This is a genomic window from Shewanella sp. 125m-7 (assembly GCF_052977045.1).
In genome coordinates this window covers 1-42,067 of record NZ_JBRILQ010000041.1, presented here as the reverse complement: position 1 = coordinate 42,067, position 42,067 = coordinate 1, and the positions used below count along the sequence as shown (strand labels likewise).

At 44.8% G+C, this 42,067-nt stretch carries 34 protein-coding genes; 14 read left to right on the top strand and 20 right to left on the bottom strand.

Going from position 1 to position 42,067, the window contains the following annotated elements; genetic code table 11:
* Positions 1 to 778: 778 nt before the first annotated feature.
* Positions 779 to 1,315: a thioredoxin family protein gene (locus tag ACVBIL_RS16730; protein ID WP_447168086.1), complete on the top strand. Its 537-nt coding sequence runs from the start codon at positions 779 to 781 to the stop codon at positions 1,313 to 1,315.
* A gap of 75 nt (positions 1,316 to 1,390) precedes the next feature.
* Here the strand turns inward: ACVBIL_RS16730 and ACVBIL_RS16725 are convergent, their stop codons facing one another.
* The 3 genes from ACVBIL_RS16725 to rhlB form a co-directional block, all read right to left on the bottom strand.
* Positions 1,391 to 4,372, bottom strand: a complete 2,982-nt coding sequence (locus ACVBIL_RS16725; protein ID WP_447168085.1) for a TonB-dependent receptor — start codon at positions 4,370 to 4,372, stop codon at positions 1,391 to 1,393.
* Positions 4,373 to 4,809: 437 nt separating this feature from the next.
* On the bottom strand, positions 4,810 to 5,721 hold the full coding sequence (locus ACVBIL_RS16720; protein ID WP_447168084.1) for a Ppx/GppA phosphatase family protein: 912 nt from the start codon (positions 5,719 to 5,721) through the stop codon (positions 4,810 to 4,812).
* Between the two features lie 13 nt (positions 5,722 to 5,734).
* On the bottom strand, positions 5,735 to 7,045 hold the full coding sequence (gene rhlB / locus ACVBIL_RS16715; RefSeq protein WP_447168083.1) for an ATP-dependent RNA helicase RhlB: 1,311 nt from the start codon (positions 7,043 to 7,045) through the stop codon (positions 5,735 to 5,737).
* A 402-nt stretch (positions 7,046 to 7,447) separates the two neighbouring features.
* Here rhlB and trxA point away from each other — a divergent pair, with 402 nt between their 5' ends.
* Together trxA and rho are read left to right on the top strand one after the other, a co-directional pair.
* Entirely contained in the window at positions 7,448 to 7,774 is a 327-nt protein-coding gene (trxA, locus tag ACVBIL_RS16710; protein ID WP_447168082.1) for a thioredoxin TrxA, read from the top strand.
* Positions 7,775 to 8,009: 235 nt separating this feature from the next.
* Complete coding sequence (gene rho / locus ACVBIL_RS16705; RefSeq protein WP_447168081.1) at positions 8,010 to 9,275, top strand: transcription termination factor Rho; 1,266 nt, start codon at positions 8,010 to 8,012, stop codon at positions 9,273 to 9,275.
* A gap of 84 nt (positions 9,276 to 9,359) precedes the next feature.
* Here the strand turns inward: rho and ACVBIL_RS16700 are convergent, their stop codons facing one another.
* The 5 genes from ACVBIL_RS16700 to ACVBIL_RS16680 all read right to left on the bottom strand — a co-directional run bounded on the left by ACVBIL_RS16700 (position 9,360) and on the right by ACVBIL_RS16680 (position 14,790).
* Positions 9,360 to 10,274, bottom strand: a complete 915-nt coding sequence (locus ACVBIL_RS16700; RefSeq protein WP_447168080.1) for a LysR substrate-binding domain-containing protein — start codon at positions 10,272 to 10,274, stop codon at positions 9,360 to 9,362.
* A gap of 161 nt (positions 10,275 to 10,435) precedes the next feature.
* On the bottom strand, positions 10,436 to 11,179 hold the full coding sequence (locus ACVBIL_RS16695; RefSeq protein WP_447168079.1) for a fumarate reductase iron-sulfur subunit: 744 nt from the start codon (positions 11,177 to 11,179) through the stop codon (positions 10,436 to 10,438).
* The gene (locus ACVBIL_RS16690) at positions 11,176 to 13,176 is read right to left on the bottom strand and encodes a fumarate reductase flavoprotein subunit (protein WP_447168078.1); all 2,001 of its coding nucleotides are present in this window, start codon (positions 13,174 to 13,176) and stop codon (positions 11,176 to 11,178) included. The genes ACVBIL_RS16695 and ACVBIL_RS16690 overlap by 4 nt, the downstream gene beginning before the upstream one ends.
* A gap of 57 nt (positions 13,177 to 13,233) precedes the next feature.
* Positions 13,234 to 13,908, bottom strand: a complete 675-nt coding sequence (locus ACVBIL_RS16685) for a fumarate reductase cytochrome b subunit (RefSeq protein ID WP_447168077.1) — start codon at positions 13,906 to 13,908, stop codon at positions 13,234 to 13,236.
* A gap of 159 nt (positions 13,909 to 14,067) precedes the next feature.
* Positions 14,068 to 14,790 (bottom strand): fumarate reductase cytochrome b subunit, encoded by a 723-nt coding sequence (locus ACVBIL_RS16680; protein WP_447168088.1) that lies wholly within the window; start codon positions 14,788 to 14,790, stop codon positions 14,068 to 14,070.
* A 348-nt stretch (positions 14,791 to 15,138) separates the two neighbouring features.
* Between ACVBIL_RS16680 and prmA the strand changes: the two genes are divergently transcribed.
* The 4 genes from prmA to ACVBIL_RS16660 all read left to right on the top strand — a co-directional run bounded on the left by prmA (position 15,139) and on the right by ACVBIL_RS16660 (position 19,379).
* Complete coding sequence (gene prmA, locus ACVBIL_RS16675; protein WP_447168076.1) at positions 15,139 to 16,020, top strand: 50S ribosomal protein L11 methyltransferase; 882 nt, start codon at positions 15,139 to 15,141, stop codon at positions 16,018 to 16,020.
* Positions 16,021 to 16,171: 151 nt separating this feature from the next.
* A complete protein-coding gene (dusB, locus tag ACVBIL_RS16670) occupies positions 16,172 to 17,140 on the top strand; it encodes a tRNA dihydrouridine synthase DusB (RefSeq protein ID WP_447168075.1) in 969 nt (322 codons plus the stop codon).
* A gap of 17 nt (positions 17,141 to 17,157) precedes the next feature.
* Positions 17,158 to 17,463: a DNA-binding transcriptional regulator Fis gene (fis, locus tag ACVBIL_RS16665; protein WP_012278959.1), complete on the top strand. Its 306-nt coding sequence runs from the start codon at positions 17,158 to 17,160 to the stop codon at positions 17,461 to 17,463.
* A gap of 383 nt (positions 17,464 to 17,846) precedes the next feature.
* Positions 17,847 to 19,379 carry a leucyl aminopeptidase gene (locus ACVBIL_RS16660; RefSeq protein ID WP_447168074.1) on the top strand — a complete coding sequence of 511 codons (1,533 nt, stop codon included), beginning with the start codon at positions 17,847 to 17,849 and terminating at the stop codon, positions 19,377 to 19,379.
* 132 nt (positions 19,380 to 19,511) lie between these two features.
* Here ACVBIL_RS16660 and ACVBIL_RS16655 read toward each other — a convergent pair whose 3' ends face one another.
* From ACVBIL_RS16655 to ACVBIL_RS16640, 4 genes are all read right to left on the bottom strand, one after another.
* Positions 19,512 to 22,682, bottom strand: coding sequence for an efflux RND transporter permease subunit (locus tag ACVBIL_RS16655; RefSeq protein ID WP_447168073.1), 3,171 nt, complete (start codon positions 22,680 to 22,682; stop codon positions 19,512 to 19,514).
* A 12-nt stretch (positions 22,683 to 22,694) separates the two neighbouring features.
* Positions 22,695 to 23,813: an efflux RND transporter periplasmic adaptor subunit gene (locus ACVBIL_RS16650; protein WP_447168072.1), complete on the bottom strand. Its 1,119-nt coding sequence runs from the start codon at positions 23,811 to 23,813 to the stop codon at positions 22,695 to 22,697.
* Entirely contained in the window at positions 23,810 to 25,168 is a 1,359-nt protein-coding gene (locus tag ACVBIL_RS16645; RefSeq protein WP_447168071.1) for a TolC family protein, read from the bottom strand. Before ACVBIL_RS16645 ends, ACVBIL_RS16650 begins: the two co-directional genes overlap by 4 nt.
* Positions 25,169 to 25,287: 119 nt before the next feature.
* Positions 25,288 to 25,671, bottom strand: coding sequence for a hypothetical protein (locus ACVBIL_RS16640; protein WP_447168087.1), 384 nt, complete (start codon positions 25,669 to 25,671; stop codon positions 25,288 to 25,290).
* A 385-nt stretch (positions 25,672 to 26,056) separates the two neighbouring features.
* Between ACVBIL_RS16640 and ric the strand changes: the two genes are divergently transcribed.
* A complete protein-coding gene (gene ric, locus ACVBIL_RS16635; protein ID WP_447168070.1) occupies positions 26,057 to 26,782 on the top strand; it encodes an iron-sulfur cluster repair di-iron protein in 726 nt (241 codons plus the stop codon).
* A gap of 75 nt (positions 26,783 to 26,857) precedes the next feature.
* On the opposite strand, the gene ACVBIL_RS16630 is transcribed toward ric, so the two are convergent.
* From ACVBIL_RS16630 to ACVBIL_RS16600, 7 genes are all read right to left on the bottom strand, one after another.
* Positions 26,858 to 27,322 (bottom strand): Sbal_3080 family lipoprotein, encoded by a 465-nt coding sequence (locus tag ACVBIL_RS16630; RefSeq protein WP_447168069.1) that lies wholly within the window; start codon positions 27,320 to 27,322, stop codon positions 26,858 to 26,860.
* 104 nt (positions 27,323 to 27,426) lie between these two features.
* Positions 27,427 to 28,149, bottom strand: coding sequence for an HAD-IA family hydrolase (locus ACVBIL_RS16625; RefSeq protein ID WP_447168068.1), 723 nt, complete (start codon positions 28,147 to 28,149; stop codon positions 27,427 to 27,429).
* The gene (xerC, locus tag ACVBIL_RS16620) at positions 28,146 to 29,045 is read right to left on the bottom strand and encodes a tyrosine recombinase XerC (RefSeq protein ID WP_447168067.1); all 900 of its coding nucleotides are present in this window, start codon (positions 29,043 to 29,045) and stop codon (positions 28,146 to 28,148) included. The genes ACVBIL_RS16625 and xerC overlap by 4 nt, the downstream gene beginning before the upstream one ends.
* Positions 29,046 to 29,057: 12 nt before the next feature.
* Positions 29,058 to 29,690 carry a DUF484 family protein gene (locus ACVBIL_RS16615; RefSeq protein ID WP_447168066.1) on the bottom strand — a complete coding sequence of 211 codons (633 nt, stop codon included), beginning with the start codon at positions 29,688 to 29,690 and terminating at the stop codon, positions 29,058 to 29,060.
* Complete coding sequence (gene dapF / locus ACVBIL_RS16610) at positions 29,687 to 30,514, bottom strand: diaminopimelate epimerase (protein ID WP_447168065.1); 828 nt, start codon at positions 30,512 to 30,514, stop codon at positions 29,687 to 29,689. Before dapF ends, ACVBIL_RS16615 begins: the two co-directional genes overlap by 4 nt.
* 68 nt (positions 30,515 to 30,582) lie before the next feature.
* Complete coding sequence (gene lysA / locus ACVBIL_RS16605) at positions 30,583 to 31,827, bottom strand: diaminopimelate decarboxylase (protein ID WP_447168064.1); 1,245 nt, start codon at positions 31,825 to 31,827, stop codon at positions 30,583 to 30,585.
* Between the two features lie 5 nt (positions 31,828 to 31,832).
* Positions 31,833 to 32,009: a hypothetical protein gene (locus ACVBIL_RS16600; RefSeq protein WP_447168063.1), complete on the bottom strand. Its 177-nt coding sequence runs from the start codon at positions 32,007 to 32,009 to the stop codon at positions 31,833 to 31,835.
* 410 nt (positions 32,010 to 32,419) lie between these two features.
* Here ACVBIL_RS16600 and cyaY point away from each other — a divergent pair, with 410 nt between their 5' ends.
* Positions 32,420 to 32,749: an iron donor protein CyaY gene (cyaY, locus tag ACVBIL_RS16595; RefSeq protein ID WP_447168062.1), complete on the top strand. Its 330-nt coding sequence runs from the start codon at positions 32,420 to 32,422 to the stop codon at positions 32,747 to 32,749.
* A gap of 124 nt (positions 32,750 to 32,873) precedes the next feature.
* Here cyaY and ACVBIL_RS16590 read toward each other — a convergent pair whose 3' ends face one another.
* A complete protein-coding gene (locus ACVBIL_RS16590) occupies positions 32,874 to 35,297 on the bottom strand; it encodes a class I adenylate cyclase (protein ID WP_447168061.1) in 2,424 nt (807 codons plus the stop codon).
* Between the two features lie 199 nt (positions 35,298 to 35,496).
* Here ACVBIL_RS16590 and hemC point away from each other — a divergent pair, with 199 nt between their 5' ends.
* The 5 genes from hemC to ACVBIL_RS16565 all read left to right on the top strand — a co-directional run.
* Positions 35,497 to 36,429 carry a hydroxymethylbilane synthase gene (hemC, locus tag ACVBIL_RS16585; RefSeq protein ID WP_447168060.1) on the top strand — a complete coding sequence of 311 codons (933 nt, stop codon included), beginning with the start codon at positions 35,497 to 35,499 and terminating at the stop codon, positions 36,427 to 36,429.
* Between the two features lie 7 nt (positions 36,430 to 36,436).
* Entirely contained in the window at positions 36,437 to 37,168 is a 732-nt protein-coding gene (locus ACVBIL_RS16580) for a uroporphyrinogen-III synthase (protein WP_447168059.1), read from the top strand.
* 65 nt (positions 37,169 to 37,233) lie between these two features.
* Positions 37,234 to 38,394, top strand: coding sequence for a uroporphyrinogen-III C-methyltransferase (locus ACVBIL_RS16575; protein WP_447168058.1), 1,161 nt, complete (start codon positions 37,234 to 37,236; stop codon positions 38,392 to 38,394).
* A complete protein-coding gene (locus ACVBIL_RS16570; RefSeq protein WP_447168057.1) occupies positions 38,394 to 39,563 on the top strand; it encodes a heme biosynthesis HemY N-terminal domain-containing protein in 1,170 nt (389 codons plus the stop codon). Before ACVBIL_RS16575 ends, ACVBIL_RS16570 begins: the two co-directional genes overlap by 1 nt.
* A 276-nt stretch (positions 39,564 to 39,839) precedes the next feature.
* A partial coding sequence (locus tag ACVBIL_RS16565) for a retention module-containing protein (protein ID WP_447168056.1) occupies positions 39,840 to 42,067 on the top strand: 2,228 nt, incomplete at its 3' end.

Genomic DNA, 42,067 nt, shown 5'->3' with positions numbered 1-42,067 from the left:
CTGCAAGTCCCGTTCTATCTAGCTTTTGCTAAGAGCGAATGGCCTGCTGTGCCGTGTCAGTGGATGCGCATTATAGGAATATCTCAGAGCTGCGCAAGCGCTTTTTTTGATAAAAAATAATGTTTTTTCAAAAATATAACTTAAGCACACCATACACACTAAGTACCCCCAGAGTTATCCACAAAATTGCAGTTTTAGATTACTATTTGCGCTCCGGGATAATGAGTCTAGTACAGTATTTTTGAGTTGCACTAAGTATTTTCAACTAATTTCATATTTAAACCATTTAATCCTGCTTCACTTTACGTATTTAGGCCGCCATAAGGTTATAAAGCCACACTTCATACCGATGACTATACAATGACATGTGTTAACTACAGCCTCCTTTGTTCGGTAGAACACTTGCTCGCTGAATCGTAAAACTAGGTCACTATAAAAAGTGCTGCTATATATAGAAGGGAAATAAACTGACTTGTCAGCTAGATTAATCACGCAGCTACATAACACCGAACTGAAACCCAGACGCTTTTCCACATCCAAGTTAAAAAGCAAACTGACGTAGCGCCATTTATCTCCTATCAAACACCCCCCTAATTACTGCGGGAGATTACAGACTCCATTCAGCTTACCTTAAGACTTTAACCGTTAATCTAGTATTGAAAGGTAAATTTATAGATTTAGAGTGATCCCTATAGCATTGCCGAGATAGTTCACTTCACCCACTAGTTAAGACATGTTTGAATAAATAAAATCATTTATTCTTGCTCGGAGTATTATCATGCACAATAACGTCAAAGCATTGCTTGCAACCACTATGCTGTTTTTTAGTAGCCAAAGTATGGCCAGTGGCGGTTGCGCATTCGATGACAAACAAGCAGGCTTTATGGCCACTTGCAGTGAGGAGAAACAAGAAGTGATTTTAACTGGAACTGTAGAAGCACAGAAAATGGTTACCGAGCTTGCAGACTTTAAAGAGGGTTATGCAGACTATAAAGTTGATAGCGCTGCTATCGCCCCATTAAAGGATATTAGCACTGCGACTGAAATAACCGTGATTATCGGTACATGGTGCTCTGATTGTCACCGTGAAACACCGCGCTTTATCCGTATTATGGAAGAGCTCAATAATCCAAATATCAAAGTGACTTATATAGGTGTGGATAGAGCCAAACAAGATCCTGAAGGCTTAGCCGCTAAATATGAGTTCACGCGTATACCAACTATTATTGTTGAGCAAGACAATAAAGAGGTGGGTCGGATTGTTGAAAGACCTGAAGTATCGCTAGAAGTTGATTTAGCTAACATCTTAAAGTAGTCAGCTAAAACATAAAAAAGGCCGCAAATGCGGCCTTTTTTTATCACTACTACTTTCTAACCAAGATATTCTAAGTTAGAAATCGTAACGAACTGAAGCTCTAACATAACGTGGAGTTTGGAAGCTATCAGAATAACCATAGCGCTCATTCTTCGCACCACTATCAAACTCATACTGCTCATCTACACCTGTTACGCCATCAAAGTTAAACAGGTTAAATACATTCAGCTTGAAGTTAAGGCGACCAGCTTCGTTGAAGTCCACTGTATATGACATATTCAGGTCAATGTTATAAATCCAATCTGTACGCCCCTTGCTACCACGAGGTGCTGCTTCGCCATCAGCATAGAAAGATGAAGCACCATACCAATCACGACCATAACAGGTTCCATCAATTGCCACTGCTTCTACACAATAACCTTGGTCTTCAGGGTGAACACCAAATGCATTAATTGGACGACCTGATTGTAGGTACGAGTTAAAGCCAACGCTGAAATCATCAGTAACGTTGTAAACACCATATAGTTTGAAGTTATGGCGGCGGTCATTCGGCAGGTAGCCATCACCATTATCCATTAGTTCTGGATAATCGAATGATGTAGTCCAGCCTGGGTCGGCCTGCTCGTTATCAGAACGTACTAGACCTTCTGTATTACCTTCACTCTTCGACCAAGTGTAAGAACCATTTAACGTGAAGTCATCAGTAACGTTACCGCTAAAGTTTAACTCAATTGCTTTGTAAGTACGCTCAGCTTCCGGGAAGCCCATCTGGTCGGCGTTAACATTAACGGTTTCTTTAACACCATCACCATCTACGTCATAGTAGATCTCTGTGCCGATACCAGGGTTTGTTAGTGTCGGGAACCAACCACCAACAAAGTAGTCTTCAGCACTGGTCTCACCGTTGCCAGCATGCCATGTATTGGCATCATAATTTTCTAAGATCCATTGGTTCATACCATAGTTAAACGATACATCTTCAATAGATTGTTTAAGATCACGATATACACCACGGATCCCGACAGCCCAGTCATCATTTAGTTGCTGCTGATAACCAAGAGCAAACTCATCAGAATACATTGAGCCAGCTTTGTTATTAAACAGCTGATCTGCATCAGGTACTGAACCGTCAGCAACAACTCGGCGACTAATTTCATCTCCGAGTATTGGAGAACCATCTGCATTAACGCCATCAAGGTGACTAACAATGTGTGAGTCATAAGCAGCTGATGCCATACGTAGATTAGTATTTGGTGATACTGGCTGGAAGTAACGACCGTAAGAAGCGTATAGCTTACTAGCACCGTCACCTAATACATCCCATGTTGCACCTAATCGAGGAGCAAACTGACCATCTAAATCTACGTACTTGTCACCAGAACCGGTAGTATTGCTAAACTCGCTATAACGCACGCCAGCATTAACAGTTACAGTATCAGTTACAGCCCAAGTATCAGAAACATAAAGTGCTGTGTGAACGTTTTCTGTTTCACTATTCTTGCCCCAAATACGTAAATCTGCGTACTCAGTTCCTTCAGTTAGGCCATATGAGTTATCTGGGCCAGCAGCAAAATATTCGTACCAACCATCGCCGTGCGGGGTATAGATATCAGCAATTTCTAAACGCTCATAATCATAACCAGCGCGTAATGTATGATCACCAATAACCCAGTCTAAATCGATTCGGTAAGTGATTCGCTTGTCTTCAGTTTCCGAAGAACCATAGCCAACCCAGTCACCTAAACGCTGCCATGTTCCTGAACGAAGATCCCAATAGGTAGATTGATCTAAAGTGCCAGAGTTATCCTTAGTAGATTGGGTAATCTCACCATACATAGCTGTTAAAGTAATATCATCTGTTAGATAGCCAGTATAAAGGGCATTCCAACCAATTCCACCGTACGTGCTTTCAGTAAGACCAATTTCATCACCGCGCCCACCGTTGTCATCACGCTGATATTCAGATCCTGTATAATCGCCTTCATTACTGAAAGCCATCACACCTAAAGAGTGATCTTCATGGATAAACCAATCAACTTTGGTAAACCAGCGGTTAGTCTTCCACTCATTATCATCAATCTGACTCTCACCGTAACCAGTGGTTTCCTCTTCAAATGGATTCCATAAACCGTAGAAAAATAGTTTGTCTTCAATTAATGCACCTGAAGCCCAAATGTTATATTCAGTTTCTTGCCAATAACCATCTTTGGCTTTTTCAATAGTGCCATCATCTTTCATTCTTAAAGTTGGTTCAGCTAACGAGTCTGGTGCGATCTCTGCTTTTGCACCAAACTGCCATTCATTGTCACCCGACTTAGACACTAGGCTTACAACACCACCGATAAATCGACCATATTCAGCCGATACACCGCCAGTTTGAACTTCGGTTTGCGCAATCGCTTCCCATGGAAGATCGATATCGCCCATACCTTTACGCAAATCAGTTATGTTTAATCCGTTTAGGTAATACCCGTTTTCAGCAACTGATGAACCGCCAATCGAAACACCACCGAAACCATCATCGCCTGCCACAGAGCCTGGAGTAAGTAAGGCTATTGCTGTTGCATCTAATTCAACAGGTAATTGGTTAAGTTCGCTCATAGAGATAACTTGTGATGCTGTGGTACTAGAAGTATCTACTCGACTAATTCTTGCGCCACTAACAGCAATACGCTCAACACCTGAGCCTTCTAAATCAAGAGCAACGTCGAAAGTCAGTGCATTACCCATAGTAACGGCAATGTGTTGCTCTTTTACTTGGTAATAGCCGTCTTTAGAAATGGTTACAGTATATTTACCAATCGGCAGACCTTTAAGAGAGAAACTACCGTTTGAACCAGTAGTCGTTTCTCTCACAATACCTTTTGATTCATGCTTAATAATAACTGTTGCATTACTAAGATTTGAGCCCGCCTCTGTTGTAATTCGGCCTTGCATCACACCTAAACCATCTGCTGCCATCGCGGCCGGCGCAGATAAAAACAACACTGAACCTACAGCTAAAGCCGCTAGCGTCTTTTTCGGCGAAAATCGCTTTAAAGCGTTACTTCCAGACATAATTTTTCTCCCTTAAACTTTCTTTGAGTAAGCGCTTAGTCAAATTTTTTTTAGTAAAATGGGGTACAGAACAGCCAAGCGCAACAAAACATTAACACATGACACATATTTTATACAATGTACATTATCCAAAAAGTTAATCTTGCGGGGATGAATTCAGTTCTCAATGAGCAGAAAATCTAGGCATTGTAATTAATCACAAACTTAATGGTTAACAAAAATAATAAGTTAGAGTTATAGTGCCAGCTTGAGCAAGCAGTATAGTTCAATGAACTAGGCTCAAAATTTTAGTTGAATTTATTCATGGGGAAAAACTAACCCTAGGCAGTTTGATGCTAGGAAGTTGAGCGGATTTAACAGAAAAGATTAATTTCCGATGTAAAGAGATAGGTTGTGAACAGCTATAGAACACAATTAAAAATTGTCGCGTAGGTAAACTAAATATTACTGGCTAAGGTCTGCAATACACCTTCACGAAGCGCGCCACCAGAAAGCGATAGTTTTTGTATTTCTAGTAATTCAAATAGCGCCAATAAAATTGACACGCCTGCGGCAAACGTTGGGGCTCTTTCTTGATTGAGCCCAATAATCTCGACCATTGAAGGATCGTTTTGCGCTAACACTTCTTGTTTTAGGCTCAGTAACACATCCAAGGTAATTGTAGATGACTGATTACGATGACTCAGTAATTCTACAACAGACTGCACACTACCTGAGGCGCCAACAACACAATGCCAACCCAGAGTTTTAAGAGCTGATAATTGCTCACCGAGGACTCTTTTCACCTGCGCTTTAGCATCATCAAAGTCCAATTGCTGTAACGGGAATTTGCTAAAAAATGCTTCATTAAAAGTGACACAGCCCATCGCTAAGCTAGTTTTCAACAACACCTTGTTGCCATCACCAATAATAAATTCAGTGCTTGCTCCACCAATATCGATAACAAGACGGCGACCTTCACCTTCTGTTGTCGCAACCATACCTTGATAGATAAGCTCGGCTTCACGCATTCCTGAGATTATTTCGATTGGAAGAGTCAATATTGGCAGGGCTCGACGACAGAAGTCATCGGAGTTAGAGATATTTCTTAATGTTGCCGTTGCGATAACCGCCACATTTTCAGCAGAAACACCTTCTTTTTTCAACATTTCTGCGAACATAGTTAAGCAGTCTAAACCACGTAACAACACCTCTTCACTCAACGAGCCATCGGTTTGGATCCCTTCGGCCAAACGAACTTTACGCTTGTACTTCGCAATAATTTTTGGCTGTTGGCCCACGGTTTCAGCGACCAACATATTAAAACTATTTGAGCCTAACGTAATGGCGGCATAAAGAGGTGTAGTCATTAAGCTTTATCGCCTATGAATGTCTACGCGTTCTATCGTGGCGACGTGGACCACTACGCTGACCACCTTGTGGGCGGTTTGAACCATGTTCACGATTATTACGAGTATGTGTACTTGGTTTACGATGAATTCGCACTGGTGGAGGAATATCATCAAGCAGTGCTTCACTGTCATAAGCGGTCACTGGAATCGAATGTTGAATATAACTTTCGATTGCAGGTAAGTTCAGCGCATACTCTTCACAAGCAAAGCTAACCGACACACCTTTTTGACCAGCACGGCCAGTACGACCAATACGGTGCACGTAATCTTCACAGTCATCTGGCAAGTCATAGTTATACACGTGCGACACATCAGCAATATGCAAGCCACGCGCCGCAACATCCGTTGCCACTAGCACGTCAATTTCACCTTTAGTGAATTGCTCAAGAATACGTAAACGTTTCTTCTGCGGTACATCACCCGTTAACAAGCCCGCGCGATGCCCGTCACCTTCAAGCCATGACCATACTTTTTCACAGCTGTGTTTGGTATTAGAAAACACAATGGCTTTTTCTGGCCAGTCTTCTTCAAGCAAAGACAATAGCAATGGCATCTTCTCCTCCATCGATGGATAGAAGATTTCCTCTTTAATATTCTTTGATGTTTTCTCGTTTGGCGCAATCTCAACTTTCACAGGCTCATTCATGTGGTCATAAGCAAGTTCTTGCACTTTCATCGAAAGCGTTGCAGAGAACAACATATTCAAACGTGATTTTGCATCAGGCATACGTCTAAACAAGAAGCGAATGTCCTTAATAAAGCCTAGATCGAACATACGATCCGCTTCATCAAGTACTACAGCTTGAATATTACTAACATTGATAACCCCTTGGCGCACATAATCGATAATTCGACCTGTAGTACCAATCAGAATATCAACGCCTTTATCTAATACTTTACGCTGTACTTCGTAGCCTTCGCCACCATATACGATACCCACTTTCAGGCCAGTATGTTTAGCCAGTAAATTAGCATCTTTTGCAATTTGAATAGCCAACTCTCGAGTCGGCGCCATGATAATAGCGCGCGGTTGATTTAGCTGGCGTTCAGCTGGGATTGGCGTAGATAGGAGGTGGTTAAAAGTGGCGACTAAGAAGGCCAACGTTTTACCCGTACCGGTTTGTGCTTGACCCGCTATATCTTTTTTTTCTAATAAAATCGGTAACGACATTGCTTGAATTGGAGTACAAAACTCAAACCCAACTTCGTTAAGTGCTTGTTGTACTTCTTTATGTAAAGGGAAGTCAGCAAACTTCTGTGTAGATAAATGTGTATCGCTCATAGCGCAGGCTTACCTGTAAAAGGTTGCAATAAAAAACTCAATCGTTTGAAATAGCGATAAGGTTTTATCACAGAAAATTGGGCACACTCAAAGAAACGTTTAGCACGCGATTTTAGGCATCAGTGACGGAATCATCATTCCCTCTATATTTATACGATGCAATGAAACTTAAGCGTGGGTTTAGCGTTCTCTTAGGACAATTTTAAACGCATTAGGCGTTAAACGTCGTTGACGTAGGCTAACTATGCCTGTAAATCAGCGTCTTGTCTAAAGCGTTTTTAGTTACTCAAGAGTGCGACATTAATATTTGCATAACTTTTAGCTTGAAAAACTATTTTACCGACCCAATATACAGGTTAAGCCATTAACAAACCAGCAATGGCAACCAAACTGGAGAACAACATGAGCGACAAGATTGTATACCTAAGCGACGATAGCTTTGAAAATGACGTAATTAACTCTGAACTACCAGTTCTGGTTGATTTTTGGGCTGAGTGGTGTGGTCCATGTAAAATGATTGCGCCGATCTTAGATGACGTGGCTGAAGAGTACCAAGGTAAGATCACTATCGCTAAGTTAAATGTTGATCAAAACAACGTATCACCCGCTAAGTATGGCGTTCGTGGTATCCCAACATTACTACTTTTCAAAGCAGGCGAGCTAGCTGCAACTAAAGTAGGTGCACTATCAAAGACTCAACTTAAAGAGTTCATTGACGCGCAAATTTAAGCAAAACATGCCGTTTAATCACCGATTGCACGGTATTAAGTGATTCCCGACACAGCTTCAATAAGAAAATGTGTCGGGTTTAACTAAACTTCTAGACGCCCCGCTTTGTTAGTGCTACTTTAATAACCAGAAACATTCTTAATTAACCCACTTCTCGCTATCCGATCAATTCTCATTAAGCAACAAACCTTTGATCGAAGATGGCATTGCCGCGTACAAAACAAGACCCACCACGATGAATTTATCAGAATTAAAAGACACCCCAATTTCAGATTTAGTCCAGCTTGCTCAAGACATGAACCTAGAAAATATGGCTCGTGCTCGTAAGCAAGACATTATTTTCTCTATCCTTAAGGCCCACGCTAAAAGCGGTGAAGATATTTTCGGTGGTGGCGTTTTAGAGATCTTACAAGATGGCTTCGGCTTCCTTCGTAGCTCTGATGGTTCATATTTAGCGGGCCCAGATGATATCTACGTTTCACCTAGCCAAATTAGACGCTTTAACATGCGTACTGGTGACTCGATTTTCGGTAAGATCCGCCCACCGAAAGAAGGCGAACGTTATTTTGCCCTTCTAAAGGTAACTGAAGTTAACTTCGATAAGCCTGAAAACTCTCGTAACAAAATCCTATTTGAAAACCTAACACCTCTGCATGCTGAAGAACGTATGCGTATGGAACGTGGTAATGGTTCAACTGAAGATATTACTTCACGTATTCTGGATTTATGTTCTCCGATTGGTAAAGGTCAACGTGGTCTTATCGTTGCCCCACCAAAAGCGGGTAAAACTCTGTTACTACAGAACATTGCTCAAAGTATCACCTACAACAACCCTGAAGTGGTGTTGATGGTACTGCTTATTGACGAACGTCCTGAAGAAGTCACCGAGATGCAACGCATGGTTAAAGGTGAAGTTATTGCTTCTACTTTCGATGAACCAGCAAGCCGTCACGTACAAGTTGCTGAGATGGTTATTGAAAAGGCAAAACGACTAGTAGAGCACAAGAAAGACGTGGTTATCTTACTTGACTCGATTACCCGTCTTGCTCGTGCATACAACACGGTTATTCCTTCATCAGGTAAAGTATTAACTGGTGGTATTGATGCCAACGCTCTACACCGTCCTAAGCGTTTCTTTGGTGCAGCTCGTAACATCGAACACGGTGGCAGCTTAACCATTATCGCCACAGCGCTTGTTGATACCGGTTCTAAGATGGACGAAGTCATTTACGAAGAATTTAAAGGTACAGGTAACCAAGAGTTACACCTTTCTCGTAAAGCGGCTGACAAACGTGTATTCCCTGCGATTGACTTCAACCGCTCTGGTACTCGTCGTGAAGAGAAGCTAACGACTCCGGATGAGCTACAGAAGATGTGGATCTTACGTAAGATCCTTAATCCAATGGATGAAGTTTCGGCTATGGAGTTCCTTATCGACAAATTGGCAATGACCAAGACTAACGATGAGTTCTTCACTGCGATGAAGCGCGCTAAAAGCTAATTCGCTTTTTTATATACTGGCCTAGGTTGGTATAAACTAAAAAACCGCATTCGTGCGGTTTTTTTGTGGCTGTAATTCAGAATTCTAGCCCATATAGTGCTTCACACGCGCTAGGCGCAGCTTACATTGCTCACGCAGCATATCTCTAAGTAACAAGATAACTGGTGTCACATGCTCTCGCCCAGGGCAAACCAGATACAGATCAGCCTCTTCGCCTTGGTAGTCATTCAGTAAAGGCACTAGCCGCCCCGCTTCAATATCATCGGTTAGATCTAACCAAGACTTAAACACTAAACCTTGCCCAGCAACTGCCCAGCGCCTAGCAATATCAGCATCATTACAAGTACGATTAGCGGTCACCCGCACTTTATGTTGCTGGCCATTTTGATTAAATATCCATTGATCATGAGTGCGCTCATCCAACATAAAAAATAAGCAATTGTGCTGCGGTAACTGCTCTAAGGCCGTTATCTCTCCAAAGCGCTCTAGATAGTCTGGCGAGGCACATAACACCCGGCGTGAGTTGCAGATTTTAAAGGCCACCAGCGCCGAGTCTTTAGGGATCCCAGAGCGCAAGGCCACATCAATCTTGTCATGATAAAAGTCTGATAAATTATCGCCAATATGCAAACGCAGTTTCAGTTCTGGGTATTTAACGAGAAATGCATCCAGCCAAGGCAGCAACACATTGCGGCCCACATCCGATGGCACCGACAGGCTCACAACACCAGAGATACTCGCTTGAGTGCTTTCAATTGCCCGTTGACCGACTTCAAGGTCGCTCAACGCTCGGCGACAGTGAATAAGATAACGCTCTCCCGCATCGGTTAACCTTAAGCTTCGCGTACTGCGAATAAACAAGGCCGTGCCCAACTCTTTCTCTAATCGTTTAAGCCCTGCACTGGCAACCGCTGATGAAATATCTAGCTCAACAGCCGCCGCAGTGAGACTGCCACAATCGGCGACTCGGATAAAAAGCTTGAGATCATTTAGCTGCATTATCAATATTCCATTTATAAATGCGTATATATTCAAACTAAATTGTAGATAAATGAATCCTAAACGTCATCCATAAAAAAACCTGCAACAACAGGTTTTTTATTTGGATAATCAGACTCCCCCATCATGGAGGCCTAGGATGGGGTTAATAGCCTTAACGTTTACACTAGCGTCACTGCCATCTTACGACGCAGATAGGCTATCTGCTGCATATGCGGCAAGTCTTTCGGGCAGTTATCTTGGCAACCCAGCAGCGTCATACAACCAAATACACCATCTTGATTACCAATCACATGATAAAAATCTTCAAGCTCACGGCCATCACGGCTGTCAAGTTCAAAACGCGCCAACTTCATCATGCCTACAGCCCCAACAAAAGTTTCACGCATCTGCTTAGTCGCGCAGGCCGACACACACACACCACACTCAACGCAGCGCTCTAGTTCATATAGCTTGGCGGCTTCGGCAGGATCCATAGGTGTTTCTAAACGATGCACATCAATGTCATCGCTAATTGGGTGTAACCATAGCTTTAGACGCTCAGCGAGTTCACGCATAAACTTACCGGTATTCACCGATAGATCGCCAATCAACTCAAACCCTGGCAATGGCATCAAAGTGATATCGCCTTTAGGGTACTTATTGGTCAGTGTGCGGCAAGCCAAAGTTGGGAAGCCATTAATCACCATGGCGCAGCTACCGCAAATACCTGCGCGACAGACAAAATCAAACTGCAATGAAGTATCTTGCTCTTCGCGTAAACGATTCAATGCGATAAATACCGTCATGCCCGGTGTTTCTTCAAGCTGGTATTTTACCATTTTAGGCTTATCATCCGGCATTTGCGGATCATATCTGAAAATATTGAAAGTTAAGGTACGGCCCTTTGCCGTTTCTTGGCTCATTTAGCTGTGTCTCCTGCGCTCAAGTTATCAAGCGTGTCACTTAAACGTTCGTTCTTGGGTTTTAATGATTCTGGTACATCAAATGGCATCAATGCATTTTGCTGCTGATGCCTATCGGCATCGGGTCCTAGCTGAGCTAAAATCTCGCTAATCTCCTGCTCACGCATAGCCGTATCAGGATGAGCTATCGCATTATCGATACCATAGCCACGGTAACCTGGAGGCAATTCCATTGTCATCACGTCTAGCAGCTCATACTCAAGCTTAGGCGCTAAGCTATTAGCATCTGGCCAGCTCGATAAAGTGCGGTTTAACCAATCTTTATCGTTACGCTGTGGGAAGTCCTCTCGTGCGTGAGCACCGCGGCTCTCAGTACGTGCAGCGGCACCTGCAGCAACGGTAAGCGCGACTTTAAGCATGCGCTTAACTCGTAGTGCTTCTACTAGTTCAGGGTTGGCATGGCGCTTGTTACACTTAAGGCCGATAACGCGTGAGCGCTTAAGTAACTCTTGCAGCTCTGCCACCGCTTTATCTAGCTCAGGACCATTACGGAAAATACCCACATAATCCATCATGATCCGCTCCATCTCTTTGCGGATGACAAATGGACTTTCGCTGCCCTCACCTTCAACGAGTTCATCTATTTCAGTTCGCACCTTGTCGACAAACGTCTCGACAAGTCCGGTATCTATCTCTAAGGTATTTTGCTGACAAAAATCGGCAACGTACTTGCCGATAATCATCCCGCCAACAACCGTTTCAGCCAGCGAGTTGCCACCTAGACGATTAAAGCCATGCATATCCCAACACGCGGCCTCACCGACACTGAACAGCCCCTTAAGTTGTGGGCTCTGTCCCGTCTTGTCGGTACGAATACCGCCCATAGAGTAGTGTTGAGTTGGCCTTACAGGGATCCAATCTTTAGCCGGGTCGATACCTAAGAAGTTTTCACAGATCTCTTTGACTTCACGTAGGTTGGTTTCAACGTGTTTGCGGCCTAGCAAGGTAATATCGAGCCACAAGTGCGGTCCATAAGGGCTATCAACGCCTTTGCCTTTACGCATATGTTCGGTCATACGGCGTGATACCACATCACGTGAAGCGAGCTCTTTCTTCTCTGGCTCATAGTCGGGCATAAAGCGATGACCATCTTTATCACGCAATAGGCCACCATCACCACGACAACCTTCTGTAGTCAAAATACCTACAGGTACAATCGCCGTTGGATGAAACTGCACCGCTTCCATGTTACCCAGCTTAGCGACGCCGGTTTCAAGTGCTAGCGCTTGACCAACACCCTCACAAATAATCGCATTGGTAGACACTTCATAGATACGGCCATAGCCGCCCGTTGCTATGGTGGTCGACTTAGCAACATAGGCTCTCAATTCGCCGGTAATCAAACAGCGCGCCACCACACCATGGCAACGCTTACCATCATGAATAAGTGATAAGGCTTCCATACGCTCATGCACGGGGATATCCATCGAGATCGCTTTGTTATCCACCGCATAAAGCAGTGAATGGCCGGTGCCATCAGCGGTATAGCAAGTTCGCCACTTTTTAGTACCACCGAAGTCACGAGCGTTAATAAGGCCATGAGCGCTCTCAGCCTCTTCGATAGTCACCTTCTCTGCGTTCACAACCACTTGGCGTGGACCCGCAGTTACACGGGTCCAAGGCACGCCCCAATTTGCCAGCTCACGCACGGCTTTGGGTGCGCAATGGGCAAACATACGGGCGACTTCTTGATCGCAGCCCCAATCTGACCCTTTTACTGTATCTTGAAAATGGACATCTTCGTCATCACCCATACCTTTTACGGTATTGCCCAAACTTGCTTGCATGCCACCTTGCGCCGCCGCGGAATGCGAACGTTTAGCAGGAATTAATGACAATACAACAGTATCTAGCCCACGCTCTTTAGACGCGATAGCGACTCGTAATCCAGCAAGTCCAGCGCCGATCACCAATGAATCGGTATATATCAGTTTCACACGTGCTCCTTAAAGTAGGGTGCAGAGTCGGTTTATGTTCTATCTCTCATCTGGTGTTTACCCATTGGCATAAGGCAGAAACGCCAGTAGTGACGCCAAGCCCACAACAATGAAAATCACGCTGATGATAGTCTTTATTTTTTTCAGTCTTATGCGGGTATTTAAATCTCTCGCGGCGCCCCATTTAACGGCAAGGCGGTACACTCCTATCGCAGCATGGAGCTCAACACAAAGTAGCAATGGCAGATATAGTAGCCATGCGCCTTGTTGCCAGATCCGGTCGGCGCTGCCGTAGGGACCAATCGTTTCAGGGGCGACACCAATCAACCACAAGTGCACAGGCAATAGCAGTAGAATCACTACGCCTGTTATCGCCTGCCACACCCATAATCGGGTGTCACCATGTTTAACCACGTTCAGTTGCAGTCTTAAGGCTTTTTGCTGGCGCAGGCTAAGCGGTAACTTATGGATTGCTACCAGCACATGTAATAACACTATGGCTGCAATCAAAACCGCAATGATGGAGACTACCCAAGGATAGCCATGGCCATCATCGCTCAGAAAACTTAGCTCCATGGTCTTAGCAACCCAAGTCATGGCCCCCTCTCCCAATAAAATGGAAGAAACCAAGAGTAAGTGCGTCCATAAAAACACTGCGAGTACAGCGCCAGAGATACTCTGACTCAGGTCTAGCCAACCACTCCAATTACTGCGATTTGTTCTTTTAATCATTCGCCGTCCTATCCCTGTTAATACCGTGCTTATAAACTACTTAATTACAATGTCTCGTAGTAGCCGATATTGAGTTGTGAGATAGATCAATAAATACACGAATAATCCAGTGAATGCTAATTTATGTTTTACAGCAATAGCTGTCTGTAACCACAAAGATTAATGAGGTCGATAAGCCTCTACTGGCAAGGTTAAGCCGCTACCAATCACCATATAAGAGCCAAGGCTCAGCAGACCGATAACCATTAGGTAAATGATCAACCCTTTTGCAATCTTACGTAAGCCGGTGCGCTTTTCGGTGAGCCCCCACTTAACAGCCACACGGTATAAGCCAATCATTGCGTGAATGACCACGGCTGGCAGTAACAGGACATATAACAGCCAAGCGTTTTGATGATAGACACGCTCAGCCGACAAATTAGGACCAATTTCAGGGTTAGCAATCATGGTAAACAGGTGAACAGGCACTAAGAAGAACAGCACAAACCCCGTCACTAGTTGCCAAAACCAGGCGTGACTGTCTTTGTGGTTAATCACTGTCATATGGCGTCTTAGTGCGCGCCATTGACCAATTTGAGCTGGAAAACGGCGCAACGCTACCGCAGCATGCAACATCACCACCGCCAGCATAAATACCGAGAAGACTTTAGTCACAATCGGAAAGCCGTGACCAGTAGAGCTAAACATACCGCCCTCAAGAAACTGCACTACGGTATAAAAAGCATCTTTCCCAAGTAATATACTTGATTCAAAGTGCAGATGAGCCAATAAGAAGCAGCCCATCATTACGCCTGTAATGCTTTGTATTTTATCTGCTTTTGCAGATGCTGGATGCCCTGTGCCGATTACGTAGGATGCTAACATTATTCTTGTCTTGTTTATCTTATGCAAAATAGTGGTATTTACACTCTAGCAACTTCTTAGTCAGCAAAATGCTAGCAGAATCGCTTTCGTGATCAACCTCACCATTTTTAGTTCAACCATTAGACCAAGATCACAAACAATCCATTATCAACAGAACAGTGGTAATACCATTTAACCAATAAAATTCAACACCTTGAGAATTAAATTCAAACAAAAAAATCAGAACAACAAAGGCAACGCCGGCTATAAAAACCAATTAAAAATCAACATGACGCAAGATAAATTCGCTGTTTTAACATCTAACATTCACACTCAAACCAGCCATGGTTTACAATAGGCGCATATATCTAGTTAACGAGAATGCTCATGCCTTGGATCCAATTAAAAGTCGATACCGACAACCAGCACGCCGATACCCTAAGCGATATGCTCATGGAACTAGGCTCATTGTCTATTACCTATGAAGATGGCAAAGATACCCCAATCTATGAGCCGACACTGGGTGACACACCATTGTGGAACCACACCGTCCTCACTGCACTGTTTGAAGCGGATTACGACCTCGCGCCAATCGTAACCATGCTTAAGGGTTTACCTTACCTGGGTGAAAACTTTAGCCACAAGATTGAACAAGTTGAAGATAAAGACTGGGAACGTGAATGGATGGATAACTTCCACCCTATTAAGTTTGGTGATCGTTTATGGATCTGCCCAAGCTGGCGTGAAATCCCCGATCCAACCGCTGTTAACGTGATCTTAGACCCAGGTTTAGCGTTTGGCACAGGTACCCACCCAACGACAGCACTTTGTCTAGAGTGGTTAGACGGATTAGATTACACCAACAAAGACGTAATCGACTTTGGTTGTGGCTCTGGGATCCTAGCCGTTGCCGCACTGAAACTTGGCGCAGAGCGCGTTACCGGTATCGATATCGACTATCAGGCCATTGAAGCCTCAAAAGCGAATGCTGAGCGCAATGGCGTTGAAGATAAACTCGACCTATATCTACCTGAAGATCAGCCTGCAGATCTGCTAGCAGATATCCTAGTGGCAAACATTCTTGCGGGCCCACTGCGTGAACTTGCACCACTGATTGCAGAAAAAGTTAAGCCAGGTGGACAATTGGCACTTTCAGGCCTGTTACAAGAGCAAGCAGAGGAAGTATCAGCCTTTTATAGCGAATGGTTCGATATGGACGAGCCTGCTCACAAAGACGATTGGAGCCGCTTGACAGGTATACGTAAATAGCAGTACCACGCGGCGCTTTCTGCGCCGCCATTGACTTCTCAGTAAACAAAAGTCAAGCAAAAAAGTTACCCTCAGGTCATTTATTGACCTTTTCACAGGCTTGAAAAAGGCGTACTATAGCGCCCCTTTGACGAGCAAGGTGTTTTGATAAATGCAGATTGGACCCTATCGCCTGAAAAATCAGTTGATCGTGGCCCCAATGGCAGGTGTCACAGACCAACCCTTTAGAAATCTCTGCTTACGTTATGGCGCAGCCTTAGCCGTGTCGGAGATGCTTTCATCTAATCCTGATGTTTGGGATACCGATAAAAGCCGCCTGCGTATGACACATGCAGGTGAAGACGGAATACGTTCGGTTCAGATTGCTGGAGCAGATCCTGAGTTAATGGCCAATGCCGCTGTTGTCAACGTACAACAAGGGGCACAAATCATTGATATCAATATGGGCTGCCCAGCAAAGAAAGTGAATAAGAAGCTCGCAGGATCAGCTTTATTGCAAGATCCAGTGCAGGTAGAAGCCATTCTACGCGCAGTGGTAGCAGCAGTTGATGTGCCTGTGACGCTAAAAATTCGAACGGGATGGGCTCCAGAGCACAGGAATGGTGTTCATATCGCCCAGATTGCAGAAGATTGCGGTATTGCTTCGTTAGCCGTTCACGGCAGAACAAGGCAGTGCATGTACAAAGGCAATGCTGAGTACGACACAATTAAAGCAATTAAAAAACAGATCTCGATACCCGTTGTCGCGAATGGAGACATTTTAACGCCAGAGAAAGCACGTTTTGTGCTGGATTATACTGGGGTGGATGCTCTGATGATTGGACGAGGAGCTCAAGGAAGACCTTGGATATTTAGGGAAATCCAACATTACTTGGAGACAGGTAATAAGCTAGCGCCTGTTGAGATGGATGAAAAACGTCAAGTTATGCTTGAACACCTTAAACTACTGTACAACTTGTATGGTGATTATAAGGGCATCCGCTTCGCAAGAAAGCATGTTGGCTGGTACCTAGACCAAGAACAACAACGGCCCTTTCGAAGCGAGTTTAATCGACTCGAAACCGTTGAAGAACAATGTTCCATGGTGGAACGCTATTTTGATGAATTTGTTGCATATTAATAAAGAGCAGAATACGAATGTTTGATCAGACTACTCACACTGAAGTTCACCAACTTACTGTTGGCAAAATCGAAACCGCAAGTGGCGCAATTAAGCCACAATTATTACGTGATGCGGTAAAGCGTGCTGTCACTAACTTTTTCGCTCAGATGGATGGGCAAGAAGCTGAAGAAGTATATGAAATGGTGTTAAGCGAAGTTGAAGCACCTCTGCTAGATATCATCATGCAACACACTCGTGGCAACCAGACTCGTGCTGCCAACATGCTAGGTATCAACCGTGGTACGCTACGCAAGAAATTAAAGAAATACGGCATGAACTAAGACTAACGTCTTAACGTGTTGTATTAAAACGGGCTTTCCAGCAATGGGAAGCCCGTTTTGCTTTTATATATACCCTCATATGTCCCCCCAGCTCTCGCTTCCCTCATTCTTGTTACAATCAATCATTGGTGAGTCCACCAGTAAAAAATAATCGAAACAATTATCAGCAGCATGCTTATTTTCAGCTTCGGCTAATTTTCACTCTGTAGACTCGCATGCAATGTGACAATTCTTAACAAGATTCAACCTACGTGTTAACTCCGCTATTTACTCGGAAATGGTTTGACGTCATATCACAACTAAAAAAATAGAACATAAAAACAAACCTGTTCATCGCCTAAGTAGATGCATGAATACAGGACTGAATCCCGATAGAGGACATTATGCTAACCAAGAAAAACCTGCTCACCAGTGCGTTAACTCTAGGCTTATTTACAAGCTATGCTGCACAGGCTGAAACATTTACCTTTGCCGAAAAGCCAGCAAAAAACATTGACACCTTAGTGGTCTTTCAAGCAGGTGAAAACGCTTCAAACGCATTAACCAAATTAGATAAACAATCGAAACAGCAAATTAGTAGTGCATTAGCGCTACAAGAATTTACCGGCGACAAGAAACAGCTGGTTGAAATATTAATGCCTACTGGTATCGATGCTAAGCGCTTAGTCGTCGTTGGCATCGGTGAACAGGCTGAACTTACGCCAGGTGAAGTCAATAAGCTAGGCGCTGAAATTACCGCTCATTTTAGCGATATCAAAACCGATAACATCCAGCTACTAACATCAGGGATCTCTGATGCCAGCAGCAATGCAAGCTTTGGTGCACAACTGGCTCACGGTATAAATCTACGAGCCTACAAATTCGATAAGTATTTTTCAGACAAGAAGCCCGCCGAGAAGAATTACACCATTGCCGTCAGCAAGCCAAAAGATGCAGACAAGCAATACGCCCAGCTTGCGGCAATTGAGCAAGGCGTATTTCTAGCCCGCGACCTCACCTCTGAAACGCCAACCGAGATGACCCCAGTTGATTTTGCCAATGCGGCAAAAGAGCTTAAAAAGCTTGGGGTTAAAATTACCGTGCTCGAACCTAAGCAGATTGAAAAGCTCGGCATGGGCGCGCTCCACGCTGTTGGCCGTGGATCATTAGAAGGGGCGCGCTTGGTGATTGCTCACTGGCAAGGCAATGACGACGCGCCAATTGCACTTGTGGGTAAAGGCATCACCTTTGACTCGGGTGGTTACAACATTAAAGCCTCTGGCGACTCAATTTCACGTATGAAGTCTGATATGGCAGGCGCAGCTGCGGTCCTTGGCGCCATAAAAGCGATGGCACTGCAAAAAGCCGATGTCAATGTAGTAGCGGTAATGCCGATGGCAGCTAACATGGTGTCTGAGACCGCACTTGCTCCTGGCGATGTGCTGATGACAGCAGAAGGCCTAAGTGTTGAGGTACTTAACACCGACGCTGAAGGTCGCTTAATATTGGCCGATGGCATGTGGTATGCCCGCGAATACTATCAGCCACAAGTGATGGTAGATGTTGCTACCCTAACTGGCTCCAAGGTTCGCGCTGTAGGTAAACGCTATACGGCAGTGTTTAGTGATGATGACAACTTAGTCGAGGAACTGAGCTTATCTGGTCAAGCCGTAGATGAAAAGCTATGGCGCTTACCACTCGCTTATGAAGACTTACTCAAGAGCCCAATTGCCGACCTTAAAAACGCGGGTTACGGTGGGCCTGGCGCCAGCACAGCTGCAGTATTCTTAAAGCAGTTTAGTGGTGATACTAAGTGGGCTCACTTAGATATTGCTGGTAGCGCTCTTGCAGCTAAAGATGTTGGCGTTACTCCAGCTGGCGGCACAGGCCATGGCGTACGTCTGTTAAGCCACTGGATCATGACCCAAAGCAAATAAGCCGTTAGTTTTGAATTGTTAGCGGGTAATGCTAGCTTTTAGAAAAGTCATAAAAAAGCCCTGCGATTGCAGGGCTTTTGCTTATCAAACGATGTTAGAACGACTGTGAAGTAAGGGAGCCCCTACAGCCTTTTATACAATAGTTGCACTTTCTATATTGGCCTGCTTATTGTTTGCATGTTCACTGCGCTTCTGCTCACCGCGCTGATGCGCCATGCGATACAAAATCGGCAACACAAATAAGGTTAATAACGTCGATGAAATAATGCCGCCAATCACTACCGTAGCGATTGGGCGCTGCACTTCAGCACCCGTGCCGATATTTAGCGCCATGGGTACAAAGCCTAAGCCCGCGACTAATGCCGTCATCAATACCGGACGCAAGCGAATAAGCGCACCATCAATAATCGCGTTAAGCAACTCGCCCTTTTCTTGATACAACTGACGAATAAAGCTCAGCAGTACTAAGCCGTTAAGCACCGCCACACCGGATAAAGCAATAAAGCCTACCCCTGCCGAGATAGATAACGGCATGTCTCGTAGCCACAGTGAAATCACTCCGCCGGTTAGCGCTAACGGGATACCGGTAAAGATAATCAGTGCATCTTTAACCGAGCTAAATGCCATCACTAGTAAGCCTAAAATCAAGGCCAATGTCAGTGGCACCACAATCGATAGACGCTGACTCGCCGATTCCAGCTGCTCGAAAGTGCCGCCATATTCAAGCCAGTAACCCGCTGGGACATCGACTTGCTTGGCGACTTGCAGCTTAGCTTCACTCACAAATGAGCCTAAGTCACGACCACGCACGTTGGCGGTAACCACAATGCGGCGTTTACCATTTTCGCGACTGATTTGGTTTGGCGATGGCGCAATCTCTAGCGTCGCTACCTCAGACAGCGGCACATACTCTCCCGACGGCAACACGATTGGCAACTCTTGCAAGTGCGCAACGTCTTTACGAATTGCCTCTGGTAAACGCACTACCATCTTAAAGCGGCGATCGCCTTCAAAGATAAGCCCTGCTTCTTCGCCGCCAATCGCGGTCGCGACAAAGTCTTGTAGCTCGCTTACCGTCAAACCATAGCGCGCTAATGCCATACGCTTGGGTTGAATCGATAACATCGGCAAACCTGTTACCTGCTCGACCTGTAAGTCGGCTGCGCCATCTATTTGCTCTAACACTTCGCGAATAGCATTAGCCGAAGCCAGTAATTGCTGTAAGTCATCACCAACCACTTTAATGCCCAAATCTGCCCGCACTCCTGAGATAAGCTCATTAAAGCGCATCTCAATCGGCTGGGTTAACTCAAAGTTATTACCCGGCTGTCCTGACACCGCCGCGACAATATCTGCCGCTAGCGCGTCATGACTCATCTTAGGGTTAGGCCATTCATTACGCGGCTTAAGCATAATAAAAGTATCGGCAATATTGGGCGGCATCGGATCATTAGCCACCTCTGGCGTACCAATCTTAGAGAACACATTCTTCACTTGCGGAAAGTGTTTAATGCGATCCTCTAGCAACATCTGCATATCCACTGACTGCTCTAGACCGGTGCCTGGAATACGGATAGCTTGCAGCAAGATATCTTCTTCATTGAGCTGTGGAATAAACTCAGAACCTAGGGTTGATGCTAACCAAATCGACAATGCTACTAACGCCACTGCACCACTTAGCACTATCCAACGTAGCTTCATTGCGCCGATGAGTAATGGCTTATACAGTGACTTAGTCGCGGTAATAACGCGGCTCTCTTTGTCGCTAATTTTGCCGGTCATAAACAGTGCAACCGCAGCCGGAACCAAGGTTAACGACAATACTAATGCCGCTAGCAAAGCCATCACAACGGTGGCCGCCATTGGGTGGAACATCTTGCCTTCTACGCCTGTTAAGCTAAACAGTGGAATGTACACCACGGTAATAATCAGCACCCCAAATAAGCTTGGGCGGATCACCTCGTTGGTTGCTTCAAATACCAATTGCAGCCGCTGCTTACGCCCGAGCACATTGCCACCATTTTGTACTTGCGCTTGGCCTAATCGGCGAATGGCATTTTCAACAATAATCACGGCGCCATCAACGATTAAACCAAAGTCTAACGCGCCTAAGCTCATGAGGTTAGCCGACACACCAGCTTGCACCATACCTGTCATTGTCGCCAGCATAGCCAGCGGGATCACCGCTGCAGTGATTAATGCTGCTCTGGCATTACCCAGTAAAACAAACAGCACAATGATGACCAGCAGCGCGCCTTCAACAAGGTTTTTCTGTACCGTATACACAGCTTTGTCGACCAAGGTGGTGCGGTCATACACAGCTTCCACTTTAATGCCGTCGGGCAGTGACGCTTTTACATCTTCAAGCTTGGCGGCCACTGCTAACGACACCTGACGCGAGTTTTCACCCACCAGCATCATCGCGCTGCCTAATACGGTTTCTTTACCGTCACGGGTCGCTGCGCCTGTACGCAGCGCTTTTCCTATGCCGACCTCGGCAACATCAGCAATAACAATGGGCGCATTGTCGATATTCTTAATCACCACCTGCTCAATATCGCCAATGGTCTTTAACTGCGCAGCAGAGCGTACCGTGAGTTGCTGGCCATCGCGCTCGATATAACCTGCACCGCGGTTGCTATTACTGCTTTGAAGTGCCAATTTAATATCGACAAAGGCGATGCCAAACGCCAACATCTTTGCTGGTATTGGCGTGATGTGATATTCCTTATCATAACCACCAATGGTGTTGATTTCGGTGACACCTGCAACTTGTGCCAGTTGCGGCTTGATAATCCAGTCTTGGATCTCTCTTAATGCCGTGGCATCAAAGTCTCGACCATCCGCTTGTTTCGCTTCAGGCAAGGCTTCGATGGTGTACATAAAGATTTCGCCCAGACCGGTCGATATCGGCCCCATCTCCGGCTCAATCTCAGCGGGTAGTTTGCCCTTAATCCCATTTAAGCGCTCACTGATAAGGTTACGCGCAAAATACAGATCTGTTCCCTCATCAAACACGACCGTCACTTGCGACAAACCATAACGTGACAATGAACGAGTGTTTGACAGATGCGGGATCCCCATCAGCGCATTTTCAATCGGGTAAGTAATTCTTTGCTCGGTTTCTTGCGGCGAATACCCTTCGGCACGAGTGCTTATTTGCACCTGTACATTAGTAATGTCAGGTACTGCATCAATCGGTAATTTTTGATAACTCCACAGCCCAACCGCCACAAGCAGCATGGCTAAGAACATCATCATCCAGCGTCTATTTATCGCGAGACGCAAAACAGATTCAATCATTTTTGCTCTTCCTTAGTGCACGTGTGCCGCGCTAGATTTTTCAAGATCCGCTTTTAGTACAAAGCTCTTATCCACGGCATACTCTTCACCCGCTTCGAGACCCGACAATACTTGGCTCATTTGGCTATCGCTTTGCCCTAATTCAACCACGCGCTTTTCAAAGCCTTCGTCATTACGAATAAATACCACTTGCTGACCTTCCATCACTTGTATGGCGCGGTTATCTACCACTAACGCAACAGCTTGCTGGCTGAGGGTTATCTTGCCCGAGATAAGCGCGCCCAGAGCCCATTGGCCACTTTGATTATCAAGTGCTGCCCGCGCCTGCTTATATATCACCTTGTTAGTACCATTGAGCAGTGACTGGATTGTTGACGTTGCTTGCTGCTGTGCAGACTCAATAGTGAGTTGCTGACCAAGTGCAACCGTGCGCATTTGTTCTGGGAAGATTTGATACTCCGCCCATAATTGGCGAGTATCGATAATGCTGAGTAACACGTTATCGGTTGCGAGCTCGCCCGCATTGGCGCTGCGGCTTGCTACGACACCCGAGATAGGTGCGGTGATTGAATAACGCTTTAAACTGCTATTAGATTCCACCTCGGCAATGACCTGCCCAGCTTGCACCTTATCGCCAACATTGACTTTAATAGCCGTGATTAGCCCGGCAAAACGAGCACGTACTTGGCTGCTTGAGGCTTCTGGCAGCACTGTGCGGCCATATACGGTTAAGGTCTGTTTGATATCACCAGATTGTGCCACTTGAGCGACGATACCCGACATAGCCATTTGCTCGGCACTGATATGCACTTGACCTTCTTCATGCTCGTCATGACCGTGTTCATCGCCATGTTCATCGCCATGTTCATCGCCGTGCTCATCGCCATGTTCATCAGCATGACCTTCATCATGACCTTCATCACGACCTTCATCATGACCTTCAGCATGAGCTTCATCATGAGCATGTTCGTCCATATGCTCATCTTGATGGCCCTTTTTATTAGCAAGTTGCTGCTGATGCTCATCTTCATGACCATGCTCAGCAGATGCCATCGCAGGACTGGTAAACATCAGCGTCGCAACCACCGCAATATGAACCAGTGACAGTTTGTTTAATAGAATGGAGTTCATTTTGGCATTCCTTGAAAATCATTAAAGAAGGTATGTTGAGAAGCAGGTAACGGCTCGGCTATCAATTGTTCAATATCAACCCCATAGCGCAGCGCTGAAGCTGCGGCATCAATTAATGCACGGCGAGCAAACAACAACTCTTCTCTAGCCGTTAAGTAATCAAGGTAGCTGTATAGCCCTTGCTCATAAGCGGATTTGGTGTCTTCGAGGGCTAAGGTTAAGGTAGGAATAATACTGCTTTGTAAACGGTTAACCGTTACGATGGCTTGCTTACGACTCGCATAAGCGCGGTACAACTGACCATAGAGCTCAAGCAGTGCAACTTCTCTATTGGCTAACACTTCTTCCTTAGCCGCTCGTGCAGATATCACCGCGCCAGTATTACGCTCACCATTAAATAGTGGCACGCTAAAGCCCGCACTCAACGCCATATCGTTAGTTTGTTGCAGTTGCTTAATACCCACTGACCATTTGATGTCAGTGGTTGACTGGGTTTTAGCAAAACGTAACTCTGCTTGTTTCAGTTGCGCCTGGCTTAAAAAAGCCGCAATAGCTGGGCTATATTTTACTTTTTCAAATAAAGGTTCAAGTGCCACATCATCAGTAAATTGGAACAAGCTACCTGTTAACGTACCAAAGCTAACATCGGACTCGCCCCACATCATGCTCAAGCTAAGCTTGGCGTAATTGAGTTGATGCAACTGAGTTTCGGCAACCAATCTGGCATTGAACACCGCCGCTTGGGCACGTTTAACTTCAGCGTCGGCAGTCACGCCAGCTTGAGCACGCTGCTTAACTACGTTAAGGGTTTCTTCAGCGAGCAATGATGAGTCGGTTGCCAACTGTAACTGCGACTGCGCCGCTAGCACGTCGATATAACGTCGAGTCGTTTCAGCCAATAGGTTGAGTGCGGCAATTTTGCGCTCAGCCTGTAGATAAGCACGCTGCTCATTGACCATGCCGCTGCGGGCATCTAGCTTATCGCCCATCTCGATGACCGAGGACAGTGACACGCTAAACTCGGCACTATCAATACCTTGGTATTCACCAGAGCCAGCAACGTTATCGGCATCAAAGCCAATTTCATACCCAGGCGTCAGCGCTTGAGTTTGTGCCGCGCCATCGAGTGCTTGCTGCCTAAACTTAAAAACCTTAAGTGAAGGATGTTGCTGCTGTACCCGTTCAATAATCGTAGTTAACGACAAGGTATTTGTTTGTTCTGTGCTAGTAGTAGCGGCGGCAAGCGAGCCTGCCCATAACAGAGCAATAAGCGTCAGTGTGCAATAGAGCCCCCGCCATAAACAAAACATGCCGATTTTTGTGGCAGATTTAGCGACATAAGTATTATAAAACATCAGAGAATAAGCCTCGATTTAATACAAAATAGCAGACCTGTTAATTGCTAAACCTTCAAAAAGGAGCAACAGGTCTTAAGCAAGTTTTTAAAAAACTCGCTAACTGAATAAAATTTTGATTAAACGATTAAGGCTTTAGGGGGGCGTAGAAAAGCGTAGTAAGGTGCTTCAACAGATGTTGAATTAAAGGTAAAAATAGACGAACCGGAATTTAAAGCAACGGTTTGTATTAGTGCGACAGGGTGCATCAGTGTTAGGCAGCATGAGCAGCAATTATTGCTGCATTCCGTGCAGTCATCATCGACATGGACAGCAGAGGTTTGCTCAGCGCATTGATCGGCATTGTCATGGCTATCCTTGTCGTCATGGCTATCACTAATCAGCGGAGTATTATCATCGGCGCTGGCTAAGCCAACTTTATACTCAGCACTGTCAGCGCAATCGTCAAACGCAATGGCACAGTCATCAGCCATAGCAACCGCTGATTGCAGGGTTAAAATCACGATCAACAATACCCGCCCCAACGTTGCTGGAGACGCATTGATTATTGCTGTAAACAAACGCTTTAAGCAGAGCATTAGCTGTTGCGGTAACCGTTTATGACGTTAACGTGCATGTTAAGTATGTGACTCACCACTGAAATATATTGGCTCTAGTCTAAGCCAATCAAAATTAAAACACTATGGCTTAAGCCTGCTTAAAGAGTTATCGCCAGTATAAAGTTGTAAAAATCACGACTAAAGCACGTCAACAGGCCAATGAGTGAGCGCTCTTTTTCTACCTAGATAGAGTTATTTTACCAATCAAAATGTGATTACCTGAGCATTTTAGTCAACTACTGATTGAACCGCACTGAACATGCAAATAATATGCATGTAATTATTTTCAATGCTCTTGGAGCTCAATATGTCTCAGTCAAAAGAAAGTTTACTTGCTACTCGCGTAGGTGAGTTGGTTGCTAACGATTTTCGCAGCGCGCACCTATTCAGCCAGTTCGGCATTGATTTTTGTTGCGGCGGTGGCATTTCATTAGCGCGGGCGATTAAGCGTTTTGACGCAGACGAAAATGCACTGCTTGAAGCATTAATCACATTGAATAGCCAAGGTAAAAAGCAGCAGGGTTTAGATCAACTCGCACTACCTGACTTGCTTAACTACATTGAAGCCACGCACCATAGCTATGTTAGAGAAAAAGCACCGTTACTCATCGAATACAGCCAAAAAATGGTACGCGCTCACGGTGAAAAACACAGCGAGATAAAGCCGTTGGCAGGTTGGATCCGCGCATTAGCCGATGACTTGATGCCCCACCTAATGAAAGAGGAACAGATACTGTTCCCTGCGATTCTAGCGCTACACAACCAAGTCGACATGCAAAACTGCTTTGGCCATATCGCTAACCCCATCAATGCCATGCAATATGAGCATGACGATGCCCTGCAGATCCTTGAGAAAATCAGTCAGCTAACGAATGGCTTTGAGCCGCCAGCTCATGCTTGCACGACTTGGCGTGTGTGCTACGCCAGTTTGGCTGAGTTCGAAGCCGATCTTAAACAGCATATTTATCTCGAGAACAACATCTTGTTCCCAAAGGCGCTAGCACTCACCGCTTAAAGATTGTGGTTAAACAAGATAACTCGGTAGTAGAAAGTAGGCGTTAAAAAAGGCTCACCATTGTGAGCCTTATGACTAAATTGCTGTTTGTTGTATTGGAGACCAGCGCACAGATGTTTGTTTTTGCTGGATGAGCTGCTCAATCAACTCTCGAATTTTAGGTTCTGCATCGATGAATTTATTCATATTCGCTCCACCACTGCGGGCGTCATAAATTGCTTCACCATCTAACCGGCCATCATGAAACACCTTTATCTCTGCATAGACCATATATAATGCAAGATCCCAACGCCAATTAGCGGTATAAGTCGCGGTCCACTCACATTGCTGACTTGCATCTAGCTGTTCAACAATGCGGTATTTAATTTGCTTCTCCGCTAGAATTTTTTCCATCTCTTGCAGAAAGCCCTCTCGTACATCGGGGTTCTTCTGAATACAGACTTCAGCATTATTATTCACGTGTACCGGATCAACTCGCTGTTTAATTGAACAGGCGCTGGTTAATAGTAGAATTGACACTGCAACAAATAGTTTTTTCATGATATTCCTTATCTAGTATAAAACTCTGTTTATTCTTAATTTCTTAAGAAATATGAGCATATCAAGATAAAGGAAGATAGCAAGACGTCAGCAAGTAGCTTGCATTAGACCTTAATAAGATCTCTCAATTGCAGCACAGACGCTATTTCAATATGCGGCAGTTGCCCGTTAGCATTTGATTTATCATTGACACCAAAGCCAGGGTTAAGCCATACGGCTTGGCAACCTGCGCGCCTTGCACCATCCACATCGCTCGATGCGCTATCACCCACATGCAGAATACTTGATAAGGGTAAGGCGAGTTTCTCTGCCGCATGGGTAAACATATCTGCTGATGGCTTTTGTTTAAAGCCTTGCCCTGGATGCAGTACAAACTCAAATGCCCCTTCCAAACCGATACGTTGATGATCGACATTACCGTTGGTGATGCCAATTAATCGGTATCTAGTTTTAAGTGCCGTTAACAGCTCAACCACCTCGCTTGAAACCGTAAAATGACTACGCTGTATCATAAAATATTCAAGCGCAGCCTTTGCACCGGCTTTGGCTTGCTGAGCATGATAACCAAGCAGCTGTAACCCCCGTTCAAGCATCACTAAACGCGCTAAGCTTGTATCATGACGCAGTTCTGGTCGCTCGATAAATAATTCAAGCTTTAGCTTTCGCCAATCAGAAAATTGCCACTTTGTCGTCTTGGGATAATGCTGATGTAGAAATGTTTGTAGCTTAGCTTCGGCGGCATAAATAATGGGGCGGTTATCGTAAAGCGTATCGTCTAAGTCGAAGCTAATCGCTTGAAAAGCTTGAGGGCGAATAAATATTTTCATGGTTTACTGCCTCTCTTTTTCGCTCTTGGATGCGCGCCATCGTACACCTTTGCCAGATGCTGAAAATCGAGACTGGTGTAAACCTGAGTCGTCGATAGGTTAGCGTGACCTAACAGTTCTTGCACGGCACGCAGATCAGCACTGGACTCAAGCATATGGGTCGCAAAAGAATGCCGCAGCTTATGCGGGTGCACCTTAATGCCTATCGCTTGCTCTTGGCCCCATTTAGCTAAACGAGCCTGAATACTTCTATGGGCTAGTCGCTTACCTTTGGCAGTGACAAACAAGGCATCATCTTCACAAGCGATATCGCGCTTAAGCTCTAACCACTGAGCTATCGCGGTTAATGCCAATTTTCCTATGGGCACTATCCGCTCTTTACTGCCCTTACCTAATACCTTGACTTGCGCCTCTGAAAACTGAATATCGCTCACATTAAGCGCCGCCAATTCGGCAAGACGTAAACCTGAGGAGTAAAACAGCTCCATAATGGCTTTATCGCGAAAGCTTAGCGGGTCGTTAGCGTCGATATCAAGCAGGTGCGATACAGAGTCAACATCCATATTCTTTGGCAAAGGTTTGCCTTGCTTGGGGGCGGTAAGGCTAATCGCTGGGTTAACCTTTATCTGTTGTTCTCTGAGCAAGAATTCATAAAACTGCTTAAGCGAAGAGAGCGTTAATGATAAAGAGCGAGGACTCAGGCCTTGGCGATGTAATTTAGCCAAGATAGCCTGCAAAGACTCATGATATTGACACAACCATGACTCCGTCTCGCTAAATAGCTTCTCGACTCGCTTTAGCTCAAACAGGTAATTACGCACTGTATAAGCTGAAACTTGACGCTCGGTGCGTAAGTAACGTTCAAATCCGCTCAACCAAGCTGAATTATCAGCCATAAAGCCTCGCTATTAGATTTTAGTCAGCTGGTGATCAAGTAACTGTTTAAGCTGAGACAGCAGAAGGTGGTCCATCTCAGGATGAAAGTGGCTAGGATCTTGGCTAGCAATCGCAAAAATAACCTGACCGCATTCTTTAGATAATCGAGACAAGGCTACAGAACCGACCTCGGAGCCAAATAAACGCTTTGACTCTTCAATCGTTAAGCGGCCAAAGTAATAGCCTGAATTGAGTCGCTTGCTCCAGATCTGCGATAACTCACTATCTAGATCATGTACGGTGATGAGTCTGACATGGCTGAACTGAAACTTTTCTATCAAGCCATTTGATAACACTTGACGCAGCTCGCCCATGTCTTCACATTTTAGCAGTTTCATAGATAATTCACTGTTAAACATGTAGATCTGCTCGTTCCGCGATGCCATAGTTAGCAGCGCAGTAATCTCTTCTTCTAGCTGACTCACTCGTTGGCGTAACATCTCTTGCCGACGCTCAACCAAAGATACTGCACCGCGCTCAGCATGCGGAATACGCATGGCTAACAACAACTCTGGGTAACGACTAAAAAAGTCAGGGTTATCCAACAAGTATTCGCGGATCAGTATTTCATCAAAAGGAGGATTTTGCTTAGTACCATCTATCATTGTGCTATCTGTCCATCATAAACGTGCTCTGCAGGCCCAGTCATCCATAAAGGCTTACCTTCACCGTCCCAGTTAATCATCAGGCTGCCACCAGGTAGATCGACTTGTACGTTGCGATCCAGTTTCCCTTGCAAAATACCAACAACTACCGCCGCACAAGCCCCAGTGCCACAGGCTAATGTTTCTGCCGCGCCGCGCTCATAAACTCTAAGTTTAATATGGCCTGAGTTCACTACCTGCATAAAGCCAACATTCACACCTTTTGGAAAGCGCTCATGCTTGGTCAACTCTGCGCCAATGGTATCAACGTCGGCTTCAGCCACGTCATCAACCTCAATCACACAGTGGGGGTTCCCCATAGACACTGCGCCACAAAGATAGGTGCCACTCGATGCCAAAAGCAGGTAGGTTTTCTCTACTTTTTTGGCAGTAAAAGGGATTTTACTCGGCTCTAGCACCGGGATCCCCATGTTAACCGTGACTTTACCATCACGCTCAAGGCGCAACGTAATTTTGCCTGACGAGGTGCTTACACGAATTTTATGTTTACAGGTTAAGCCCTTGTTATGCACAAAACGGGCAAAGCAACGCGCCCCGTTGCCACACTGCTCTACTTCACTGCCGTCTGCATTAAAGATGCGATAATGAAAATCTAAATCGGGATCGTATGGAGGCTCCACCAGTAATAACTGATCGAAACCAACGCCGAAATTCCGATCGGCTAGACGCTTAATTTGATCTGGAGAGAAAAACACATTTTGTGTAATTCCATCAACGACCATAAAGTCATTGCCTAACCCATGCATCTTAGTGAACTGGATCAAGATGGACATCCTTAAAAGTATCTGTAGCGCATGCTTTATTTGCATCCGCTACTTAGTATTATTCTAGTTTACGGCAGGATCTGCTCGCCTTGCCATAATTGAGCTAATTTTTCTCGCTCTCTTATGACATAGGCTTTGTCTGCATCGACCATAAGTTCTGCGGCACGAGGACGAGAATTGTAATTAGACGACATAGTAAAACCGTAAGCTCCTGATGAACGAATGGCAAGGTAATCACCCGCCTGTACATTTAGCTGACGGTCTTTGCCTAAGAAGTCTCCCGTTTCACAAACCGGTCCAACGACGTCATAATTTTGTGTCTCGCCCACACGCTCTATCACCGGGATAATCTTCTGCCAGGCACTATAGAGAGACGGGCGAATAAGATCATTCATGGCGCCATCGACTAGCGCAAAGCGTTTGTCGCTGTTCTCTTTTAAATAAAGCACTTGAGTCACAAAGATACCAGCGTTAGCAGCGATAGCACGGCCCGGCTCAAAAATAAGCTTAAGGTTGCGATCACCTAGACGCGCTAATAAAGCAGCAGCGTAAACATCCGGTTGAGGTGGGACTTCTTTATCGTAAGTCACACCTAAGCCACCGCCGACATCAAAATGCTTAATCTCGATGCCTTGTTCGGCTAAACGATCGATTAACGCAAGCATACGATCCATAGCATCTAAAAATGGTTTAATTTCAGTAAGCTGAGAACCGATATGACAATCAACACCTTTCACCTCAAGCCCAGCTAACTCATTGGCACGAGCAAAGATGGCCTCAGCCTCTTCCATTGCGATACCAAATTTATTTTCTTTTAAGCCCGTTGAAATGTAAGGGTGGGTGCCCGCATCGACATCAGGATTGACTCGCAATGACACTGGCGCAACTTTACCAAGGCGTAACGCAACCAGATTAAGCTGTTCAAGCTCAGCGGCAGACTCAACATTAAAGCAATAAATACCAAGGTTAAGCGCCATCTCCATCTCGTCGACCGTTTTACCGACGCCGGAGAAAACCACTTTTGCGGGATCGCCACCGGCCTCTATCACTCGAGATAATTCGCCTCCTGACACAATGTCAAAGCCACTGCCTAAACGTGCCAGTACGTTAAGCACCGCAATATTTGAATTAGCTTTAACCGCATAACAAATAAGATGTGGATGCTCACTTACCGCATTATCAAACGCGTGCCAATGACGCTCTAACGTTGCACGGGAATAGATATAGAGCGGTGTGCCATGTTGCTTCGCAAGCTCGGCAACTTGGCATTGCTCCGCGTAAAGCGCATCTGCTTGATATAAAAAATGATCCAATGTCTTTAGTCCTTTTTGCTCTGTTCGCTTTGCTCATGCTCCGCGTCAGGCACCTGCTTATCAGTTGCCTGCTGATTAACGTCTTGTGGCGGCGCTCTAAATAGTGCGCTTTTCTGGCCACAACCTAAAAGTACTAGGCTACCAAGCCCTACTAGCAAAAACAGTCTCATTTTTTTCAACATCAGGTGACCCTTGTAGCAATAACACTACGGCTTGCTATACGGCGAAAATTGTTAATCCTGATGTTTGCAGACAGCCCGCTACGCGTCAACCCTATAACGCATTTATATCAGGCCTTTCTTGCATAAACTCTCGGGCTAATCAGCCGTATATTGGCTGCTTAATTAGCATAAATCACAGCTTAGCCACGAAAAAGCGTCCTAATACAAAATAATTCAACTAATCACTGCCATTACATCTCTGTCTACAACTCACAATAAACAGGCTAATGCATTGAAAATTAGATAATTAATTGTTTAGCTGTGCACTAAGTTTTATGTTGCGTTTGATTAACCACAAAATTAATGTGATTGGTAATCACGCTATCGATTGGTAATATGATCGCACTAACTAAATCTGAGGAAGAATTAGCATGGCTATAACAGATTTCGAATTTCATCAATTGGTTGATGAAATATTTCAAACAATTGATAACGCGATAGAAGTACTCATTGATGAGCAAGATGCCGATATTGATGTTGATGGTTCAGGTAATGTGCTGCAATTAGAATTCAATGGTACTTCCAAGATTGTTATCAATAAGCAAGAGCCGCTACATGAAATTTGGTTAGCGACGCAATTCGGTGGTTACCACTTTGCTTATGTTGACGGGAAGTGGATGGATGAGCGCAATGGCAATGAATTTATGCCTTTCGTGGTTGAGTCTATCTTCAAACAAAGCGGGCTAAAATTAGCTATTTAAGTTTTGTTATAGATAAGGGGGGCCTAGCTTCCCTTATTACTTTATCGCCGACCGAATTAACTTACCCCCTGCAACAGCCCCATTTCAGTACTATTATCCTCGCCAAACATCAGCCGCGGCTTCACTAAAAATCGACCTCAGAAGCCTCAAACGTCACCCCAAACGGCACTGCTATCAACTCGCCTTTAGCACGTTCTAATTTAAAAAACTGCGGCAGATTGAAATGCTCTTTTTTAAGCTGAGGATCGTCAAATGTATGGTAATGACTTAGCTTATTCACCAGCGCAGTAATGTCAGTTCCGTCCTGCACATAATGATTTAACTCGTTCATTTCATCTAAAATAAACACATCTAAACCTTGCTCTCGTTGACGCAAGAAGTATTGGATAGCACCTTTTGCGGCATAATCTTGGATCACCGCAGGCACCTTAGCAAAAGGCTCATCGCCTAAAGTAGGGCGCGGTAATTCCAATAGCTTTCGCTGAGATAATTGCTGATAGAAAGATTTAGCATCACTGAGGTTTTCGTAATGCATACCGCGATTATTATAAAACAGACCATAACGTATCTTGCCAACCTGCAATGCATAACTCAATGTCGTTGAACTTTGCGCCTGGCAGCTAAGTCGCACGGATCGATAAAGCAAATTTTGCACAGTGCGTTCAGTTTGCGAGCGTAACTTAATCGAACAGCTAATAACCTCAACAGCCACTGTTTGTGCCGCACGCTTCATTCCAGGTGTCACAAACGATAGCGCATCTAAAATACTATGCTCACCTTCAAAATGATGACAATGCCACTCTCCCCAGCTATTAAGGCTAATGACGTCTATTGAGTCCACCATGTTCAAATGGCGTCGACCAATCGAGAACACATTGCTGTTCATATAGTCGACCATGATGTCCTGCCCAGACCAACTTTCTGTCGGGTCGCTATTAAAATTCAATAGAAATACTAACTTGCGGAAATGCCATGGCTGATACAACGCCATTTTAGAGACTTTAGTCGACTCATGTGTCACTAGCCCATCGAGGCGATTAGCCGCTTGAGTGAGGTAAATTGATTTACGCTTACTTTGTCTAATTTCATACCAGCGGGTTTTATTATTGGCAACACCATTAAGGTTTGCCCAAACCAGCAGCTTAGCCTTACTTTTAGAATGAAAAACAGCACTATGCTCAAGAAAGTTCCTAGGATTAGCCGAACATCGGTACAGGTAATAATATTTATCTTGCTCACTGTAGATCACCGATAGATGCGGCTCTAAAATAGAGCGACTCCACAGTGAGTTAAGCCGCATTATTTGATGGGCATCTTCACTAAAATAGGTATGCAGTTTACGGGTCAGTAGCCCCAGCTCAGAGATCCTTAACCCTTCGCTTACTCTGTGAGTCGCAGCAAATTGCAACAAGGTTTGATAGCTACCGAGCATCAGTTCATTAAGCTGCTTGTTAAACCATTGCAACTGCCCACAGTGCCAATTTTCACAATCGTCTAATGTTTTCAATAGACTCGCTGACCAGTTCCAATCGGCGACGAGTTTTTTCATCTTAAAATAACGCCAATCAACCGCTTGATCAGAACGACTCAATTTAACGCCACACTTTAGGTAAAAGCAGCGCCTTGTGATCTCTAGACGCCTGCCATCTCCTCGTTTAAGCAAATAGGATTCTATCGCCTCATATAACAAGTAGTAAGCATCATTGGCCGAAGAAAAATCTCCCGCTAGAGTATGTTGCCAAATACGCTCGCTCACTAGGTGTGTATGAGGATATTCGCTAGCATAAGCCTCGAGTAATAGTACTTTAAGTAGTGCCTTGTGAGGCTTCTCAACACCTTTATAAAGCTGCCAAAGCGACGCACCAAAATACTCACTAGCAGGTAAGGCATTCGCATCCCCGAGTGATAATAACCTTGGGGACAGGTTAGCATTCGGCCACCAAGCGATGGGCTTACCCGCTAACCGAAACTGACTGCGATAAAACTCTTCCAGTAGCAACCAGTGCTGCGCACTACCGCTGTGTTCTTGCCCCATACAATTATAAAAATCAGTCTGCTCGCCCGGCTCTCTAATAAATTGCTCTGGATGAACTAAGTAAAAGTTCACCTCAAAATCAAACTTCGCAAACCACTCGCTCAGCAAGACGACTTTATTAGCCAGTCGTTCACAGGCACTTTTATCTAATTGCTCACTGTGCACCAACCAAACATCAATATCACTCTGGGGATTTTGGCCAAAACTTGCTGTACTCCCCATGCTGTAAACCCCTTCTATCAAAGGGTTAGATTCGTTTGTTGTCTTGGGTATGTCTATTTGAAGGGTATCGCAGGCCTCTGTGGTTTCAGCAACATATTGATAATCCACAATACCACAAGGCGTTAAGGGACCATTGTAGCCCGGTAACTTAGGTGCATGATGATGTAAAAAAACGGGAATAAGCCGAAGTAGATATCGCTTGAGTGGCGACAGTAATGCAATTGCTCTGGCATACCGGATTGTATCTAACCGCTGAGCTGCACGCTCGAAATGATCAAGCTCTTGTTGCAAATCAATTGACCTACTAAAGATAAATAACTTCCCCTAATCTATATGGCAAATCCCTAACCATCAAGCTAATGTGACCAATATCACACTTTTATTGTTTTAGAAATAGGGTGAACTTCAAAGAATCAGCAGCAGAATGTTACATCTGTATTCAGGCAATGTTAGCATTGGCGCAAATAAGTTCTAAGATGGAATATCGTTCATGTCTCAAAATCTGATCCGTATCGCAACACGTAAGAGCCCTCTTGCCATGTGGCAAGCCGAATTTGTGAAAGCTGAACTGGAAAAAATCCACGAAGGCCTAATCGTTGAATTGCTGCCAATGAGCACTAAAGGTGACATCATCTTAGATACACCACTGGCTAAAGTCGGTGGTAAAGGCTTATTCGTTAAAGAACTTGAAGTGGCAATGCTAGAAGGCAAAGCTGATATCGCGGTTCATTCAATGAAAGACGTGCCAGTAGAGTTCCCAGAAGGCCTAGGTCTTGAAGTTATTTGTGAGCGTGAAGACCCGCGTGATGCATTCGTATCAAATAACTACAAAACAATTGAAGATCTGCCACAAGGTGCCATCGTTGGTACTTCTAGCCTGCGTCGTCAGTGCCAAATTCGTGCTGCGCGCCCGGACCTAGTCATCAAAGATCTACGCGGTAACGTAGGGACTCGTCTAGCTAAGCTAGATGCAGGTAACTACGATGCTATCATTCTTGCAGCTGCTGGCCTTAAGCGTCTAAAGCTTGAAGAAAGAATCGCAAGCTTTATCTCTGCAGAGCAGTCACTCCCGGCAAATGGTCAAGGTGCTGTCGGTATTGAATGTCGTACTGATGATGCTCGTGTTAGAGCGCTTCTTGCACCACTTGAGCATGCTGAAACGCGTATGCGCGTTACTGCAGAACGAGCGATGAATACTCGTCTTGAAGGGGGTTGTCAGGTGCCTATTGGCGCTTACGCTGAAATCGACGGTGATACATTAAGCCTACGCGGTTTAGTGGGTAACCCTGATGGTAGCCAAATCATCACAGCTTCTTCTACGGGCAACAAAGCCGATGCTGAAAAGCTAGGTGTTGCAATGGCAGAAGAGCTTCTCGAGAAAGGTGCTAAAACCATTCTTGACGCTGTGTACGCAAACGCGTAACCCGCAAATGAAAATATTGCTGACGCGCCCAGAAGGGCGCAATCAGTTGATGATAGAGGCGTTAGCTCAGCGTAACGTCTCTTACTTCATCACGCCCCTTTTAAACGTCCAATCCACCTCAAATTTAGATGCTAAGCAAGTTGATATCACGCTCAAGCAAGCCGATATCATTATATTTATTAGCACCAACGCTGTCAGCTTTGCCTCTAAAGCGATCGATAATCAATGGCCTAAATCAGCCCACTACCTTGCGGTTGGTGATGCCACATACGCGGCACTTAAGCAGATAGGTATTACAGCCGAAAAAGCACCTGAAGACTGCCAACAAACTGAAGGCTTACTCACACTCGCCTCGTTAACAGATGTGGATAGCAAACACATTGTCATTGTCAGAGGGCAAGGCGGACGCGAAGATTTAGCCACTGAATTAACCAATAGAGGTGCTGTTCTGAGTTACTGGGAAGTCTATAAACGCGGCTGCCCAACGCTTGACGCTGATAATATTTGCCTGCAATGGCAAAGCTTCGGCATAGACACTATTATCATTACCAGTGGCGAAATACTCGATAACCTTGTTAAAACAGTACCAAAAGAGCTATTTGCTTGGCTGCGAACTTGTCATATTATAGTGCCAAGCTCCCGAGTATATGAAAAAGCAAAAGCGTACGGCCTAGTGCAGATTAGTAATGCCACCGCCGCAAACACTAATGCGATGTTAACTGCGTTATCTCTAAAGTAAATCCCAGTTAATATTAAGTTTATACTCGCTATTTCTGCAGCATCATAGCTTTCAAGGACTGTTAAATGGAAACCAAGAACACTGACGCCAACGCTTCAGAGCCGACTCCCGAGCAAACTGTAGTAACACAGCCAGTTATCGAGGTGCAGTCAGAGCCACAAGTTAATGCTAGCGAAAGCACTGTTATCCAACCCTCTTCTCAAAGCAAACCTACGCCTTGGGGCATTATTTTCACCCTCTTTTTACTATTGCTATTAGCGTTTGCTTCTATCGCTGGCGGTTACTATCTGTACCAACAGCTTCAAACTCAGCAAGCTAAAACTGCAGAGCTACAGCAGGAGCTAAAGCAGAAGTTACAAACCGTACTTGTCGCGCCAAACCAGCGGATAGCTTCTTTAGAGCAACAACAAAATCAATTCAAGTCTAGTGTTGATTTAGCCATGGCGAAGACACTCGAACAGCAAACTCAGCTTGAAGAACGAGTATCGATTATTGCCCAGCGCAACCCAAACCATTGGCGCGCCGAAGAGGCTAAATACCTAGTTAGACTGGCAGGCCAAAAACTGTGGTTAGAAAAGGACCCGAGTACGGCAACTAGCCTGTTAAAAGCGGCTGATGAACGTATTAAGTCAATGCGCGATCCTTCACTGATGCCGTTAAGAAAAGCACTCGCCAAGGATATTGCAGTCGTTGCAGCGATTAAGAATACCGATATATCGGGCACGGTTTTAACCATAGATAACATCATAGATGGCTTAGATAAACTGCCATTGAATCGCGCTGAGACTCATTTCTCTGCTGAAGAGCTTGCCGATACAAAAGTGAGTGACTCACTTGATGATTGGCAGTCTAACTTAGCTAAATCATGGCAGGCATTAATTGATGACTTCGTGATTGTCAGAAAACGTACCACAGATGCAGCACCACTTCTTGAGCCTGATCAGCAATGGTATTTGGTTGAAAATATTAAGAATAAACTACTGCAAGCTCAACTGGCCTTATATCGCCAAGATCAAGTTAATTACCGTAATTCAATCAAGCTAGCTAAAAAATGGATCTATCAGTATTTTGATCTAAAAGATCAGCAAACTATTGATACCTTAGCGACATTAGATGCGCTAGAAACATTGAAGATCCAAACAACAAATATCGAACGTTTTGAAGCATCTAACCTGCTTAATCAGCTAGTGACCTATGGCAATTTAATGACTGAGGAGGCGCAATAATGGTTCGTGCCCTCGTCTACCTCGCCATTATCCTACTAGGGCTTTGTATCAGCCCTTTCCTCGTCGGCAGTAAAGGCTATCTATATTTGGCTATCGGTGAATACCAAATAGAAACCAGTATTGTCTTTGCCGTTATTGCGCTAATTATTTTTTACAGCCTGCTACAGCTGGTTGAGTTTGTTGTTGTATGGCTATTGAACCTCGCCTTAAATAGCCGCTATCTTCCAGAAAGATGGCGCAAAAAAGCGGCCCGTAAACACACGCTGTTAGGCGCGCTAGCATTAGCCGAAGAAGATTGGCCAGCAGCAGAAAAAGCCATGGCTAAAGGGGCTGAAAAAGGTGAGATCCCAGCCTTAAACTTATTAGCTGCAGCTCGTGCAGCCCATCATCAGGATAATCATCAAGCCCGTGATGAATACTTAGCAAAAGCGCAATTAGAGCCTTTAGCGGTGAACGCTGTCAGTACCACGCGTACCCGTTACTTATTACAACAAGGTGATTTAATCGCAGCAAGAGAAGAGTTAGATAAACTCAATCCGACCAGCAAGAGTAAGTTACCCATCCTCAAATTGGCCATTGAGCTTTATCAAGCACAACAAGATTGGCAAGCACTAAAATTACTGCTGCCAATCGTTAGTAAAAAGCACGTATTAGAAGATGATGCTTTTAACGCTTTATCACTTAAAACGAATACGGCTTTACTCAGCCAGGCAGCTGAAGCCAATGAGCAAGAATTAGAAAAGTGCTGGCATTGGTTAACCCGTGGCGAAAGAAAGCAAGCAGAATATATTGCGCTATACGCAATAGGTTTGAGTCGTTTTGAACGCAAAGATGAAGCCGTTAAAATGTTACTCAAACAGGTAAAAGCATCACCATCAGCATCAGTGTTAAATGCATTAGCACAAGTGCTCACGCCTAGCGACATTGACGCTAAAAAGCAGTTATTGGCATTGGAGTCTAGCTATGAAAATAACGCCGATTACCAAGTCTGCTTAGCAAAGCTTTACCAGCAAAATCACGATTATCATCAAGCTAAGATCTGGTGGCAAAAAGCCTGTTACCTGCAAGATGACATCAATAGCTTACATGCTCTAGCTGATGCACAAGAACATTTAGGTGAACTCAACAGAGCGCTGCAAACCAGACGAAATGCAGCAAAGCTAATGTAACGCTTATACCTTTTTTAACTAAAGGCCGCAGATTTTGCGGCCTTTTTTTATGTAGCAAAACTGGCTAATTTGCAAACTCTATTCTAAGCAATTGATAACAAAACTATTCGCAGCATCATACGTAAATGTTGCTTAATTCCCCCCTCACCCCTTGACTTCCCTGAATTTGACAACGGCCCAATGCAGTACAAAATTCATACTGTCAGCACAAAAAAAAGATTACTAAGTACTGATAATTCTTAATTTAACTCACGGATGAGATGGTTAGAGTAACTTATGATGGATACATTCACTCCCAAGCAGGACGCCACGATTGTTAAGCTCTCTGGCTCTATAAATGCAAAAAACAGTCAAGGTGAAATGCTGCCCTTAGGTGTCGGCGACACACTAAAGCAAGGTGCAGAGCACAGCATATCACCAGAAACCCAGTTCACATTACAATACAGTGATGGCACTACCGTCACTCAAGACGACTTGGCAATAAATCCTGGGACTAGCAGTGAAAGCGCTCAGGTAGCAGAGCCAACTGAAACTGCGCTCGATCCTGAAATCGCAGCCTTACAAGCTAAACTCCTTAGCGGTGAAGATCCGACAGAAAACTTACCTGATACCGCTGCAGGCGAAACTGCCCCAGCAGGAAACGAAGGCGGAGGCTATGTTGCCGTTGGCCGAACAGGTGATGAAACCCTCGCTAACGCTGGGCATGATACAGCGGGCTTTGAGCAAGTTCAGCTTACACAAGTGGACGAGTTACCCTCTTTTCTTGCTAAATTTGCATTACCTCGTATCACTGCCCAGGCAGTAACCTTATATGAAAAACATCTAGAGCAAGGCTCAGACCCACAAGTCGCCCAACTGTCTCAAGCCGAGAGTGTATCCGTTGAAGTTCAAGCAGGGATCCGTGAGCTTGTTATTAATAGTGTAAACGTTTTTACTGACGGTGCTTTTGTTGGCCCCGTATCAATCAGCACTCAATATGGTGTGCTAACCATCAGTGCCTATGATCCTGTGAGTTCAGTATTGACCTACAGCTATACCTTAGTTGCCACACTCGATCACTCAGATTCAGATACCTTATCCGAGCTATTCCTGTTGCAGCTCACTGATAATCAGGGAGTTCAGACGACCTCTTTAGTCACTGCAAATGTTGTTGATGATGCGCCAAGTGGATTAGATGATAGCAATGAGATTAACCAAAACAATCTTGACGGCGTTGCTGGTAATGTACTGCAAAACGATACTCTCGGTGCCGATTTAGCCGCTGTAACACAAATAAGTAATAGCGAAAATAGTAGTAGTGACGTTGATGGCAGCACCGTAATATCAGGAGTTTATGGTTCACTAATTATTGCGGCTGATGGTAGCTATACTTATGAATTAAACAATCAATTATCAGAAATTCAATCTCTCGCTTTAGGTGAGCAATTCTTCGATACATTCAACTACCAACTAACCGATAGTGATGGTGACTCAGTAGTCCAAGCACTTGTTATTACCATCACAGGTGAGAATGACGCGCCAGAGATCACCTCCTCTCTCGAAGATGCCTTGGGCAATGTTATTGAAGCGGGTGTCCTTGTCGGTGGCAATATAGCAACTGCAGGTATCCCACAGGCTAGCGGTACCCTATCAGCAGATGATGTTGATAATGGAGCCATACTCACTTGGCAATTAAATGATGACCCTGTTACGCCATACGGCGTTTTCACACTCAACGAATCTACCGGTGAGTGGCTATTCACTTTAGATAACGAGCTCGCCAATAGCCTAGCTTATGGCGATACAACTACAGAAACCTTTAACATCACAGTGACTGATGAATATGGTTTATCTGATACCCAAGTGGTGACGATTACAATTAACGGTACTAACGATATACCAGAGTTAACTGTGGGTGTATCCGGTAGCGTTACCGAAGATGTGATTGATGTCGCTCCAGATAGGTTAGTCGCTACAGGTACCATTACTGCTGTAGATGTCGATAACAATGACGTACTCAGCCTAGACAGTAGTTATAACAAGGATATCTATTGGCAAAATGGTGCCAATGCGGATCTGTCTGCACAACAAATCAGCGATATCATCGCCAGTTTTAGTCTCGATAACGATGATATGGGCTGGACATACGATATCGATAACGACCTGCTCAATTTCTTAGCCGAAGGCGATATTATCAGCTTAAGCTTTGATGTGACTGTTACTGATGAAAATGGTGCATTCGATACTGAAACCGTCACCATTACCATTAACGGTACCAATGACGCGCCAGAACTCACACCTGACTATGGTGAGGTCGATGAAGACGCGACACTAACCGTTGCAACTGCGCAAGGTGTACTGGCTAACGATACCGATGTCGATGCTAGTGATAGCTTAACCGTTACGGGGATCTTATTGGGCACCACAGGCACTGCAACCACTGTTGCCGATGGGACTCCAGGGGTGATCACGAATGACTACGGCACACTAACCATCTATGCCGACGGTAGTTATAACTTTGTCGC

Bases quoted from the DNA above. Each gene is read 5' to 3' on its own strand.
- ACVBIL_RS16730 (WP_447168086.1), top strand. From the start codon at position 779: ATGCACAATAACGTCAAAGCATTGCTTGCAACCACTATGCTGTTTTTT.
- ACVBIL_RS16725 (WP_447168085.1), bottom strand. From the start codon at position 4,372: ATGTCTGGAAGTAACGCTTTAAAGCGATTTTCGCCGAAAAAGACGCTA.
- ACVBIL_RS16720 (WP_447168084.1), bottom strand. From the start codon at position 5,721: ATGACTACACCTCTTTATGCCGCCATTACGTTAGGCTCAAATAGTTTT.
- rhlB (WP_447168083.1), bottom strand. From the start codon at position 7,045: ATGAGCGATACACATTTATCTACACAGAAGTTTGCTGACTTCCCTTTA.
- trxA (WP_447168082.1), top strand. From the start codon at position 7,448: ATGAGCGACAAGATTGTATACCTAAGCGACGATAGCTTTGAAAATGAC.
- rho (WP_447168081.1), top strand. From the start codon at position 8,010: ATGAATTTATCAGAATTAAAAGACACCCCAATTTCAGATTTAGTCCAG.
- ACVBIL_RS16700 (WP_447168080.1), bottom strand. From the start codon at position 10,274: ATGCAGCTAAATGATCTCAAGCTTTTTATCCGAGTCGCCGATTGTGGC.
- ACVBIL_RS16695 (WP_447168079.1), bottom strand. From the start codon at position 11,179: ATGAGCCAAGAAACGGCAAAGGGCCGTACCTTAACTTTCAATATTTTC.
- ACVBIL_RS16685 (WP_447168077.1), bottom strand. From the start codon at position 13,908: ATGATTAAAAGAACAAATCGCAGTAATTGGAGTGGTTGGCTAGACCTG.
- prmA (WP_447168076.1), top strand. From the start codon at position 15,139: ATGCCTTGGATCCAATTAAAAGTCGATACCGACAACCAGCACGCCGAT.
- dusB (WP_447168075.1), top strand. From the start codon at position 16,172: ATGCAGATTGGACCCTATCGCCTGAAAAATCAGTTGATCGTGGCCCCA.
- fis (WP_012278959.1), top strand. From the start codon at position 17,158: ATGTTTGATCAGACTACTCACACTGAAGTTCACCAACTTACTGTTGGC.
- ACVBIL_RS16660 (WP_447168074.1), top strand. From the start codon at position 17,847: ATGCTAACCAAGAAAAACCTGCTCACCAGTGCGTTAACTCTAGGCTTA.
- ACVBIL_RS16655 (WP_447168073.1), bottom strand. From the start codon at position 22,682: ATGATTGAATCTGTTTTGCGTCTCGCGATAAATAGACGCTGGATGATG.
- ACVBIL_RS16650 (WP_447168072.1), bottom strand. From the start codon at position 23,813: ATGAACTCCATTCTATTAAACAAACTGTCACTGGTTCATATTGCGGTG.
- ACVBIL_RS16645 (WP_447168071.1), bottom strand. From the start codon at position 25,168: ATGTTTTATAATACTTATGTCGCTAAATCTGCCACAAAAATCGGCATG.
- ric (WP_447168070.1), top strand. From the start codon at position 26,057: ATGCTCTTGGAGCTCAATATGTCTCAGTCAAAAGAAAGTTTACTTGCT.
- ACVBIL_RS16630 (WP_447168069.1), bottom strand. From the start codon at position 27,322: ATGAAAAAACTATTTGTTGCAGTGTCAATTCTACTATTAACCAGCGCC.
- ACVBIL_RS16625 (WP_447168068.1), bottom strand. From the start codon at position 28,149: ATGAAAATATTTATTCGCCCTCAAGCTTTTCAAGCGATTAGCTTCGAC.
- xerC (WP_447168067.1), bottom strand. From the start codon at position 29,045: ATGGCTGATAATTCAGCTTGGTTGAGCGGATTTGAACGTTACTTACGC.
- ACVBIL_RS16615 (WP_447168066.1), bottom strand. From the start codon at position 29,690: ATGATAGATGGTACTAAGCAAAATCCTCCTTTTGATGAAATACTGATC.
- ACVBIL_RS16600 (WP_447168063.1), bottom strand. From the start codon at position 32,009: ATGTTGAAAAAAATGAGACTGTTTTTGCTAGTAGGGCTTGGTAGCCTA.
- cyaY (WP_447168062.1), top strand. From the start codon at position 32,420: ATGGCTATAACAGATTTCGAATTTCATCAATTGGTTGATGAAATATTT.
- hemC (WP_447168060.1), top strand. From the start codon at position 35,497: ATGTCTCAAAATCTGATCCGTATCGCAACACGTAAGAGCCCTCTTGCC.
- ACVBIL_RS16580 (WP_447168059.1), top strand. From the start codon at position 36,437: ATGAAAATATTGCTGACGCGCCCAGAAGGGCGCAATCAGTTGATGATA.
- ACVBIL_RS16575 (WP_447168058.1), top strand. From the start codon at position 37,234: ATGGAAACCAAGAACACTGACGCCAACGCTTCAGAGCCGACTCCCGAG.
- ACVBIL_RS16570 (WP_447168057.1), top strand. From the start codon at position 38,394: ATGGTTCGTGCCCTCGTCTACCTCGCCATTATCCTACTAGGGCTTTGT.